Genomic DNA, 57,671 nt, shown 5'->3' on the forward strand with positions numbered 1-57,671 from the left:
CTACTGGCTAGACAAAAACGTGTACAAATTGAACGATACCATTCAAGCCGATCACTCAATACCATTTTGACCGAAAAGTGATCGGCATCGATGGTATTGAGTGATCTTGATGGATGGTATTAGGTGATCGGCTTAGATAGTATTAGGTGATCGCGATGCATGAGAATATGCAGCTACCATTCAAACCTCTCATTTCTCTCTGAATCATGTTCTGCTTCTCTTTCGTATTCACTAGCAATGTATGCTTCCCATTGAGCTTTTTTGGCAACCCCCCATTTTGATATATCTTCGTTAGTTGAATCTATTAATGATTGAAATAAAGGTAAACGAGACTCAAGTGTCTTCGCTCTTGAACCTGACCACCCATTTGGGCTGAAACTCGCGAGATATTCATCTAGAACTTTTACAGGTTCGGGGCATGTGTTTAATAGTTCAAGCGCTAGTTGAGTCCATTCAATTGATTTTTCTTTTGATTGATATGGCGTGATTAAAGATGCCAGCACTGGGTAACTGTCTTTACCATTGTTTTTACACCAACCTAGCGTGCTTTCGTTATCAATTTTAGAGAAAGGACTTACTTTCTTGTCAAATCTACCTTTTATAGCATTCCTTATCTGACATTCTATTTCGGTATTCTTACCAATAAATACATCCAGAGCTAATATTGGGTGTAATTGAATAACTGTAGACATAAATTCTGGGAAATCATATCTGCCGATAATATGATTCAAAATTTTCGCTTTAATAGCTTTTAGAGCAGATAAAGCATACTCTTCATTTGTACCAGCAGAAAAGCAGACATTGGCTATTTGGGTTAAACTATAATCGCTGCCGCCGGACGGTCCTTTTTCTTCTGAGTAATCGAATGATGCTAAAAGTGATGCAGATTTCTCTTTAAGCAAATCTGAAACAACATAGTTTTCGTTTTGCTCTAGCCCATGAAAGCGCATTGATAGTATTTCTATCGCAACTGCTTGGCCGTCTTTTTGCTTCCAAATTAAATCTAACATTTCACTTAGCTGATCGTCGGCTATTGGTTCGTGACTGCGACCACATGCTAAGTTTCTATACATCCAAACTGGAGATGTGTTTTCTTTTAATGCTTTAAGTATTCGAGCAATTGCATCTTGGTCGATAACGTAACTCAGTTGGACTAATAGAAAGTATTGCTTGAGTTCAGGGTGTTTTATGAATTCATCTAAGAAAGTATTGGTGAGGTTGATATTGGCTTTCGAGAGGTGCTTAATTTGACCACATAAGAAGTTAATGTTTCGTTCTTTTTCAGGGGCTTTTTCTAATGCAGAAACGGTCAAAGCTAATAATTCTTCGTTATTATCCGTTCCTTCTGCACAGCCTTCTCCAAATTCAAATAAGTTAGAGCTAGAACCACAGTATGATAGAAGTTCAGTCAACATCGATTGAAGTAACTCACTATCAGTATTTGCTACTTTTACCCCCAAATCTATAGAGTACTGCTGTCCTTTTTTATAACCACGCTCAATTAAAACACCATCCTCATCATATTCTTCTAAGTCATGAAATTTCCATTTATCAGCCAATACATACATGTTTATATCGTCTAATAAAGACTTAGGTGATAATTGCTTTGCGATTGATTGCAACCTCTGTATTTCTGTTTCTGGGGAAGTTTTGCAATCCCATTTTAAGATATCATGAATGGCAGAAAAACCATCAGCCCACATTCCTAAAGTGCTTATTTTTATACAAGTACTTTCAATTAAATTTCTTAAGTTATTTTGTCGCCACAAGCTACGTAGGTTTTTGCCTAGTATTTTTTTTGCTAGCTTCGAGTGCTCTGTTTTATTAGAAATAAATTCAGTTGTATACTCGATGAATAATTTATACCAGTCTGCAATATCTTGGTTGGTTTTTGGTCTGTAACCAAAGTCTCTTGGATTTGCACCGAAATCAAAGCTATGGCTTGAGGAAAAGTGCCAAGCTTCAAGAGATGAGTCTAAAAGTTCGAAAGCTAGTTCTGCACTATGCTCGGTATCGGTAGAAATTAAATTCTTTATAACATCTAAACGCTGCTCCTTGGTTGCATGAGTTCCAGATAAATAAAGTTGAAACAATGACTTTAAAATACTTCTAATAGAGTTGTAATTTTCAGCTTTATCTTCTGATAGCGTGAATAGGCATAACAATTTGGCACATATATCAAAATATTGTTCATCATAAGCAATAGATCTGATAAGCCTTGTTATTTCTGTAAATTGCTTATTTTTTCGTGTACAAAATTCAGACTGTTTAGCTAAAGTTTCTATGTGAAGTAAAACTTCTTTAGTTGAAATTGGAGCTATATTGGTGAGCAATATCCAAGCAAGTTCACTTTTTCCTTCTGCGTACAGATTATGTAACAACCCATTTTCATTTAACCAATCATTAACGATGATTTTGGCTTCTTCACATTTAGGTAAGTAGCCTAATCTCCTTGAAAAGGATTTTAGTAATCGTTCATCTGTTGATTCATTAAAGTTATCAGAAATAACACCTGTACTTATATTTTCTAACGCATATTTTGCTAACCTATTCGCAATTGGGTGCGGTAAAACAGCCATCCATTTACTTCGTTGCTGAACTAAATTTCGACGCTTTAGCTCTTTGGCTGATTCATAAATATCTCTTGAAGAAATACCTGATAGGTTACTGAGGAAAGTAATATCATCACTATAAGTTTTCTCACTGTTAATTTGGAATGAATAAACTAGTGAAAGATATTGAGCGGCTGTTTCGAGTGACTTTTCATTAGCATGACGTTGGTAAAATAGCCTTTTAAAGAGTTCGTCATCCCTTAAACTTGAGATGTTTTCGTCTTTGCCTATTGTTTCAGCTAAAGCCAAAGCTATTCTAGAGTTACCACCTGAAAATTCACTAATTGTTCTAGAGTTTTGCCGACCTAGATGCTGATATCTAGCGTTAAGTATTTTTTCTATAAGCTCAATTGAAGATGGTTCTAAAGAGAATACTTCAGTTTGCTCAGGTTGGTCTTCTCTTAAATCATATTCGACAGTCAGTAAATTGGTGTTGCTGCTTTCAGTGCTGCATAAGGTTGTAAGAGATCTATGTAGGTCAGGCGGACAGTTATCTATTATTAAAATTGCTTTTCGACCTTCGCCAGCGATTTTTTCAGCTAAAGCTTGAGGTGTTGGTTTTGGGCCATTTGCCATATCAGTATAAAATACAGTCTTGTTGGGCAAAGGGTTTTCACCAATGCGCTCATCAAATAAGGCTTGCACGAACCTAGTTTTTCCAACACCAGATAAACCAACAAGTCTAATAGACGCTTTTCTTTCTAATAACTTGTTTCTAATAAGGTTTAAGCCATCTAAACCTTTAAGTCCTTCATTATTGCTTGAAGATGAATCAAGCAATCTAACCTGGTCATCAACGAAATATTCACCGGATGTTCCATGGGGGCAATGTGCCCAGTTATTATATCCTTCCCATGAGTTTGTATCGTTATAAAACCTGGAGTTTATCCATAGCTCATGAAACACTCTTTTTTTTTGAGATAAAAAGCCTTTTATGTGCGTGTAAATCTCGTCATTTTTATCATTTGGCTTGCATATGTTTTCATGACTAACTGAAATAGGGATAGCTCTAACACCTGCTATTCCTGGATCGGCACTGTCAGGTTTAACAACGGCGACAATACCGTACATTTTTTCAGTTTCTGTTAGAACAAGATGCCTTATTTCTTTATGCTGACACCAATCTCTATACCAAGTATTCAGCTCTCTTAAGTTAGGATCATTTCTGCTTAAAGATGCAGCAACAATAGATGGTTGTTGAAATGTAAAACATCTCAACAGGCCTTTGGCAAAAATATTATGGCCATGAACCGCGATATCTGAGCCGAGGTGAGGCGTTCCTAAAAAGGCTACACCAGAAACTCTGCCCAAAAATTGTTTTACTTCGACTCTATTAGTTTGATCATTAGCTATTCTAAGTATCTGCTTTGTGATTAACCCTCCAAGACTATGACAAACAAATATTATTTCTCCTTCGGCTAATTCGGGGACTTTTAACACGTGCTCAAATATATTTACAGCGAGATCTGGTATGCCCATTCCTGAGCTATCAAATTTTAGCTTGGGAGCGTCATATTCCACTGTCCATATATTTAGGTCGCAATTATCTTCAGCTAACCAAATTGGCCAAGCTTCATCTTTAGAGCCTTTTTTAAGCCAGGTCCCATTTGCGTCTCCTCCTAATCCATGTAGAAAAATAACATGAATATCTTTAATCTCATCAGAATCTGACCTAAGTACTATTTTTGCCACTGTTTTTTCTCTTCAATCCATTGTTCAATATCTACACGCTTAAAGCGCCAGCTACCGCCGACTTTAAAGCCTGGTAACTTGCCTTCGCTTGCTAATCGGTAAGCCGTTTTTTCATTGAGTTTTAAATAGATCGCCAACTCTTGAATTGTGAGTATGTCGTCAGCCATTCACAATGTCCCCTAGCTTAGATTAATCCTATCATATGAGAAAATTGAGGAGTTTGAAAGGTAATCAAATTAATTGACCAAAATTATTTTTAGGCAATTAATTTGGTCTGGTTTTTCACGTTATTCATATTTAGCTAGTTGATTTATATAAAGTTCGATTTATCGACATTAACATTAATTTTTTAATATAGTAAGCTGTTGATGTATATAGTGTATTTGATCTTTCGTTTTGGTTCATCTAACATCGTTTTTATATGATTGATTTGGTGTGATGATGAAAAACCAAAGGGGTCAAATCTTGACTTCATACATCAATGGTCTAGATTTATAGTTTATTGCTCATTGAGTTTATTATTATGTCTAGACCACTGCGAATAGAGTATGAAAATGCGTTTTATCATGTGATGAATCGCGGAAGAGGGCGTGAAAATACCTTTTTGAGTGATGACGATTTTAAGTATTTTTTATACTGCATTGAGCAAGCAAGCCTTCGTTTTAATATTGAAGTACATTCGTATTGTTTAATGACCAATCATTACCACCTGTTAATAAAAACCCCAGATGCAAATTTAGGCAGAGCCATGAAGCATATTAATGGCCTCTATACGCAATATTTTAATAGAGCACATAATACAGATGGTGCACTGTTTAGAGGTCGCTACAAGGCGGTGCTGGTGGATGCTGATAATTACTTACTACATGTTAGCCGTTATATACATCGTAACCCAATAGAAACAAGTACACCGTTAGTAGATGTACTTATTGACTATAAATGGTCTAGCTATTCAGCTTTCATCAAAAAAACAGCGACGCCAAAATGGCTAGTTCGAGACTTTATATTTTCGCTTCAAGGAAAGAATCGTAAATATGCTGCGTACAAACAGTTTGTTGAATATGAAAATAATAAAGAGGTAAGTACGTTTTATGGCGCTAAAAAGTTACTTTCAGTTTTGGGTTGTGACGCATTTATTGAAAAAATAAAGGGGTATATAGCAATACCAGATAGCGAAAGAAGTATTGTTATTAAAAAACGCTCAACGGATGATGTAATTGATTACTTAGCTAAATATTTTTGTATAGATACACATGATATTGTAACGGTTAAAAAAGGGCGAAAAGAGAAAAACTTGCCACGTATGTTTGCTATTAAATTATGCCAAGATTTAACTGGGCAAAATTTAAAAGCGTTAGCCGTTATTTTTAATGTTCAACATTATTCAGCCATATCCCAAACGGTATGTAGGCTAAATAAGTTAATAATTGAAGATGATAAGGTCAAGTTACAATTCGAAAAACTGCGAGATAGCTTGATGTGTGAAGTCAAGATTTGACCCCAAACCTTGACCCCAAACCTTCAACGCAAATAAGGTAGGCCGGATAAGCGGCGCAGCCGTGCCATCCGACAGTTCACATAATTGCTTAAATAAACTTAAGAGCTTACGCTTCAGCCCCCAATAAACTATCAATATAAGCGAGTTCTTCGCTAAAAATACCACTAATGAATGCACTTTGTTCGCTAATTACAGCGTCATGAGGTTGGGCTTTATAGTCTTGTTGACACCTGACAAGTTCGGTGGCTAACCATTGGCATGTGTTGTTTGCTGTATTTATGGCTGTTTTTAAAAAAGATGACCATTTTATTTTTTGTAGATTAAAGCGGTATAGCGCGACAGCAATTAAGCTATAGGCTTGTTGCTTGGGCGATGGTGCGTTATTGCTCTTTAATGTATAACTGTTTAGAAGCTTGGTGCTGATAAGGGCTTGTTGCAGTGCGACTTGCTGTAATTGGCTTAAAAAAGTAGTTGTCATAACGTGTTGTGCCTCTGTGAGCTTAATAACCTGAGCTCCGGATAATAAACTTATCTCAAGCAGCTATTTTCAGCGCTAACTGCGTTGAATTTACTTGCAATAGGCCAGCTATTGACGCGTAAATTCGCCTTGTTTTCACTGAAAACCTCTGGCCAGAGAAAATAAAATCAAATATAACGATGATTCAATACATTAGTAAATCTCTTAACCAGAGTTCAGGTTTAATAGTTAAGGTTAAGCAAGGCGTTTTATGACTCATGCAGTACCGAAAAAATACAGCAACATTGATAGCAAAATAGGGCTGACTCTTTACTGAATTAATCAAACATAATTGTAATTGGGTGGGGAGCAGGTTTGTGTTGTCTTTTTTATGGGGAGCGCAGGAGCCTGTGTTTTATTGGTGAAAAAATCACGAACTAAAATATCATTCCCTTGAGGCTTAAAGCCTTTCACTTTTCCTTTATATGAATTTCATCTACAACTGCGTTATTATCTAAAAGGTATTAACCAAACCCGAGAACACGTTGAATTATTTAGCTCATCTTTATTTAGCACAGCCTACGGCCGATTCGCACTTTGGTAATTTACTGGGCGACTTTGGTGGTCAACGGCATTTAAACCAGATACCTATAACGGTAAAGAATGCGCTCGATAATCACTATTTAGTGGATAAATTTACTGACTCTCACCCTATAGTTAAAGAGGTTAAACAGTATTTTTCACCTAAGCGTAGGCGTTTTGCTGGGGTGGCTATTGATGTGGTGTTTGATCACTTTTTAATTATGCATTGGCAAAAATATAACCTACAGCCATTAAACGACTTTAAACAAACTAGCTTTGCGCTTTTGCATAAGCGTATGCCTGTAATGCCGTCGCGAATGCAGCATGTTGTAAAACACATGACCGATAACGATTGGTTTAAAGAGTACGAAACCCTTGATGGGGTGGGCCTAGCACTTGATAATATAGCCAAGCATTATGATGAATTAAATGCTGTGTTTTTAGCTTTTTTTCCGGAGCTGATTGAGCATGTAAATCAGTTTAATCTTGAAAACGCTAAAAACACCCGTGGGCTTTATACTTTATAGTCGGGGGATTTAATCCCCGAATCTACTTTTTATTTTTATCCTCGGTAATAAAGCTGATTTAGCTATCAGGTGCTTCTAATGTAAATACTAAATGTTTACGCATATCTTTTAAAACAACGCCTTTTTTTAGCATGGCTGCGCTTAAGCGTTTTTGCCATTTTAGTAACTCTGGTTTTGCTGCAGCTAAGGCTTGCTCGCTGTCAAATTGAAAGCACAGTAGTAAGGAGCCAGGGAATAAGTGATATTGAACGTCAAACCAGCATTGCAGCATACCAGGGAGCTCTGCTAGGCCTTGTTTTTCGAGTGTATCGGCAATATTAAGGACAAGCGCTTGCTGTTTTATTTGCACCGCAGAGAGTTTTTTCATTGTTTTATCCAAGTTGTAGGCTAACAAGTACAGCCATAAGTGCTCATTATACCCAAGCTTTTAGGTGAGCAACAACAGGGTTAAAATAAAAGGCGCTATTCAAAGTGATTTTTAAAGGCTAATCTGGGCTTATTGTAAAAAGACGGTAGTAATAAGTTAATGAGTAAAACCACGAGTGGTATGCAGGCTTATCAGCAGCAAGAAGAAGGTTATCGAATTAAAGCGTTAAGATTGTACCCTTGGGTATGTGGGCGCTGTGCACGTGAGTTTGAGTATTCTAATTTACGAGAGTTAACGGTGCATCATATTGATCATGACCATAATAATAACCCTGATGATGGTAGTAACTGGGAGTTATTGTGTATTTATTGCCATGATAATGAGCATAATAAATATCACGAATATGTGTTGTACGGCGGCACTACAGAGCAAAAGGTGGTGGTGGCTACACATAACCCGTTTGCCGACTTAAAGGCGCTGCTAAACAAAGATAAATAATGGGTAAAGCTATTTTGGCCAAGAGGTTAGTTTAGCTTACTTATTTCAAAGCTTTAGGGTCTGTTTATCTTTCAAGGTTAAATTAGCAACAGTGTGTTTGGTATTTAGGCAAGGCAGAGCCTATGTGGTGTGGTTATTCCCCATAAATAGGCGATAACGTAGAATCAATACCAAACATGCGCTGCCCGAAGGGTTCTTAGGGGCAATTAACTCTTTGTTAGGGGCGTGAGCAGGATGCAAAAGCTTTGCTCGGTTTTTGCTTATTCTTACATGGATGTAAGCCAGTAGAATAACGCAGGAGCAGTTATCGAGCCCACTAGGTTACAAACCTCGCGCCGTGATTAACTCGCCCCTAGTTTGAACGAATTTTAATCCGCAAAGGTCAGCAGACCCTAATCTTTACTAAATACGGCGCAGTCGCGGCCTTGTTTTTTTGCTTGATACATAGCATCGTCGGCGCGTTTAAACCAGCTAGCAACTGTGGTGCCCGGTACCCAAGCTGCAACACCAAAAGATACAGTAACTGAGTTACCCGCAGGTGTTTTTAACTCGTTTTTTATTGTTTCGCGTAGCTTGTTTATAAAGCTAACTTGCTCTTTGGGCGGGATTTCGGGAATTATTAGCACAAACTCTTCGCCACCAAAGCGGTATAGCTTATCTGATTCTCTTATATGTGAATTGGTAATTGACACTAACTGCTTTAGTACTCTGTCTCCTTCGGCGTGGCCGAATTCGTCGTTTACCTTTTTGAAAAAGTCTAAGTCTAAAAACGCTAATAAATAAGTGCTGTTATAACGCTCTGCTCGCGAAATGGCGGCTAGTGTATCATCGTTAAGCGCACGGCGATTTAATGCGCCGGTTAAAGGATCGGTACTGTTTAGTTCTGCAAGTAAAGCAAGCTGCTTGTTGCCAAAAGAGGCATATACAAAAGCACAGGCAGCTAGCATTAAGTTGGTTGTAAAGTAAGAGTTTAGTGGCATAACATCGAATAAATTAGGTATGCTCGCAATAATTGCCACATTGCTAAGGGTGAGTATGAGCGCTTCTATTGGTTTAACTAAAAAAAACGTAACGGCTACTACCGGATAAACCCATAGCATACTGTTAATGCCGTTGGTAATTATAATGGCAATAACGCCAATATTAACAAGCAATGCAATAACGGCGCTAATAACACGCGGTTTTTTAGTGTAATGGGCATAACCGACTAAGGTTAAAATACCGCTTACAATGGCTAAGTCAATTAGCGCTGCGACTATGTTATTTTCTATAAAACGAATAATAATAAATGGCGTAATACCAAATACTGACACAATACTGAGTATAAGCAGAATAGAAAGCTGATGTTTTTCTTGTAGTTGCTTGAACATAAATGCCTCAAGGTAATAAGTATAATAATGCCAAACCTAAACTAGTGATAGCTTAAGCAAGCGGTGCGCTTTTAAGTTTTTATTTACTACTTTGTAGGTTGGCACAGCGCAACGTGTTACAAGTTATAGCGTTGCGCTATAAAATAGTCAACTAAGTTAGAAGTTTAGCCTAAAGTTAACTAAGGCAAAACAGCAGGAAAAACTAGCTTGAACTGCAGAGCACTTTAGCTAGTTTTTAATAAGAGGTATTTACGCGGGGCCAACTAATTGCATTGTCACAATAGATAAAATAAGTACTGCTAAACCAAAACAAACAACCCAGTTTAATTTATGACCAAACAACAACCAAGTTGCCAGCGCAGTACCGCTAATTGAAAGAGCTCCCCACGTGGCGTAGGCAATAAACAGTGGGATGCCTTGCACAGCGAGGGTGAGTAAGGCAAACGCGGCCATAATAAAAACAATGGCAAGTATGCCAAAGCGTTTATGTTTAAATCCGTGCGACATTTCTAAAAATACGTTGGCGGCAATGTCAAAAATTACTGAGCCAAGAATATAAAGCCAATATACTGTCATTGTTTTTGCTCTTGCATAGCGTGGCCGCTGTTAATTATAACAATGCCGATAATAGCTAATAAAAGTGCAAACATTTGGCCAATAGAAATAGCTTCGCCTAAAAATACAAATGACACAGATGCAATTAATATCATCCCCAAACCTTCCCAGAAGGCGTTAGCAAGTGCGATAGGAATTTTGCTGGTGGCTTGGCTAAGAGCAAGATAAGCTAAGCCAACCATTAAAGTTACAAATAAGCTACCTAATAGTAACTGGTCTTCGTTTACCAGCCACTTCATTACTGTTGTACCTATAACCTCAAGAGTTACAGCTATTATTAAATATATCCAATGCATTTTTCCTGCTCTTAATACTAAAACATTGTGCGTATAATACTGCTTATTATTTTTATACTATAATTGCTCAGAGTCAAAATAATTGACACTAAGGGGGCTTGATGAAATTAGAGTCGTTACAGTACTTTGTGATGATTGCACAAACCGGCTCTATTGCTAAGGCGGCAGCGCGCTTGTCGGTTAATCGTAGCACTATGAGTATGGCGCTATCGACGCTAGAGGATCAGTTGGGTACTGCGCTATTTATTCGCACTGGTAATAGTATGCAATTAGCCCCCGCGGGTGAAAAAATTATAGACGATAGCATTCGCTTAATTAACCTTGCTGAGAGTATTAAGCACCGCTGCCTGCACGATGACGAGCAACTGCCACACCGCTTAGTTATTGGCCGTGATGATGCTTTACCCGAAGCCTTTTGGCGCGAAATTATTCGCAGTATTCGCAAGCGCTACCCAGGTATATCGTTAGAAATGCACTATGCGAGTGCAAATGCGTTGCAGCAAATGGTTGAAGAGGGCTTTATGGACTTAGCTTGTTGCTTAGATCAGAGCTTGTATGCAAATACTCAGCTACCTTTACAAGTTTTGGGCTGGGTGGCATTGCATATGGTTATTGCCAAAGATCATCCGTTAACGCAAATGCGCTATGTAAGTAATGAAGACTTAGCCAGTGTGCCGCAAATTGCTTATTTAGATTTAAGCCAAAGTGACATTCAAACTAATGTATCTGAGCGTTACGATATTGCGTTAAGTAGCTTTGAGTTAATTAGGGATGCAATACGCGACAAGCTAGGTTGGGGTTATGTGCCAGAGCCATTATTAAAAGGGTTTCAACCACAAGAGGTGGCGCGCATTGCTCATGGCTATAATGTTTCGTGGCATGGGTATGTGGCTATATCGCAGCAAGTAGTTGAAAACGAGCAGCCAATAATTCGTGATATTCGCCGCCTTATTAGCGATCAGATGGTGGCTTTACCTGGCATCGATATGAGTTTGCCTGCGTAATAGAGGGCTGTTTGTGCACTTATACACAAAAAATAATTGCTCCCTTTCGGCTTTTTAATCAATACAAAAACGACAAGCTAGAATGGCGAAGGTATTGCGAGTATTATAGCCTTTGGCAGTAGCGAAGAGGTGCTCTTTTCGTCTTAGCAATAATATATTAATGGAAGTAACGAATGACAACCAGTGGTCAAAATAACAGTAAAGGTAAAAAAAACAATCCATTATTTGAGGTCGTTTTTAATATTATAGTGCCTTCAATTATTTTAATGAAGTTTTCGGGGCCTGAATATTTAGGAACCGTTGTAGGGTTAATTGTCGCGCTTATATTTCCTGTGGGTTACGGTATTTATGATTTTATTAAAGCACGCTCGTTAAATTTTATTTCATTATTAGGTTTTTTAAGTACTTTATTAACGGGTGGCATTGCGCTGTTTGAGCTTAATGTAGAATGGTTGGCAATAAAAGAAGCGGCTATACCGGGTATTATTGGCCTGACTGTTTTAATGTCGGGTTTTTTTGGTAAGCCATTATTGGCAAAGGTGTTGTTAAACTCGATTTTATTTAAGTTAGATGTAATTTACGATACGTTAGATGCGCGCGGTAATACCCAGCGTTTTAAGCAGCAAATTACCAAGGCTAATTATATTTTAGCGCTTACTTTTGCTTTTTCATCAACTATGAATTACGTGCTTGCTAAGTGGATAGTGACCAGCCCTGCGGGTACGGTAGAGTTTAACGAGCAGCTTGGTGAAATGACCTTGCTCAGTTACCCTATTATTGCTATTCCGTCTATGTTGGCAATGATTGGTATTTTCTTTTATGTGATTAAAGTAATTACTAAATTAACCGGCATGAAGTTTGAACAAATGGTTCATTCACAGTAATTTAAGTTACTAAGTTTTTAGTATAAAAAGGCTTACAACTATGTGTTGTAAGCCTTTTTGCGTTTATAGCGGCTCGGGTTTTGCCTCATTGGTATGAGCTTCAAATAAGGCGACTTCGTCGGTAGGCTGGCTTACGCTATTTTTTTGTAGCGCAACATATAGATCGGAGTGAACATAAATGCCATTTTTACCCGATACCATTCCGGCAATTTCAAACCACGATAGAAGCTGGCGTTTTCTACCTGCTAGCTCAAGACTAATGCCACGCTTTTTAAATATAACGTCTAAATCGGCAAGCATGGCCATAACGCTTAAATCTAAATGGGTAAAGCAAGGTACGGCATCAATAATAACGCATTGGGTATCGTCTTTTTGTTTTGCGTATTGCTCAAGTAATCTGCGTTTAAAGTAACTGGCATTAAAGTAAGTTAATGGCGAATTAAAGCGGTAAATAAATACCCCTTGCACGGCTTTTGCTTTATCGGTGGCATCTAAGCTTCTTACCACGCCTTTTATGTCTACGCCTAATATGTTGTCGGTAGGGCGCATTACGGTGCGAATAAATTGAAATAAACCCAGTAATACAGCAAGCGTAATACCCGGAATAACGCCAATAAACAGCACTGCAAACAAGGTGGCTAAGGCAAGGTAAAACGCCTGCTTATCTTTAAACTTTAGTTGCCATACCGCTTTTAAATCTAACAAATGCACAGAGGCAATAATAAGTACCACGCCGAGTGCTGCACTAGGTATAAACTCGAGCGGGGCGGTTAAAAAAATAGCAATAATAGCAATAATAGTGGCGGCTATAATCGACACTAATTGCGTTTTACCGCCATTAGCGTCGTTAACTGCGGTGCGAGAGTCGGCGCCACTTACAGCAAAGCCTTGCGACAATGCAGAGGCGAAGTTGGCAATACCTAGGGCTCTAAACTCTTTGTCTGCATCTATGTCGTAGCCATTTTTTGCGGCAAAACTACGCGCTGTTAGCATCATACTTACAAAGCTCACTATGGCTAAGTTAAGTGCCGGCACAACTAGTTCACGAATAATACCAATATCAAATACAGGGGTGTTAAATACCGGCAGTCCGCCGGTTACTGTGCCTATGGTTTTAATATTAAATTGCTCTAAATTAAAAAACCACACTAATATTGCGCCCAAGGTAATGGCAAACATTGATGCGGGCCATGTAGGCTTTAGTCGTTTCATAACAAAGTAAATAACCACAGTAAATAAGGCCATTAATAAAGTGGGAATATGGGTTTGTGATAAATAAGTGGGCACACCCCCTAAGCGTTCAAGTAGGTATCTTTCATCAAAGGTAAAACCAAATACTTTAGAAAACTGACCCACAATGATAGTTATGGCTACACCGTTTAATAAGCCCATTAAAATAGGCTTAGATAAAAAGTCTGCTAATACACCTAATTTAAATTTACTGGCTATAAAACACCAAAAACCAGTCATGGCGGTCATGGTTACAACTAGCTGCCAGTGCTTAAAACTGTCGCCTGCGGCAAGCGGGGTTACTACTGCAGCTATAACTGCACAGGTTGCGGCATCGGGGCCAACTATTAATTGTTTTGAGGTGCCAAAAAGTGCATATAGCATCATGGGTAGTATGCAGGAATACAGCCCAACTGCAGCATTAACACCAGTTAACTGTGCATAAGCAATAGCAACGGGTAGCGCCACGGCGGCAACCGATAATGCCGCTCTTAAATCATCAGCAAACCATTGTCGTTCATAATGAAGTAAAGTATTTAAACCCGGCATAAAATTATATAAACGCGACAGCACTACCTTTCCTTATTAATTGTAATTGCTCTTTGATATTAAGTTTTATATTAAGATAAGTATAGCTAGGGAGTGGGTTTTTTATGCAATATAAAGCTACTATTATTTAGGCATAAAAAAGCCTGCATAAAAGCAGGCTTTAGCCTTTAGGGAAAATTAAAATTTAGCGCGAATGCCTAAGCTATAACGGCGATCCGCCTCAGTGTACTTCCAAGCACCGCCTAGTTCAGATAGGTAGATTGAAGGTTCACCGGTTAAGTTTGTTGCGTTACCTACTAGGGTAAAGTTTTCGTTTATGTCCCAACTTGCAGAAAAGTCTAATTGGCCTCTGTCATCGCGGTAGTTATTACCATAAACAGTACCGTCTTGTGAAATGCTGCCGTTAGAGTTAATGTTTTCTACGCGTTTTTCGTTTTCAGTACTTAAGAAACCGTCACGGTAGTTATAAGCAAGGCGAGTAGAGAAGCCTTCGTATTCCCAAAATACTTGTAAGTTATAAGTATTTTCAGAAATGTCTAATAGTGGGTTGCCGTTTGGCTGTTCGCTGTCTGCGTAAGTGTAGTTTGCATTAATACCTAAACCAGAAAACGCACCCGGCAGGCTTGTAAAGAACTGCTGGTAACCTACTTCAAAACCTTGAACAGAGCCGTTTTCACCGTTAATATTTTTAACGGTATCGATGCCGGTAAGCCCTGCATCTCTAAGGCCCGCAACGTGATTAAAACCATCAGCATCTACAGGATAGTTAGTTGCATCAGAGTAAACCATATTATCTTGAGATACGCCGGCAGTATCAAGCTGACATACTTGGTTCCACTGTGTTACGTTTTGCAGTGCAGCGGTAGTTGATGAGGCAACACACGTGCTTTCGTTGCTTAAAAATGACTTAACATCTTTATAAAATAGTGCAAAAGACAATACGTTACCTTCATCAAAGTAATGCTCTACAGATAAGTCGTATTGGGTTGCGCGGTATGGTTCTAAATCAATAGCTCCTTGAGTTGCACCCGTTCGGTCGTTATTTACGTCAAATGCTGGGCTTAGCTCGCTAAAGTCGGCTCTGCGCATAACTTTTGCTGCAGCAAAGCGAAATAGTGTTTCGTCTGAATAGTTATATGTCACGTTTAAGCTAGGTAAAAAGTCGGTGTAATCATTTTCACCCGTCACTTTTACACCGTTTTGGTAAACACTTGACTCAAGATCTGTTGTTACATAACGAGCGCCCACAATGGCTGTAACGCTATCAAAATCTAAATAAGCCGATATATAAATTGCAGCGGTGTCTTCAACTACATTTTTGTATGCGCTTTCTTGAAACTCTTGATTGTCGTGTAAGCTCCCAGTAGACGCTAAATTAGTGCCTGCTAATAGTTGTTGTAATTGAGCATACGTATTACTTGGGTTAGATAAGCCATTATAAGTAAGGAATGTTAATAGATCGTTTTGACCAGAGTGACCCAGTTGATTAAAAGAGTTATCGTGGCTCATAGTTGTAAAGCTGCCAGGGAACAGCGCGTTATAATCATCGGCCCATAAAGTTGCTAATGACCCATCTGAGTCGTTAATAGCGTTTTTATAAATATCTTTAATTTCTACTTTGTATTGTTCATATTCGTAATCACGTTTAGTAGCGCGAACACCTGCTTTTACTTTAGAGATCCAGTTTGCACTGCTTAACGGCTCAAACATTTCAATATCAAAACGAACCGCTGTTTCATCATTATTGGTTTTTCTATCTTCACTTTTGAATGTTCTTAATGCTAAGTTTTGTGGATTAGTAAATGCAGTTGGATCTGAGTGTATAATGCTTGGTAAGCGATTACCGTCTTGTGAAAATGCGCCATCATATAAATGGTTTACTAAATCAACACCGCCACTGGCTTCAAACGTCGATTTTTCGATTGGACGCAATGTAAATTCTGAGTCTGGTCTTATGCTTTCAGAGGATGCAACAGCAACTTCACCAGAAATTTTGATGCTATCGGTAAGACTCCATTCTGCACCAAGTGCATTTGAAAACGAGTCAGTATCACGAAAATCACTGTATGTTTTAGGAATACCAAATTCGTTAGTTAACGTATAGTTATTTACGCCGTTAGCGTCTTGTGTGGTGTTTGCATCTGTTGATAGTGAACCTGCTACACCTAAAATAGAGTTACCAGCTTGCTCACCAGAGCGCTTAGTACCACTTAAATCAAGGTATACCATGCCATTACCCGAGTGTGGTGCCCACTGAAGTGATAAATTTACAGCAGTACGTTCACGTTTCTCTACATATTGCTCAATACTGTGCTCATCTCTGACGATGGCGTTACCGCTTGGTGTGTTTCCTTCTTGAGCGTTAATTACTATGTCTTGAGGTTTTACGCGGCTAGACGTTTCGTCTTGGCGAATTTCGCGATCTTGATATGAAAACATAGCAATGGCACCAAACGTGCCCATTTCATCAAAATCCCAATTATTACCAACAGATCCACTGAAAATAGGCGCTACGTTTTCGGTTTTATCTGCATATTCTGCATCTAATGACATGGCCGCTGTTAGTTTATCTAATTCTAATGGGCGAACCGTTCTTAAACTAACCGTACCACCAAGTGCGCCTTCAATCATATCGGCAGTTGGCGACTTAACAACTTCTACTGTTTTTAAGAAACTTGATGGAAAATCTTGAAGGCTAATGCCATCACGAGAATCGCCAATAGTAGAGCGACCATTTAATTCAACCCGGTTTTGCGGTAAACCACGAATCGAAACACTATCACCCACACCAAAGTCAGAATTAATAGATACACCAGTAATACGTTGCAGGGCTTCGGCAATATTATTGTCTGGTAATTTACCAATGTCTTCAGCAACAACAGCATCAACAATACGACCGTCAGTACGTTTAAGCATTGCAGCTGCTTTCATACTGTTAAGAATTCCTTTTACTTCAATAACCTCTATGTTTTTATCTGCTGTGGCTGAGGTGTTTTCAGACTCTTGTGCAGCTAAAGTAGATGATGTCATTAAAATAAGTGCGGCCGCGCTAATAAGTGCAGGATTACTTTTATGTTGTTTGTTTATTAGTGAGGAAGTAATTCGATTAAGCTTCATGTATCTCTCCCGTTTGGGTAATTGTGTGTTGATGATGCGCTTTGGTATACCAATTTTTAGGTTCTTTGCTTTTTTTTGGTAATGTGTAAAGTGTGGTTAAAATTAGTCCAATTAAGTTTTAATTTCAAGCTTTACTTACCAGTAATGTGAATTTGGTATTACAATTTTGGTTTCTTTTTATTTAATATTTAACAAATTTAACAAGTTATGTTTTTAATTTATTTTGTAATCGCAGTTAAAAAGTTTAATTTAATGTTGGTATATAGGTTTGTTATTGCTATTTATTAATTATGATTTTTAAAAGCAAGGTGAGTTTAACCTTACTTATTTGGGAAGATTGGGGTTTTAACCTATAAAAATTCATTGTTTTAGATAAGAAAGTGCTGATAAGTACCAAGGCGATAAAAAGAAATTAACTTACTGAGGGGGTATGAGGCGTTTATTTAAAATAAGAAATGTAAATTACTTACTGGTAATGGCTTTGTAGTTTTTATTTTAAGTTTAAAATTGGTTTGGTTAACCAATTTAATTGCTAATATAAATAAAATATCGACTGGTAATAATAATATAAAATTTAAATGCAGATGTACGAGGGGTTAATCGGGGGAAGTTCTTTTTTATGCATTTGCTGAGCGTGACAATATTTAATGGCTACTTGGGGGGAAACTTTTTAAGAGCAAAATGCAGATACTTTGCTATGTATGATGTGCAATTATTTTAGTAGGTTATTATTTTAGTAAGTTATTAGCACTTAAAAAGCCCGCATTATTAATAATGCGGGCTTTTCTTAATTTTAAATTATTAACTAACAATAAATATTTAGCTATGTATGCCAGTTATAATAGTGCACCTACTTTTGTAGTTCACCTGTTGATGATTCAAGGTGAGCACGAATAAACCATTGAAATTGCTCTAGCTCAGCTAGTTGGCTGGTGATCATATCCTCAGAAACCGGATCAAGATCAGCAAGCGTATCTATGGCTTTACGATGATCGCTATTAATACCGCTATATACATTATCGAGTGCACTTAAATGCTCGGTAACGAGGGCTTTACCAATTGAGTACTCGTCCCATGTACGGCGATCAACAATTGATTTTGGCGTACCAACAGGTACTCCACCTAGCGTTGCGATGCGCTCAGCAATGGTGTCTGTCATTTCGCGTACAACCGCAACTTGTGGGTCTAGCATTTCATGCACGCCAATAAAATTAGGGCCAACTACGTTCCAGTGAATATGTTTAAGGGTAAGTTGTAAGTCAATTAGCGCAACCATACGATTGTCGAGTGTAGAGATAGTTTTTTCTGCTGAATCGTTACTCATACCTGGAGCGGTAAATTTAGCTGTTTTGTTACTATTACTCATAATTTCTCCTACTTAATTATTTTGCCCATTAATTACTATATGAACATACTTTACTTTATTTAAAGCAATCACCATGCCGAGAAGGGATTTTAAATAAAGTTGTTTATATACAATCAGATAGGGTTTTCAATATGAGGGGAAGAATGATGTTAAATATTACATATTTGAAAACTATGCACTTTTTTGTAAATTATGCACAGTGTAATAAATATAATAGCTAAAGGGCTTAGCTATTATATTTAATGCTAAGCCCTAAAACTAAGCCCGCAAAGTATTGTTTATTAATTTGACGAGTTATTCAATCCGCAGTGCCATACAGTCACTATGGCCATTAATAATCATGCTTTTATCGACTCGCACACCCGCACCAGAATATTTTCCTGCTGTGGTAAAACTGCATATTTGTACAAAGTAATCGTCTACTTTTGGTAGCGCAAATAATTGCTGATATATTTGCTCTTGGGATGCAAAGTGTCCGGCGGTTTCCTCAATGGTTTGTTGTTGCTGATCGACTAGTTGAATATTTGCTCCGCAGCGGCCAACAATGGGTTTTACTACATAGCCGGTTTGTAATAATTCATCACTGAGCTCAAACGCGGTATTGAGCAAATATTTATGATTAGGAAATAAACTCCACAGCACCGGTAAGATTGCTTTATTACTGGGGATCAGTGTCCATAGTGGTTCAAAAACCATGACATTTTTACGCAATAATACATCAGCCAACCGCGGGGTTGCTCCTGCTTGCCATTGCGGCTCAAAATTATGATTTTGAGCTTGATCAGCCTCGCATTCTTCACGAATTTGCTCAAGTGCAGTTTCCCACGACCAGGTTTTCCATACATAATTAAGTTTATTGCCATCGGCATCAATAATATTGCCAAAGGCATCCCAAGACAGAGTATTTAAACCAATAATAATTTTGCACTCAAAACCTGCTGCCGCAATTGTTTCTTTCATAAATAAAGCGTGGTAATGCTCTTCTGGCTCGTCATCTTGAAGAATATGAACTAAACCTTTTACTTCACTTTTTCGCCATGCTTTTACTAAGTCTTTAAATAAGTCTTGGCCTGCATCAATACCCGTTTTAACCCCAAAGTGCTTTGCCCATTTACCCTGAACTTTACCGCTTTCCATATAACACGAAGCGGAGTCGCAGTTGTATTCATACACTTTTAAGCCTGCGGGGGTTAGTGCAAAGTCAAAGCGACTGGTGATCAATTGATTTAAGCGGTTATCCCACGATTGACGAATTTTATTGAGTACTACTTCAGGTAAATTAAACTTTTTTAATAGCTCAGGGTGCTGTAACACATAATCGGTGGCATGCATAAATAAGCCATGCAGCTCATTAGTGGCGTGCTCAATGACTTGTTGGGTTGTGTGTGAAATAGTAAAGTAGCTATGTTGATCCTCTGCATTGGAGGTAAGCTTGTGGCCTTGCATCATGTCTACATAGGCGGCTTCGTCATCATTAGCAATATTTAACCATGACTTTGCAGCTTGGCCTGTATCGGCAATATAATTAGATTTTATTGTAAATAAATCGGTGTTTATTTCAGTGGTAGGTTCTGCGTGTTCAATTTGATCAGTTTGGGTCATCCAGCCTAAAATAGTTGCATCGTTATAAGAGCATTCAATCCAATAGTCGCCATCTTTGGTTATTTTAGCTTTAAGCTCGCGGCACCAATTTTGACCTTGTGGCCATGTTTGATGGCCAACATTTTGCTCAGCAAGACGAATTTTATCAGGGTGAACTTCTACTACAATGGCAACATGGCCGGTTTCTTCAAACTCACCACCTTCTTCCCAAATAAGTAAACTACCAACTTGAGGGTGATGCTTTGCGCCATTTTTAAATGCTTGTAAGGGAAGTCTATTTTGGCTGTTAACTTCACGTACTGAGCGTAGCTCAAAAATATCGTAAGCCATGGCTATGTCATCAAAAATATAACCATGATTGAGATACATCCAGCGCCTAGCAAATTCAACGCACTGCCATTTATAACCCATATAAATGCCATCTAAATAACTGCGATAGGCACTGCGGTTAGGGTAAATGCTTTCGTCGGCAGAGTCATAGTCAGACGAGTAAACAGCAACATTACCAGGTGCGTAACCTAATAGTTCACCAAAATCACGAGCTGGAGTGCTAGTTTTCATAACAAGTTTGTTCAAAATAAAGGCCTATAATCTGCTGACTATAGGAGCGAAGTAGCTTGATAGCAAGATAAAATGCTATGCCCTTATTTAGGTTTTTATTTGCGACAGATAAAGACAGTATTAATTGAGTTTAACAGCGAGATATTTAATTACATCATCACTAACTTGCGGTAAAAAATAAATGTCATCATATTTAAAGTACTGCACCGAGCTAATAGTTACGGGCTTTGCTGCCGTTGGTAGCGAGTCGTAAAACAGCCCAAGCTTATAATTGTTGCTGTTATTTACTTTGATTGCTCGGTTAACCTGTATTTTAGGCGTATCTACTACTGTGTAGCCGTTATTTTCGGCAATATAATATACATTTTGATAGGTATAATAAGTGTTATTGCGATGCCTTAAACGTGAGTGGTATCTAGGCAGTGATCTAATATGTAAACCTCTTGGTGGCATTACCTCTCGATAGCCTCTGCTGTGTTTACGATAGTAAGTGCCATTATGGGTATTAAATACTGCACCATTAAAACGTACCGATACACTATTACTAGGAATATGATGTATCACTTTACCTGGTTTATGGTGTTTGTTATGTACATTTTGCGGATTTGCAAAGGCGTTACTTGAGAGCATAGTAAGTGTTAAAAACACTGCTAACAAAACAGTTAAGTTAATAGTGTTTAGCTTTATAGGTGTTAGTTTCACAGTTATTTGTTTCATAGTAATGTCTCGCTTATGTTTTTTATACATAACCGATATTAGAGCCTGAAACTGAATAGCAACTGATAGCGGCTGTAATTACACAAAGCTTTACATATGTTTACATAACTAAAATGCTTGTTGGTAGGGTTTTGAGCATGCTAAATGAACAGGAAAGTGGTTGATTATGGGCTGTTTTGCGGGTTTTATATATAACTGTAGCGCAGTATAAAAAGCCCAGCAAAGCTGGGCTTAATTATTAATTAGTCTTGCTGTGGCGTTTTCATTATTTTACTGGTGATCACACCTGAAGTAATAGAGCCTGACACATTAAGCGCAGTACGTGCCATATCAATTAATGGTTCTATTGATATAAGTAACGCAACAATTTCTATGGGTAATCCCATTGTTGGTAATACCACTAGCGCAGCAAAAGTTGCGCCGCCGCCTACACCGGCAATGCCAAAAGAGCTAATCACTACAATACCTATTAAGGGTAGAATAAACTCAAAAGTCATCGGGTCTATTCCCACACTAGGTGCAACCATCATTGCTAGCATTGCAGGGTAAATACCTGCACAGCCATTTTGTCCAATCGTAGCACCAAAAGAGGCTGATAAATTAGCAATAGCTGGGGGAACTTTAAGTTGGTTTACTTGTGTATCTATGTTCATTGGAATTGATGCCGCTGAACTGCGCGAACTAAAAGCAAAGGTCATTACTGGCCAAATCTTAGTAAAATAATGTTTTGGGCTAACCCCAACTAGGCTTAACAGTATGCCGTGCACAACAAACATTAATAAAATAGCGACATAAGAGGCGATAATAAACGCCAATAAATTAAGAATGTCGTTACCACTTGAGTTTGCGACTACATTCGCCATTAATCCTGCAACACCGTAAGGCGTTAAAGCTATAACCATTTTAACTAAGCTCATTACAGTGGCTTGTAAAGCGTTTACACCAGTACGAATAGGCGCTGTAAGTTCGCTGCGCTCTAGCATTACTTTACGTGCTGCAATGCCTATTAACACGCCAAAAATAACGACGGCAATAATAGAGGTTGAACGTGTATTACTTAAATCGGCAAATGGGTTTTCTGGAATAAAGCTAAGCAACATTTGTGGCACATTTAAGTTAGCAACATTAGCCGCTTTACTCTCTAAAGTAGTCATTTGTGCCGCTTCACGAGTGCCGGCCACTAATCCTTCTACGCTTAAGTTAAAGCCATAAGTAACCGCAATACCAACCAATGCAGCAAGGGCTGTGGTAACCAGTAAAATAGAAATACTTACAAATGAAATCTTACCTAAAGAGCCTTGGTTTTCAAGTTTGACTACCGCGGCAATCATAAACACTAATACCAAAGGCATAATGACCATTTTTAATAGCCCAACATAGCCTTTACCAACGACGGCAACCCAACTTAAAACATGGTTAATAACTTGGGGTTGTTCGGCAAATAAAAACTGTAAAGCCAAACCAAAAGCACTGCCCAGTACTAGGCCAAATAAAACGGTGCGTGATAACGTTTTACTTTTTTGCGAAAAAAGATAAATCGCGAATAACAGACCAACAAACAATGCCAGCATTAATAGTACAGCAAGCGACATAATATCCTCTTCATTAGCTGTGATTTAGCGGCGCACTTTAACGCTTTAAACTTATTTAAGAAAATACACTTTCGCTATGACTTAGAAGAAATTGTTATGTATTGCTAATATTTGGTTATAAGGGATGGCAAGCGTTTGTAAATATCTTCAAAGATGTATGGCTAAATGTTATATTACCAAAAGAGTAATCGCTGTAATTGCAGCAAACTAAACAAGTTTGTCAGGATATATGATGCCTAATATTTATATTATTTACCGTGCTATGTTTGATCATAACGGCACTATGCATACCATTGGTGGCATTGAAAACTATATCTTAAGTTTGTGCGATGTTTTTACTCGCCAAGGTTGGCCATGTCATATAGTACAACCGGCTAAAAAAGCGTTTACCTTAACTACTCCCCAGTACACTATTCATAGCGTTACTACCGGTTTATATCGCGGTAACTTAAAAAAAATCGCCCTTGCAAACTGGGTCAGTGAAAATGCAGACAAAAATAACGATATTATTATTTTTGCTACCGACTCTTATTCAGTAAAAATGCCTGATTATAAAACGCTAGCGATTCAGCATGGTATATCTTGGGATAAACCTCGCGCAGCAAAATCAGCCATATCACAATATTGCTCCTCGCTATTAAGTCAGTACAAATATTTATCCTATATAAAATCAGATTGCAGTTTGGTGTGTGTAGATCATAACTTTGTTAACTGGTATCGCACTTGGTTTAATATTGAGCAGCAACATATGAAGGTTATTTATAACTTTTATAGTGAAAAAATTAGCGAAAGTGAATTTGCCAAAAAATGGTCAGATGATAACGCAACACTAAATATTATTATTGCTCGTCGTTTTGTTGATTACCGTGGTATTAAATTAATAGCACCTATTATTAAGCAGCTTTTACCGCAATATAATATTCAAGTAAGCTTTGCCGGAGATGGGCCATTAAAACCATATTTAACAGAACTATTTGCTAATGAAGTAAAAGTGAAATTAATGCAGTACGGACCAAATGAAAGCTTTAGCGTACATAAACGCCAACACATTGCCATTATTCCAACACTAGGTTCAGAAGGTACTTCGTTATCTATGATAGAGGCAATGGCCGCAGGTTGTATGGTTATAAGTAGTAACGTTGGAGGCTTATCTAATCTTATAATTAATGGTTTTAATGGTCGATTAGTGATGCCTAATACTGCCGAGTTTACCCAAGCGCTAACAACTAGCTTGAATGACTATCAGCAAAGTAAAACGTTGGCATATAACGGGTTAACATCAATAGCGAAAGTGTGCTCTAAAGAAAATTGGGCGCAAGATTGGATTGATATGATCAAACATAAACAAGGCTAATATGCAGTGCATTTGGCATTAATTGCACCGTTATTTATGAAAGCACTTAACTAAATGTTAGGTGCTTTTTTGTTTGTACGTAAATTAGTTATTTTAAGTGGTATTAATCTAAAATAGGTTTGCTATGAATACGTGAACTTTTAAACAGGGCTTTATTGCCTGTATCGGCTTCGGCCCAAAAGTTGATATTAAATTGCGCGTCGTCGCTTAGCTCTACTTTATGCCAGTATTGTGGCGGGCTGGTAGCAAATTGCCCCGCGTTAATTACAATAGTTTGCTCAGGCTCTGTGGCGGCTTCATTTGCAAATCCGTAAAAGGTAACAGTGCCTTGCATAACGCAAACTTGGCCAAACACACCCTCGGCTGTGTTGTGGTGAGTAAGTAACGCTTTTGGAATGTTATCTTTAGTAAAAAAGTGAGTGGAGCGTTTTATTTTCCAGTGACTTGGTATAGTTAAGTGACTCATAACAATTCCTTTTTTGTATTAGTGAAACAAATATAAAAGTTTAAATCATTTCAGCATCAATATGGCGCATTAAATTAGTTACCCAATTAATATACTGACGATGTATTTTACTACCGTTGTAATTAAGGTTAGTCGAATCTTGGTAATTGATAGAATAGGCTGTTTTGTCATAATTAATATTAACGATTAATTGATGAGTACGAATATTAAGAATTCCCTTTATTTTACCTTCACTAACAGGAGCACACTGCCAACCTAGTTGAATGCAGGCTTTTAAAATACCTGTTTCAACATCTGCTGTGTTATTAATTATTTTAGATGTTTGTGGAATAAGGTTTTGTTCAAAGTTTTTAATTGGCACTGAAGTTGAACAACCCGCGAGTGCGAATAACGCAGTGGCTATAAAAAGTGTTGTTTGTTTTTTCATGTTAGTCCTTTTGTTTAAATATGCAGCGTATCAGTAAATATTATTAAGTGGTAGATACTAGCAAAATTTACTAATAATTTTGCAAATAAGTGCCACTAATATTGATAAATAAATACGTGTTTATTTTATATTGTTTGCCACTTTAGACTAACCTTTGTAAGGAGAGCATATAACGAGGAGCACAACATGGCGGTATCAGCTATTCCAAAAGGGTATCATTCAATAACCCCTTATTTAATTATAAACGGTGCGCAACAAGCAATTGATTTTTATTGTGCCGCTTTTGATGCGCAGCTAGTTATGCAAATGCCTATGCCTGAAGGCGGCATTGCTCATGCAGAAATTAAAATTGGTAATTCACATATTATGATCTCAGATATGTGCCCAGATGTTCATTTTAAAAGCCCTACAGAGCTAGGCGGTACACCCGTAAGCATAATGTTGTATGTTGATGATGTAGATACGGTATTTGCAAAAACCATTGCGTTAGGAGCGAAAGAAATACGCCCCGTTCATGATCAGTTTTATGGTGATAGAGCAGGTACGCTGCAAGATCCTTTTGGCCACGTATGGACCATTGGCACTCATAAAGAAGACATTAATGAGCAAGAGCTCAGAAAAAGAATGGTAGATCTTATGAGTAAAGATCAAGATGCTTAGCTTTATAAAATAAAGGTAAGTAAACAAGGCTTTTACAAGCAGCTAATCCTAAATTCGTCATCTAGGTTTATTGGCAAAACCAGTGTATTAAATTGCCTATTAATAGCATCATCACACATATTGTTTAGTTCAGCGCTACCATTACTATACTTACTATTATATTCAACATGAAAAACAGCTTTATTGCTATTTATAAAAGGGGTGAGTAATTCGCACTCTTGATACTCGTAGCATTGCTCGTTTACTGCAAAATCAAAATAACTATGCAGCTCATTTACCTGATGAAGATTGTTTTTTAAGCCAACCGCCAAGCCACGAGTATGCGCCTGATTTGCTATAAAGCGAGTAAATACAAGCTGATCGTTTGCAGTTAAATTAAAGCCCGAATTATTCATATAGCCGTCAACGTTATCGGGCTCTACGCCATCACATCCTTTTTGTACTGCTAAATCTAGACGACTAGCCATTATTGCTTGCACATTAGGTGAGCGAATATCTAACCAACGCTCTCCTTGCCAATTAGCTAAAGAGTTACCTAATTCGTTGATTAAAAATTGGCTTTTATCACTTCGCCACGATTCATAAGAACCCGCTGAAAAATAGCAAATAACCCGCTTACCTTGAGCTTGTAATGTTTGTATTAACTGTACTGGGGAATCGAATAGGTCTATGTCGTAAATATTAACATTGTAGTTAGTATTTATTGTGCCAGTTAGCTGCCATTGCCAGGTGCTCCCCAATGCGGGTTTATACCAGTTACCGGTAGTAATAGGGGCAATTGCAGGCTCGACTTGGCTAGAGGGGGTTGCTGGTGTATTGTCATTTTCACCGCAGCTACTAATACTGATTAGCAGTAAAAATATAACACAGTGGCCTGCGGTTTGTTTATTAAATAAAGACAAAAACATAACATACTCAAACGGTATTAGTAGTTATTAATTTAGCTGAAAACTATTGATATTGCATTAAGGATGTCGATTTTTATATTGAGTATTAGGCCTTCCATGGCCTGCTTAAATTAAATGTTTTTATAGTATGGATAATCACTATAACCAACCTCTGTGCCGCCATACATAGTGGCTGCATCAGCTTCATTTAAAGGCCATTGTTGTTTAATACGCTCAGGTAAATCGGGGTTCGCAATAAAAGGCCGACCAAAAGCAAACAAGTCACCGTAGCCATTATTTAAAATACGCAGTGCTTTATCTACCGTGTATTTTCCTGCATATATAATTCGACCAGAGAACTGCGCTCTAGCTGCTTTATAAAACTGCTCAGGTAAATCAGGTGCGTTATTCCAATCGGCTTCAGCAATCGATAAGTAAGCAATACCTGCTTGTTCAAGTACCTTAATCGCTTCTATGTAGGTATTTTGTGGATCAGACTCGACCAAACCCAAATAAACGCGGGTTTCATCTGTGCTGCTAAAAAGTGGTGCAAAGCGAACGCCTAAGCGATCAGCGCCTACAACCGCGCTCACAGCAGCAACAATTTCTTTTAAAAAACGCAGACGATTAGTAAGTGATCCGCCGTATTGATCGTCACGCACATTAGTGTGCTCTGAAATAAATTGATTAACTAAATAACCGTTAGCACAATGTAGTTCAACGCCGTCAAAGCCGGCTTCTAATGCATTTTTTGCTGCTTGCGCATACATATTAACTAACTCGCTCACTTCATCAGTACTTAAAGCGCGCGGTGTACTTGGTTCACTTAAAGCACCTTGGCCTGGGCCGGTTTCAATAAACACCTTAACGTTGTCAGCTGTAATTGCTGAAGGAGCTATTGGCTTGGCTTCATTAGGTTGCAAACTGGTGTGCGATACACGGCCAACATGCCACAGTTGAGCAAATATAATGCCCCCTTTAGCATGCACAGCTTGAGTTACTTTTTTCCAACCTTCAATTTGCGCCGCAGAATGTATACCTGGAGTCCATGCATAGCCTTGACCTCTTGGCTCTATTTGCGTGCCTTCGGTAACCATAAAACCAGCGCTGGCACGCTGCGCATAATAGGTTGCCATTAAGTCGTTAGGAATATTATCTGGTTGGGTGCTACGAGAACGTGTAAGTGGTGGCATTACTATACGGTTTTTAAGTGTATAAGGGCCAAGTTCTACAGATGAAAATAACGAGCTGGTATCAGAAATAGATTGATTCATTAAAACTCTCTCTTAAAGCAAACTTAGTAGCTTATTACCTCGTAATTAACAAGGTAAAGTATGTTGATGCTTAGCTGTTTAAGCAATGTTGGTAAGCGTAGAGCTTTAAGGGTACAATTTGAAACAACACTTTATTGTTTTAGATACAATTATGAATGGTATTAACAGGCTCGATATTAAACAGCTCAGGGTACTAAATGCCTTGCTTGATTTAAAAAGCTTGTCGCAGGTTGCACGTAAAATGGGCTTAACCCAGCAAGCAATTAGCGAGCAACTGCGTAAACTACGTGACTTATTTGACGATCGTTTGTTTATTCGCCAAGGAAATAGCATGGTGCCAACGCCTAAAGCGTTATCTATGCAGCAACCTATTAGCCATATTTTAAAGCAACTTGAAATGCTGTTAGAGCCCGATGTATTTACACCGCAAACATACAAAGGTGTATTTACTATTAGCGCGACAGACTACGCAACTCAAGCCTTGTTACCGCAGCTTTTTAATATAACTAGGCGAGAAGCCCCCGGATTAAAACTAATAGTGCGCGACTTTGCCTCAGATAATGTTAACCAGCTAATTACGGCGGGCGAGCTTGATTTACTGATTAGTTTTCCTGAATTTATTCCAGATAACTTAGCTTATGTTACTTTGCTTGAAGAGCAGCATTTATGCGTTACAGGTTGTGGCAACAAGCTAACAAATGAGCCGTTAACACTGGCACAAATTGCAGCTTATCCGCAGCTAGTGGTATCACCTTCGCGTGCTAATTTACGTGGTTCTCACGATCAGTGGTTTGCAGCAAAGGGCCTTAAACGCAATATTGTTATGTCGGTACCTAGCTTTTCGGCAGTACCAAACATTCTTCATACAACCGATATGATCGCGTTTTACCCGGCGCGATTACTACCAAACAATAAAGTACAACAGCTAACCGTGGAAGCATTGCCGCCGCCTTTTAAAGTAATAGCTGCATGGCATCCACGTACCAGTGAAAGCCCAATTCATCGCTGGATACTGGAGCAATTAAAAGTAATTTGAAGTGTGAATAAATTTTAGCGAGCAACACTCGTTTTATAGTGTTACTCGCTAATATAGGAGCTAACGATAACGTAAGCCGTAATTTTAGAGCTTACCTATCGACAAAGATCGCACATCGTTACCTGTTGGCGACTCATGTGCTTTAAGGTAAAACACCGGTAAAATAGCCAGTATATGGTCAAAAATATCAGCTTGAATACCTTCGTACTCTGCCCACACTGTGGTGTTGGTAAAGGTGTAAATCTCGATAGGTAAGCCTTTATTAGTTGGCTCTAATTGCCTTACCATTAGGGTCATATTTTGATGGATTTTAGGGTGTTGTTTTAACAGTTCTATTAAATAATGCCTAAAGGTACCGACGTTAGTTAAGCGGCGGCCATTAAGTAGGCAACTCATATCTTTGCTAGCGTTTTCGGCGCTAATAGATGATATTGTGGTATCTATATATTTGGTTAGTAAATTTGCTTTTCTAAGCTCAGTGAGCTCTTGTTCATTTAAAAAGCGCACACTGTTCATTTCTAAATGAATACTACGTTTTATTCTACGACCGCCCGATTCCGACATGCCGCGCCAGTTTTTGAATGAATCAGAAATAAGCGCATACGTAGGTATTGTAGTGATGGTTTTATCCCAGTTTCTTACCTTTACCGTGGTAAGTGCAATGTCAATTACATCGCCATCAGCGCCATACTTGGGCATTTCTAGCCAATCACCTACCGCTAACATATTATTAGCAGAGAGCTGAATACCTGCCACTAAACCTAAAATAGCATCCTTAAACACCAACAGCATAACGGCTGATAACGCACCTAAACCACTTAATAAAATTAATGGTGATTTATTCATTAATAACGACACAGCTAAAATACCGGTTAATACACTGGCAATTAACTTAATGGTTTGTAATAACCCTCGTATCGGGAAGTGGGCTCTGACTGCGCGCCTATCAGAAATAACCTGAAAAATATCGAGCAACGAAAACAGTGATAGTAAAGAGAAGAGAATGATCCATTGGTCGGTAACCATTTCAATAATATGTAAAAAGCTACTCCCTTCGGGGATCCAAAGCCTAGCTTGAATAACGACAACCGCACCTTGAATTACAAAAGAGATATGTTTTGCAAGTTTAAATGCTAAATCGGCGGGAGTTTTTGCATCAGGCTGAACAATTCTTTCGCTAAAGCGACCTTTAAGAAAGTGCTTAGCTGAGTTTCTGATAATTAAATGTAAAATTATGGCAAAAATGGCGAGCCAGCAAAGTACTAAAATGTCGTACCATAAAAGAGGGTTGGCGGGTAAATATTGGCCAAACCACCCCAGTAAATACTCACGTAGTTCAGCTCTTATATCTGTCATTTAATCTCCGTTTACATCATAAAGTTATTTATTTATTCCAAGGTTATTTAAGCAGAAGGCGTAGTTAAAGTCTATCTTCACTCGGTGCCGATAGACTTTAACTATAAACAGTTCGTTTTATTTTTCAGCAAGTTGTTCACTTAACTCGGCAAAAATACTGGGGTCGTCAATAGTCGATGGAATTTGCAGTTCTTCGCCATCAATAAGCTGGCGTAAGTTTTTGCGTAAAATTTTCCCTGAGCGTGTTTTAGGTAAGCGCTCAACACACATAATATTTTTTAAACACGCGATAGCACCAATTTGGTTACGTACAGATTGCACAAGCTGTTGTTGTACTTCTTGGTGAGAGCCGGTAAAACCGTCTTTCAGTACTATCATCGCCATTGGGTTTTGCCCTTTAAGCGCATCGTTTACACCAAATACAGCACATTCTGCAACCGCAGGGTGGGCGGCAACAATTTCTTCCATTTCGCCGGTAGATAGCCTGTGGCCAGCAACGTTAATTACATCATCGGTACGACCCATAATAAATAAGTAGCCGTCTTCGTCTATGTAGCCACCGTCTCCCGACAGGTAATAGCCTTCATATTCGCTCAGGTAACCTTGTTTATAGCGCTCGGTATTTTGCCAAATTGTTGACAAGCAACCCGGCGGTAAGGGCAGTTTTATTACTACTGCGCCACTTTCGTTAGGGGCACATTCTTCGCCTTCCATATTTAAAATACGTACGTCAAAGCCCGGTGTAGGAACGGTTGAACTACCTGCTTTGGTTTCTAAGTGTTCAATGCCAATAGGGTTGCAAGCAATAGCCCAGCCGGTTTCTGTTTGCCACCAATGATCGAGCACAGGTAGGCCGGTTTTTTCTTTTAACCAACCGTAAGTAGCGGCATCAAGGCGCTCACCGGCTAAAAATAACCGTTTTAAGCTAGATGTATCATATTTTTTAAAACCCTCAGCTTCAGGGTCTTCTTTTTTAATTGCTCTAAATGCAGTAGGCGCGCTAAACAAGGCTGTTACTTTATGCTCCTCTACTACTCGCCAAAATGCACTGGCATCTGGGGTACGCACTGGTTTGCCTTCGTAAAGTACAGTTGCACAACGATACATTAACGGCGCATATACTATGTATGAGTGACCCACCACCCAGCCAATATCAGACGCAGCCCAAAAAACTTCGCCAGGCTCCATACCATATACGTTTTTCATGCTGTAATTAAGGGCAACAGCATGGCCGCCATTTTCACGTACTACACCTTTAGGTAATCCTGTGGTGCCTGAGGTATATAAAATATATAGCGGATCACTACCACTTACAGGTACAGGGTCAACAGCTTGTGCTGTTTGCATAGCCTTTGCCCAATCAATATCTTGGCCGCTATTGAGTGTTGCGGTTGCTTGTTCGCGTTGATAAATTACGCAGTGATCAACTTTATGCGTGGCGCGCTTAATGGCATCATCTAATAAGGGTTTGTATTCAATAATATTACTTACTTCTACACCACAAGAAGCACTTAATACTAATTTAGGTTTAGCATCATCAATACGCACCGCTAACTCATGAGCTGCAAAGCCACCAAAAACCACAGAGTGCACTGCACCTAAACGAGCACAAGCTAGCATGCCAATCACTGCTTGTGGGATCATGGGCATGTAAATAACCACACGGTCGCCTTTTTGCACACCTAGCGATTGCATTACACCGGCAAACTTAGCCACTTCTTGTTGTAGCTGTGAATAATTATAAGTTTGTTTAGTATTGGTAACAGGAGAGTCGTAAATAAGCGCAGTTTGCTCGCCAAAGCCGGCTTCAACATGTTGGTCAAGTGCTAAGTAGCTAGTATTAAGCTGGCCATCATCAAACCAATGGTATAAGTCATCGCTGTCTTGTGTATAGGCATTTTTGGGGGGGGTATACCAAGGAATACACTTACTTTGTGCTAACCAAAATTCAGCTGGGTTTTGTTTGAAGGCGTTATAATGCTGTTTATATTGACCTGACATAAATGATCCTAAAACTAAAAAAGAGTGTGAGAGACATTAAAAACTAAGCGTTTTTGCTTAATTATTATATTAGACCTTGGTCGGCTAAAAGCTGAGCAAGGTGGTTGTTTTTTAGTTTGTTTTGCAGGGCCTAATTACGACTTAATACATAGCAAGCTAATTGAAATTGTTATGTTTTTATAAAAAACGTCAATTAAACTCTATTTGTACGGCTTTTTCTTTATTTTCGATAGAAAACTGGCTTGCTTAATTATCAAACTAAGCGTAAAATGCGCGCTCATTTCGGCTTTTAAACTATTAATTCCTTGCCTTAAACCGACCGGCCGAAACGGTAGAAGGCTCTATTAACCGTAAGGAATATCCATGCGTCATTACGAAATCGTATTCATGGTTCACCCTGATCAGAGTGAGCAAGTAACTGGTATGATCGAACGCTATACTGGTTCTATCACTGAAGCTGGTGGTGTTATCCACCGTCTTGAAGACTGGGGCCGTCGTCAACTGGCTTACCCAATCAACAAGCTTCATAAAGCTCATTATGTTCTTATGAACGTTGAAGCACCAACTGAAGTAATCAGCGAGCTAGAAACTACTTTCCGCTACAACGATGCAGTGCTTCGTAACTTAGTTATGCGTACTAAAAACGCGGTAACTGAAGCGTCTCCTCTTGTAAGAGAAGAGAAGAAAGAAGCACCAGCTGCTTAATTGTTTTGAGTCCTAGCATGGCGTTTAACTGGTGATGAATATAAATGGTTAGCCCTTTTATGAATCAACTGGTTTTATCTGGGGTAGTTTGTAAAACTCCCAAGTTAAGCCAAAGTCCTGCTGGTATACCGCATTGTATTTTTGTTATTGAACATAAATCAATGCAAACAGAAGCAGATCTTAACCGTAATAGTTACGTTCGGCTTCAAGTGGTTGCCAGTGGAAAGCAAATGCAACAACAGACTCAACATTTGCACGTTGGGCAGGCATTGCAAGTGAGTGGTTTTTTAAATCGCCACGAAGGTCGTAACGGCCTTAGCCAATTGGTTTTGCATGCTCAGCATATCGAAAGAATTATTTGAGGAATTAATCTCATGGCACGTTATTTCAGACGTCGTAAGTTTTGCCGCTTTAAAGCGGAAGGCGTACAACAAATCGATTACAAAGATCTAGCTACTCTTAGAAACTATGTTACAGAAAGTGGCAAAATCGTACCTAGCCGTATCACAGGTACTAGCGCTAAATACCAGCGCCAGCTAGCAACTGCTATTAAGCGTGCTCGCTACTTAGCCCTTCTTCCATACACTGACTTACATAAGTAAGCAGCGGATTAACACGTTTTTAAAAGGTGTAGAAACATGCAAGTTATTCTACTAGATAAGATCGCTAACCTAGGTGGCCTAGGTGACCAGGTTGTTGTTAAATCTGGCTTCGCACGTAACTTCCTTTTCCCGCAAGGTAAGGCAGTTCCTGCAACTAAAGCAAACATTGAAACATTTGATGCTCGTCGCGCAGAACTTGAAGCGAAAATCGCTGATCAGTTAGTTGCTGCACAAGCACGCGCTGACAAACTTGAAGCATTAGCAGAAGTTACATTAGTATCTAAAGCTGGTGACGAAGGTAAATTATTTGGTTCAATCGGTACTCGTGACATCGCTGACGCTATCTCAGCTGTTGGTGTTGAAGTTGCTAAGTCTGAAGTTCGTCTACCTCTAGGTACTATCCGTGAGACTGGCGAATTTGACGTATCAATCGCAGTACATTCAGAAGTAACGGCTACTATTAAAGTAATCGTTATTGCTGAAGCTTAATTTTTAATTAAGCAAAAAAAGCCGTGCTATTTAGCGCGGCTTTTTTGTGCCTAAAATTTAGCTAGCTGTAGATCTAAAAACACGCTTAATAAAACCTCTTCTAAATCATCTTTCCTTTTTGCAATTATTTTTTCATTTCATTTAAACCTTTTCAAACTGTCATTACGTCTAACTTATCAATACACTTAAATGCTAACCCAGTAATTATAATTTAAAGGCGACATTACGGATGTTACACGTTAAACCCGAACAGTCGCAATTGTGCGAAGCAGCACTCATTAAGCGTGTTAAGTCGGGGGATCAAGCTGCATACACACTACTTTATGAACTACACATAAAACGAGTATACGGGTTATGTTTACGTCTATTAGCTGATCAGTCGCATGCAGAGGATGCGGCCCAAGAAGTGTTTGTACAGGTGTGGCACAAAGTAGCGCAGTTTGATGGGCGCTCGCAGTTCTCTACTTGGCTTTACAGCGTAGCGAGTAATGTTGCGATTAATTACTTACGCAAACAAAAAAATTGGCTGCAAAAAGTGGTGAGTATTGAGCACAGCGGTATGGATGAGCAATCAGTTAACGACTGTAAAGGTTTAAATGGCCTAGATAAATTAATAGTAAGGCTTCCAGAGCGAGCACGTATGGTATTTGTGCTGTTTGCCATTGAAGGCTACAGACACGAGGAAATAGCCGAGCAACTAGGTATGGCTGTTGGCTCAAGTAAGTCGCAATATCATCGTGCTAGGCTGTTATTACAAGAGTGGTATGAAAATGAGTAAAGAAAATTTTGATGACTACTTAAACGAGTCACTCAATACACTTGATAAAGACATAACGCCACGCAAAAATTTATGGCCAGGGATTGAGCGAGCGATTATTAATGCTGAACGCTCTACACAAAAACACACTACTATTTGGCCAAAGTTAACGGCAGTAGCTGCATGCAGTGTTGCGGTTTTAATTGCAGTAAACATCGTTTTTATAACGCCTGAGCCAAAGCCTGCCGTGGCGATAAGTGATTACTTTTTAGCGCAAAAAAACAGTTTGTTAGTTGCGTATAAAAATCAAGACGCACTTACCAGCAATTGGCAAGTGCAATTGCAAGAACTCGAAGAAGCAGAGTTAGCCATAAAGCAGGTTCTTGAAAACGAACCACAAAACCAAGCGCTATTAACTATGTTAGCGCAAATATATCAACAACAACTTGATTTGATTAATAAGGTGCACGCACCTCGTTGGCAGCATATTTAGGAGCATAACATGAAAGCGATTTTACTAGGGTTGAGCTTATTTCCACTGGCGGTATTAGCGGGTGAAAAAATAGATAAGCAAATAGAGGTAGCCAATGGCGGCACTATTTATATTGAAAACCAACGTGGTGATATAAACATAACGGGCTGGGATAAAAGCGAATTTAAAGTGTCGGGCGAACTTGATGACAAAGCCGATGGCTATGAGCTTAAAACCAGTGGTGATAAAACCCAGTTTATTGTAAACATGCCACGTAATACGGATTGGGGTAACAGTGGTGATGGTTCAAAGTTAACTATATTTATGCCCAGAAGTAGTGCGCTTGAGTTTGCTGGTGTGAATGTATCTGTCAGTGCAAAAGAGCTACAAAACAGTGCAGAAATAGATGTGGTTAATGGTGAGATAAGCGCAAGTAATTTAGCGGGTAATATTAAACTTACCAGTGTTAATGGCGATGTAAAGGCGCAGAACTTAAGTGGTAATATTGCATTTGAAACCGTAAATGGCGAAATTAACGATAAAAACTCAAGCGGGAAGTTGCGCTTTAGCGCCGTAAATGGCGATGTTAAATCAAACTCAACGGCAAGCGATGTTCGCCTTGAAAACGTAAATGGTGATATAGACTTTACTTTGTCGAGCATTAAAAACTTACGAATTAATACCGTTAATGGTGAGGCCGAAGTGCATATTAAAGAGCTGTTAAAGGGCGCAGATGTTCGTTTTGAATCGGTAAGTGGCGATGGTGAATTTTACTTTGCGGCAGATGTATCGGCTAAGTTTGAAATTGAAGCGCATGCGAATGGCAAAATAATTAATAAAGTGACTAGCGATAAAGTCAGTAAAGCTAAATATGGCCCAGCCAGTAGTTTAAAATTTAGTATTAATGGCGGTAATGCTAACGTTGAAATGAATACAATTAGCGGGCGACTCGAACTTCATACTAAATAACATTCGCTACTGGCTATGATTACAAAAAGCAGGAAAAGATTTCCTGCTTTTCTATTTGCACAGCCCCTGCAAGTAGATAGAATAGGCACCATTGTATTTTAGTACTGTGAAGTCATGGCCAAACGAGATAAGCAAGTCGATACCCTTAAAGTTCCTCCCCATTCAATAGAAGCAGAACAATCTGTTTTAGGTGGCTTAATGCTTGATAACCAAGCATTTGACCGCGTAGCAGAGCTTGTTGTATCACAGGATTTTTATACCCGCACGCATAAGCTTATTTTTGAAGCGATGACAACGCTTGCTGAAATTGGCGATCCGATCGATTTAATTACTATTTCAGAGAGCCTAGAAAAAAATAATAAATTAGCAGGAATTGGTGGTTTTGCTTATTTAGCTGAAATAGCCAAAAACACCCCAAGTGCTGCTAATATTGACGCTTACGCAAGTATTGTGCGCGAACGTGCTGTGGTACGTGAAATGATTGGTGTAGCAAATGAAATTGCCGAAGCAGGTTTTAATACCGAAGGGCGCACCAGCCACGATTTGCTCGACTTTGCTGAGAGTAAAGTATTTAAAATTGCTGAGCAACGTACAAAAAACAATGAAGGCCCGCAAAGCATTCATAGCATACTTGAAAAAACAGTTGATAAAATAGAAGAGCTTTATCAATCACCGCAAGACGGTGTAACAGGTGTGAGTACCGGCTATGCCGACCTTGATAAAATGACCACAGGTTTGCAACCATCTGACTTAATTATAGTTGCGGCACGTCCATCTATGGGTAAAACCACTTTTGCGATGAACCTTGCAGAACATGCTGCAATGACCCAAGACAAGCCGGTATTAATTTACTCACTAGAGATGCCCTCAGAACAAATTATGATGAGGATGTTGGCGTCTCTTGGGCGTATTAACCAAACTAAAGTGCGTACTGGTCAGTTAGATGATGACGATTGGGCACGACTTTCATCAACCATGGGTTTGTTGATGGAAAAAGGCAAAATGTACGTTGATGATGCCTCGGGCTTAACACCTACTGATGTACGCTCTCGTGCACGACGTATTGCCCGCGATCATGGTGGTATTAGTATGATTATGGTCGATTACTTGCAATTAATGCGAGTACCTAGCCTTGCTGATAACCGAACGCTTGAAATTGCCGAAATTTCACGTTCACTTAAAGCATTAGCAAAAGAGCTAAAATGTCCGGTTGTTGCGCTTTCGCAGCTTAACCGTACGCTTGAGCAACGTGCCGATAAACGTCCAATTAACTCAGATTTACGTGAGTCGGGCTCTATTGAGCAAGATGCCGATTTAATCATGTTTATTTATCGTGATGAAGTGTACAACGAAGACAGTACCGATAAAGGTATTGCCGAAATAATCATAGGTAAGCAACGTAACGGTCCTATTGGTAAAGTACGTTTAACCTTCCAAGGTCAATTTTCTCGCTTTGATAATTATGCGGGGCCAGCAGTAGATGACGATTATTAATGCGCCTAGCTATAGCCGAAATTAACTTAACAGCACTTGCGCATAATCTTGCGCAAGTTAAGAGCTTTGCGCCTAATAGCAAAGTAATGGCAGTGCTAAAAGCCAATGCCTACGGGCATGGCTTAGTAACCATAGCGCAGCACTTAAACGATGCCGATGCATTTGCTGTGGCACGTATAGATGAAGCGCTGGCACTGCGTGCTGGCGGTTTAACTAAGCCAATTGTATTGTTAGAAGGCTTTTTTGATGAAGCCGATTTACCCATTTTATTAGCTAATAATTTTCAAACCATTATTCATGACGAAAACCAATTAGCAGCACTGGAAAATGCGCAGCTTGAGGCTCCTATAAACTGCTGGTTAAAAATAAATACCGGCATGCATCGATTAGGTATTGCACCTGAGCAATTTGATGAGTTTTATAATCGCTTACAAAAAACAGCCAATGCGAATAATACGGTTAATTTAATGACCCATTTTTCGTGCGCGGATGATGTTGATAGCAGTAAAACAATGCAACAAATAGCATTATTTAATCGCTTGGCAGAAAACGTTGAGCAGGCACATTGTTTATCAAATTCTGCCGGTATTTTAGCTTGGCCAAGTGGCCACGGTGATTGGGTACGCCCAGGGTTAATGCTTTATGGTGTATCGCCTATGGCAAATACCACAGGTAAAACGTATCAATTAGAGCCGGTTATGCGCTTAACCACAAAAGTAATTGCAGTGCGTAATGTAGCTGCCCATGAAGCGGTGGGTTACAGCGGGCGTTGGCAAAGTGATAAGCCGACCCAGTTAGCGGTTGTTGCTATGGGGTATGGTGATGGTTATCCGCGCCATGCGAGGGCGGGCACTCCGGTAATAATAAATAAGCAGCGTTATGGTATTGTAGGTAGCGTAGCTATGGATATGATCACCTTAGATATAGGCAATAATACACATAATATTAAAGTAGGTGACGAGGTAACTATGTGGGGGCCTGAGCTACCAGTAGAAGAAATAGCCCAGTGCGCCGATACTATACCTTACGAGTTATTGTGTAATATTACACCAAGGGTAAGCTATCAGTATCAGCGTTAAACTGTTGGTACTATTACTCTTTTATAAAGTAAATATCGCTAAAGCCCATACGGGCAAACTCTTGGTCGCGAAAATTACGCACCGACGCTGAGCCTTTCGAAGTCATTTCGATTTGCTGTACCATAGATAAATAATTAGTAAGATCGATACCCTCAGCGGCGGCAATTGCCTGATACATGTCGTGGTATTTATCTTTAGCGAAATTAATTTCGCGCGGTTGGTTTTTAAATGTATAGGTTATTCTGCGTGCCATATTAAGCTCATTTCGATTGCGAATTAGGGTGATTTTACACTGTATTGAATCACCATTGAATGATTTTTTAAAATGAAATAATAAAGAGATAAAAATGAAATTGACAGTAGAGATCAGCAAGTACCCACTTCATCAAGACTATATCCCGTTTATAAAAGGCTTTATAGATCGCTTAAACGAGTACGATAATTTAAAAGTAATTACTAATACCTTATCAACGCAAATTTTTGGTGATTACGATTTAGTAATGCAAGTGTTAAGTACCGAAATTAAACGCTCGTATGAAGAGTTTGGTAAAGCTATTTTTGTATGTAAATTTCTATCTGGCGATTTGTCTCCACAATAACGGCTAATATGCATATTAGTAGTAACACGGAACCACACAATATGGATTTTTTAACACAAACCTTAAGCGGTTTTACAGCAATGTCGCATTGGGAGTATATTGCAGTGGGGCTGTCTATGGCTTATTTATTATTAGCAATAAAAGAGAGTTTATGGTGTTGGCCAGCCGCATTTTTTAGCACCCTTATTTATACTATTATGTATTGGAATGGCGCGTTATTAATGGAGTCGTTACTGCATTTTTATTATATGTATATGGCGGTGTTTGGTTGGCTAGTATGGCGTAAAGGCAAAACTAACAACGATAGTTTAAGTATTACCTCATGGTCAATGAATCGTCATATAATATTGATAATAGTGACCAGCATAGTTGCTCTTGCCATTGGTTACTTTATGAAAAATTACACCCATGCAGACTTTGCTTACCTTGATAGCTTTACAACCTGTTTTGCGGTAGTTACTACTTATTTAGTGGCAAAAAAAGTACTCGAAAATTGGCTGTATTGGATTGTAATAGATGCCGCGTCTATGTATTTATATTACGAAAAAGGCTACTACCCAACGCTCGCGCTCTTTATTTTTTACACCATAGTGGCTGCGTGGGGGTTTAAAACTTGGTACGAAGAGTACGAGCAAAAACAAGCTAAACCTATAGCGCAGTTATAAGACATTCATGCAGTCAATTAGCGATATTATCAACGGGTTTAATGCACAATTAACACTACTTAGTAGTGAGCGATTACATAGTGGTTTAAGCAATGACAACTTTTTAGTGCGCGCTGCGCTAAATAATCAACAGTATGCTTATTTATTAAAAAGTTACCGCGATCACTGGCCTACATTAGGCTTAGCTGCACAAGCTCGATTTGCACAGCTGCAATTGTGCCCTAAACCACTTTGGTTAGACAAAGCTAACAGGCTCGCTATTTTTGAATACATAGAAGGCGACACAGCCCAAAGCAATTATACCCTTGAGCTAATTAAAAAGTTGGTTAGTTTACATTGTCATAATGTGGTTAGCGAGGCGATGAATATAAAGCAAGAGCTGGATTTTTATCAACATACAGCGTTATATCAACAATATAGCCAAACTGTAAGTGTGGCGGTAGCAGAAATAGAAAAGCTACCACGTGATGAAGGCTTTTGTCATAATGACTTAGTAAAAGAAAACATCATAGAGAACCCGCAAGGCATGTTTTTAATCGATTTTGAGTACGCCAAAACCAACGACGTTTACTTTGATTTAGCCGCAATAGCTGTAAGTTTTGAACTAGACAGGGAAGGTAAGCAACAGTTACTTAAAACCTATCAACAGCAGTTACCGCTTTCGCAACGTTTTTACTGCTCTATTAATAAGCTAGAGTATTATCAAGTAGTGTTTTTAGTACTGTGTGTTTGCTGGTATAGCGATCGCTCAATAAATGAAAAAGTGATGCCTCTGTGCGCGCAATTAGACGCATTGATAGCGCTGCAACATTAACTTATCTCTTAAGTGGCTAATTTAAGCTAGTAGCCCACCTGGTTTTTAGCAACAAATAGCTGATTTACCAGCTACCACTAAGTCTTTTATTTAAAAGCGTTTAAATAATAAGCATATGAACGAATGGCGCTAGCATTTACCTTTAGATGTCTTTATCATTACGCATGCCAAAGCATTGATATCGCGAGTTGATGTGGCGGCAACAAATGTGCTCTCGTGGTGAAATGGATATCACGTGGCCCTCCGGAGGCTGAGTTGTAGGTTCGATCCCTACCGAGAGCGCCATTTGCATTCCTCTAATACACTTGCTAACTTTTAGTATTATCCTTTAAAAAATATTCAACATGACTTATCTACCAATTAAATGTGGCGACTACGATCAGCTTGAGCTTTATTGCATGCGTGCAAATAAAGTGGCTATCACATTAGATACCCAAACCTTAGTGGGTGTTGCTAAAACCTTAGAAAATATTAAAGGCGAAGGCGAGTTTTTGGTGCTGCAAGAGCCAACAAACAAAATAATAAAAATACGGCTAGATAAAATTAAAACGATTTCACTCGCTTAGTTTGTAGCTATTTATTACTAGTAAAAACTTTAAAAGTAGACATTTAAGGTTAAAAAGTGCTATTTAAGAGACACGCCTTATAATTGTAGAACCTCCCACACTTATGCTTATCACTTTACCTATATCTGAGCTTGTCCCTGGCATGTTTGTTGACAATGTTACCAAGCAGCATGAAAGCATTAGTAGTATAAAAATCAAAACCAGTGGACTAGTGCGTGATAAGTCAATAATTAAGCGTTTAGTAACAGAAGGGGTGCTAGAGCTACTCATTGATTTTACTAAAAGTGATGTTGAGATACCCGCCAAATACAAACCGAAAAATAAAGCTAAAGTAGCTAGCAGCCAAGAAAAGCCAGCTAAAGCTGCTGTCGCTATATCGGTAGAGCAAGAGTTTGCAAAAGCGAGCGTAAGCTATGAGCAGCATAATCGCAAAATACAGGCTTTATACGGTGACTTAACAGCAGGGCTTGCGCTTAATATAAATGTGTTGGATGAAATTGCCGGTGAAATAGTGGCATCGGTATTTAGAAACCCCAATGCAATGACCATTCTTACCCGCCTTAAAGACAAACACAGCTATAATTGGCGTCATATGATCAACTGCGCCATTTTTGCAGCAGTATTTGCTAAATACTTAGGCTATGAAGAGCCTACTGTGCAGCAGCTTGCAATGGGGGCATTGCTGCATGATTTAGGACAGGCAAAGGTGCCGCAGGGTATATTATCAAAGCAGACTAAAGTCACTAATAATGAGTTTGCAGCAATAAAAAAACATGTTGTACAAAGTTTAGGTTTAGTTAAAGGCGAAAAAGGGATCACACCGTTAATGCTTGATATGATAGTGAATCATCATGAGCGATTAGATAGTTCGGGTTATCCGCGAGGCCTTAATGCAGAGAAATTAAGTCGCCCTGCACGTATAATGGCTATTGTAGATGTGTATGACGCGATAACAGCAGATAGGCCTCACCAAGTCGGTGACGAGCCAATAAACGCACTGCGTTATTTGCTCGCTAACAAACAACTGTTTGACGCTGAATTAGTACAACACTTTATTAAATGTTTGGGTGTGCATCCGGTAGGTACTATTGTAAAGCTGACCAATGAACGTTTAGCACTGGTACTTGAGGGCAATAACCTTAATCCCATTAAACCTAAAGTTAAACTATTTTATAATGCGAAGCATGGCCACCATGTTACGCCAAAAGATATTGATTTGAGCGACCTGAGCCAAGAGCTTAAAATTATTGCCAGTGTTAAGCCCCTTGATTATCAGATTAACTTGTCTCGTTTATTAAAAGAGCACTTACTTTTATAGCGTTAGTACATTTGCGTTTTTGGCTTTGTTTAGCCGAAATAAACGCACCTAAAAAGCAACTTGCCATTAATATTAACCACAATAAAGTACCAAGCTCTACATGCAGCGCTAAACAGCAAAATGTTAGCGAGATTAATGCACAAGTAATAGCCGCCAACCAAAAGTGATTAACTGGATTGTCACATTGCCCAGCACGAGTACACGCACAATAGTTTGCTTTATAAAAACAAAATACACTTGCGCCACAAAAAATAAGCCCAGTCAAAATAAGTAAAATGCTCACCGTTTTCTCTCATCATCGTTTTATAGAGAGTGTAGATTGCAGCGCATTTCAAGTCAATTCAAATGAGAATCAATTACAATTAGAGCTTGTGCTCTAATAGCACACTTCTAGTCCGATGAGTTTTAATAAGTTGTTAAATGGTCGTTAAAAAACGTGTTTTTTACTGTTTTTTGACGTGTTTGTAGAGTTTTTTATAAAAAATTAATGTAGTGTGATCAGGTTTGAAATCCTAATAACAACACACATAGCTACCCAAACAATAAGTTTGGTTAAGGAAACAACAATGAAATTTACTAAAACTCTAATCGCAGCGTCGCTGGTACTTGTTTCAGCAGATAGTTTTGCTGCAGCATTTCAGTTATCTGAGCAAAATGCCTCAGGACTCGGTCGTGCCTATGCAGGTGAAGCTTCAATCGCAGACGATGCGTCTGTAGTAGCTCGTAACCCAGCATTAATGTCACTATTTAAAGAAAAACAAATATCAGTGGCGGGTATTGCTGTACTTCCAGATGTAAGCTTAAAAGGCGAGGGTGCTCCAGCGGGTGTTCCGGCATCAGCATTAAATGATGACAGCATTGCCCCTAATGCAATTGTACCTGCGGGTTACTTTACCATGCCAGTTAACGATAAAGTGTCTGTTGGCTTTGGTGCGTTTTCAAACTTTGGCTTAGCTACAGAGTTTAGTGATGACTATGCTGCAGGCAGCCTTGGTGGTGAAACAGAAATTGTAACTGTTAATATGAATGTCAGTGCTTCGTATAAAGTGAACGAGCAGTTTAGTGTTGGCCTTGGTCTAAATGCTATTTACGCTGATGCCAAAATTATTCGTAATGTAGGTGCTAACCCTTACCAAATACCAGCACAAACGCAAGCGGTTCATTTAGAAGGTGATGACTACGGTTTTGGCTGGAATATTGGTGCTATGTACCAACTAGATGAAAACAGTCGTTTTGGTTTTAATTACCGCAGCGAAACAGATATTACCTTTGAGGGTGAGTTTTCAAGCCAGTTACCGCCAAGATTAGGTGGTACCAATGGCGTGTCAATTCCTGGTAGTGTTGAAATCACGTTGCCAGCAATTGCTGAATTTTCGGGTTCTCATCAGTTAGATGATAAAATGGGCTTACACTACAGTGTAATGTGGACAGGTTGGAGTAGCTTCGACAAGCTAGAAGCTGAAGTAGGTGCCCCAACGCCAGCATTTACTAAAGAAGAAAACTTCTCAGACTCAATGCGTTATGCAATTGGCGGTGACTACCAGTTAAACGAAGACTTATTATTACGTGCCGGTGTTGCGTTTGATGAGTCACCAGCTGATAAAAACCATATGTCGATTTCTATTCCAGATACAGACCGCTTTTGGTTCTCATTTGGTGGTAACTACGCAATTGATCAACATTCAGACTTTGATTTAGGTGTGAGTGTACTACGTGGTAAAACACAAAACTTTACTGAAGATGGTTTCTCGTTTGAATCAAAAGGTCATGCGATCCTATTAGGTGCTCAGTACAACTATACGTTTTAATGCTTGCCTAGAGCCTAGAGCCTAGAGCCTAGAGCCTAGAGCCACAAAAAAGCCGCGCTATGAAATTACATAGCGCGGCTTTTTAATGCCTATATAAATGTTCCGGGCTAATGCCCGGAAACTAAATTATAAGCTTTCTATTTTTGCTTTTTGCTCAAGTAGCTTAGTTTTAGCATCGCTAAACTCAGCTAGTTTGGCATTTTCTTTAGCAAGTACAGCTTCTGGTGCGTTGTTAACAAATTTTTCGTTAGCGAGTTTATTTTGCACTTGTGCTAGGCCTTTTTCGGCTTTTTCGAGTTGTTTATTAATACGTGAAAGCTCGGCTTCTACGTCAATTAAACCCGCCATTGGGATCATAATTTCAAGATTACCAACATAAGACGCTGCACACGCAGGCGCATCATCTTTATTTTCGAGCATGGTGAACTCTTCAATTTTTGCAAGTGATGCTAAAAATGAGTTGTTCTCCTCAATGCGGCGCACGTCGTCGCTCGAAGCATTTGCAAGTAATACGCTAAGCGGCTTACTTGGGCTAATGTCCATTTCACCACGAATGTTACGAATTGCTAAAATGAATTGTTTAACCCACTCTAAATCGTCCATTGCTTTGGCATCAACGCTAGCTGCATTATAAACAGGGAATGGTTGTACCATAATACTGGTGTTCTCTGTTTCAAGGCCTGCAAGTGGTGCTACACGTTGCCAAATAGTTTCGGTGATGTATGGCATCATTGGGTGCATTAAACGCAACAAGCTTTCAAGTACGGTAATTAGTGTATTACGTGTACCGCGTTGCTGTGCTTCACTGCCTTTAAATAATACCGGTTTAGTTAGTTCTAAGTACCAATCGCAAAATTGGTGCCAAGTAAACTCGTACAGGGTGTTAGCAGCTAAGTCAAAGCGGTAATTATCTAAATGCTCAGTATAACTTTTAACAGTTGACTCAAATTGGCCTAAAATCCAACGATCGGCTAACGACAACTCTTTTTGTGCATCGGTTGCAAAACCACAGTCTTGCTCTTCTGTGTTCATTAATACGTAACGACTCGCGTTCCATAGTTTGTTACAGAAGTTACGGTAGCCTTCAAGGCGGTTCATGTCCCAGTTAATATCGCGACCGGTAGAGGCCATTGCTGCAAGCGTAAAGCGAAGGGCATCGGTGCCGTGTGCTTCAATACCGCCTGCAAATACTTTACGCGTATCTTTTTCGATTTTAGCAGCAAGTTTTGGCTGCATCATGTTACCAGTACGCTTTTGTACTAACTCTTCAAGTTCAATGCCGTCAATCATGTCTAGTGGGTCAAGTACGTTACCTTTTGACTTAGACATTTTATCGCCGTTGTCGTCACGTATTAAACCAGTTACATACACGGTTTTAAACGGCACTTGTGGTTTACCATTTTCGTCTTTTATAAAGTGCAGCGTCATCATGATCATACGCGCAACCCAGAAGAAAATAATATCAAAACCAGTTACCAGCACGTCAGACGGGTGGAAGGTTTTTAAATCATCAGTGTTTGCAGGCCAACCTTGAGTTGAGAACGTCCAAAGCGCTGATGAGAACCAGGTATCAAGTACGTCTTCGTCTTGGCTTAGTGTTACGCTGTCTGCAATGTTATTTTCGCGGCGTACTTCAGCTTCATCGCGACCAACAAATACGTTGCCTTCGCTGTCGTACCAAGCTGGAATGCGGTGGCCCCACCAAAGCTGGCGTGAAATACACCAATCTTGTACGTCGTTCATCCACGAAAAGTACATGTTTTCGTATTGTTTAGGTACAAATTGAATGTCGCCGTTTTTAACCGCTTCTTTAGCTGGCTCTGCAAGTGGTGCAACGCGTACATACCATTGGTCGGTAAGTAGTGGCTCAATTACCACACCCGAGCGGTCGCCGTAAGGAACGGTTAAACCATGATCTTCAATTTTTTCAAGTAAGCCTAGTTCTTCAAATTCAGCTACAATCGCTTTACGCGCAGCAAAACGGTCAAGCCCGTGTAGGCGCTCAGGAATTGGTGCATCAAACTCAAGTTCTTTGCCATCAAAGCTGTAGGTTTCGCCTTGAGTAAGAATAGCGGCGTCTTTATCGAAAATGTTGATCATCGGCATTTTGTGACGCTTGCCTACTTCGTTATCGTTAAAGTCGTGCGCTGGGGTTATTTTTACACAGCCCGTGCCTTTATCTTTATCGGCATGTTCATCGGCTACAATTTTAATACGGCGATTAACAATGGGTAATAAAATCTCTTTACCAATTAAATCTAAGTAGCGTTCGTCATCAGGGTTTACTGCAACACCCGAGTCGCCCAACATAGTTTCTGGGCGGGTTGTTGCTACTACTATGTAGTCTTTACCATCTTGAGTTTTAACACCGTCGGCTAGTGGGTAACGTAAGTTCCACATGTGGCCTTGCTTGTCTTTGTTTTCAACTTCAAGATCAGAAATAGCAGTGTGTAATTTAGGATCCCAGTTTACTAGGCGTTTGCCACGGTAAATTAGATTTTCTTTATGCAGGCGTACAAACACTTCTTTAACGGCTTCAGATAGGCCATCGTCCATGGTAAAACGTTCACGATCCCAATCAACCGATGCGCCAAGACGACGAAGTTGTTTAGTGATTGTGCCGCCAGATTCTTTTTTCCATTCCCAGATTTTATTAATAAAATCTTCGCGACCTAAATCGTGGCGTGTTTTGCCTTCCTCAGCATGCAGCTTACGCTCAACCAACATTTGCGTTGCAATACCTGCGTGGTCAGTACCTACTTGCCATAATGTGTTGTTACCTTGCATACGTTTAAAGCGCGTTAAGGTATCCATTATGGTGTCTTGGAAAGCGTGGCCCATGTGTAAGCTACCAGTGACATTTGGCGGCGGGATCATAATTGAATACGGGACGCCTTGGCCAGATGGTTTAAAGTAGCCTTTTTCTTCCCAGCCTTGGTATAGAGACTGTTCAATATCTTGCGGATTGTAGGTTTTATCCATTACACAGAACCTTAAATAAGTACTTAAATTAGTTGGTTAGCTATTTTACTAAAAGTGTTTTTAGTTATTAATATCTTGCGTGGTGATGTTGGCACCGAGTTGGCGTAGCTTTTTAAAACGCTCGCGAGCTGCTTGTTTAGCAACGGCTTCTACGGGTACAAAATCAAAAACTTGGTTAAAGCGGCGAATAAAATCCGGTAAGTTATTAGCCAAGTTAATTAAAACTTTACGATTGCCAACAGGGGGCGTAGTACCAATTTCTACCGGTGCGCCGCCTTTTGGGCCTTCACCTTGTAGGTTATGAGGTACAAAACTGTCGGGATCAAATGCCCAAAGTGTTTCATCAATGGCAAAGGCGGTATTTTCGTTATCTACACAAATAAATACACGTTGGCCAAGCCGATACTGATCAGCGGCAATTTGAGCCGCCAAAGCAAAATGATCATCAGGCTTAGCCAGCGACTCATCTTGTTGCTTTAGAACGAAAAATTGGGCGTTCATGTTCATTGTATCGGGGTTTCCCATGACATTGAATGTGTAGCTAGGTAATACACATAAATTAAGAGGCTGATTTTGCCATATAACGGGTTTTGCTTCAATTAATACCCAAATAAATAAGGCGCCAAACGGCGCCTTAATAAGTAGCTAAGCGGTATGCTTAATCTTGAGCGGCTTCGTTTACGCCGGCTCTATTTAATAAATATTGAGTAAGCATAGGAACAGGGCGGCCTGTTGCGCCTTTTTTAGCGCCACTGCGCCATGCCGTGCCTGCAATATCTAAATGTGCCCAGTTGTACTTTTTAGTAAACTTAGATAAAAAACACGCTGCGGTAATAGTACCAGCTGCACGGCCCCCTAAGTTAGTAAAGTCGGCAAATGGGCTCTCTAGTTGATCTTGATAGTCGTCCCATAGCGGTAGTTGCCATGCACGGTCGCCACTTTGCTCCGATGCTTTTAACAACTCATGCGCAAGCGGGTTGTGGTTAGAAAGTAAACCGGTTGCATGTGCGCCTAGTGCTACAATACAAGCACCTGTTAATGTGGCTACATCAATAACGGTTTCTGGCTCAAAACGCTCTACATAGGTTAGTGCATCACATAATACTAAGCGCCCTTCGGCATCAGTATTTAATACTTCAACGGTTTGTCCCGACATAGTGGTTAAAATGTCACCTGGGCGATATGCATTTGGCCCCGGCATATTTTCGCAGCCGGCTAAAATACCAATCACGTTAATAGGTAACTGCATTTGTGCCAGTGCACGCATTGCACCAATAACACCTGCAGCACCGCCCATGTCGTATTTCATTTCGTCCATGCCTTCGCCAGGTTTTAATGAAATACCGCCCGAATCGAAGGTTAAGCCTTTACCAACTAATACGATAGGAGCTTGATCATCTGCGCCGCCTTTGTAGTTAATTACCGACATAACCGATTCGTTCACACTACCGCGACCAACAGCTAAGTAAGAGTTCATACCTAGCTCAGCCATTTGCTCTTCGCCGATTAGATCAACAGTAATGTTGTCAAAATTAGTTGCTAGCTGTTGTGCTTGCTCGCCTAAATACGCAGGGTTACAAATATTAGGTGGCATATTTGCTACGTCTTTACATAGCTTACTACCGGCAGCAATAGCTAAACCATGCTCAATAGCGCTTTCGCCTATAGTTAGCTCGCGACGCGTTGGAACATTAAACACCATTTTACGCAGTGGACGACGTGGGTCTACTGTTTTACTTTTTAATTGATTAAAGGTGTATAAACAATCTTGAGTGGTTTCTACTGCTTGGCGCACTTTCCAGTAGGTATCGCGACCTTTAACGTGTTGCTCTGTTAAAAAGCATACCGCTTCCATAGAGCCGGTGTCGTTTAAGGTATTAATTGTTTTAGAAATAATTTGTTTATATTGCTTATCGTCAAGCTCGCGCTCTTTACCACACCCTACAAGCAATATGCGCTCGCTTAAGATGTTTGGTACATGATGCAATAATAAAACTTGGCCCGGCTTTCCTTCTAGGTCACCTCGGCGAAGTAAGTTTGAGATATAACCATCACTGATTTTATCGAGTTGTTCACCAATGGGGGATAACCGACGAGGCTCGTATACACCAACTACAATACATGCGCTACGTTGTTTTTCTGGGCTACCACTTTTTACGTTAAATTCCATTGTCACTCCTGATTTTGAGTCATCTTTAGAAGCTAAGCAGAAACTAAAAATATTTTTAGTCTTATATACCTAAATTATTTAGGTGTAGCTCTAATCTTAGCTGATTTTGCCCGACTCTTACTGTGTAATTGAACTTTATCTGCTTAAGGGTCACTAATGCAACATTATATCGTGTTGTTAGGTAGGATAATTAATTTTCATGGCTTATAATATTAGATCTATACTCGGCAACGCTGAGTAAAATCATGACTAACTATAAACTTTCACTATTGCAGTGACACACCATGTTTAACAGGGGCGACTATTGCTTATTTTTCGTTATTTGACTGCTGAGGTTTTAAAATCGCAGGTCGCCGTATTTTTAACTTTGATGACCATTTTTTTGTCGCAAAAGTTAGTTAGTATTTTAGGCGATGCCTCTGAGGGTAGTATTCCTGCTAAATTAGTGCTATCGATGATCGCACTTAAATTGCCGCAGTTAGCCTCGTTAATTTTACCGTTGAGTATATTTTTAGGCATAATTTTGGCCTACAGCCGTATCTACGCCGATAGCGAAATGACAGTACTTAAAGCCTGTGGTGTAAGTGAATGGTATGTGGTTAGAGTGACGCTTATATCAAGTGTGGGGTTGGCTATTTTAGCCGCCGCGCTCACCATGCATGTTGCCCCTTGGGCAAGCGAGCAAGAGTATCAATTAAAAGAGCAAGCTAAAGCCGATGCGGGATTATCTGCATTAAGGGCAGGTCGCTTTCAGCAAACCGGTAACGAAAAAGCCGTGGTGTTTATTCATAACATTGAAAACGGTGGAAAAGAGCTTAATAAAGTATTTGTAGCACAACTCCCCGATAGCGAAAAAGACAACCTTGCACGCCTAGTTTATGCAGAGCAAGGTGTTGTAATTGAAGCGCAAAATGGCGAACAACAACTCGTTCTTAGCGACGGCAAACGCTATGAAACTGATGGCTTAACGCCGGCGCTCAATTTAACCGAGTTTGACGGTTATAGTGTACAAATACGTGAGCAAGAAATAGAGCACCAACGCCGTAAGTTAGAAGCAATTCCTACTAATCAATTGTTGGCACTTAACACTCCAGAGGCAACCGCGCAGTGGCAATGGCGTATTGCTATACCGCTTTCTATTCCACTGCTGACACTATTAGCAGTACCGTTAAGTGTGGTTAATCCACGCCAAGGTAAATTTGCTAAGTTAGTGCCGGCAATTAGTTTGTACTTAGGTTATTTTATTTTACTTAACGCTGCTAAATTTGCTGTTGAAGATGGCAAAATACCTCCCTCTATTGGCCTTTGGTGGATTCACTTAAGTGCCTTATTTATTGGCGGACTATTAATAATTAAAGGGCGACCACTTGGCGCTTGGCTTAAAGCGGTAATTACTAAGCGGGAGTTGGGCGCATGATGAAAACCCTTGATTGGTATTTAGGTCGCAGCATTTTACAAACCACCGGCTTTGCATTATTGGTACTGGTAGGCATTAGCACCTTAATTAAATTTATCGACCAGTTAAAGTCAGTTGGCCGTGGTAGTTACGATTTAATGACCGCGATGCTCTACACGCTTTACACAATACCGGGCGATTTAGTGGTGTTTTTTCCGATGGCCGCGCTCATTGGTGGCTTAACTGGGTTAGGAGCGCTTGCCTCAAACAGCGAGCTGGTGGTAATGCACGCTGCAGGTATGTCGCGCTTACAAATTATAAGCTCGGTAATGAAAACCGCCGTATTTATGGCGCTATGTATGATGGCATTAGGCGAGTGGGGAGTACCCGAGGCGCAATTACAAGCTAAAGAAATGCGTAACCAGGCAATTCATGGTGGCGATGTTTTTAATGCGCAAAAAGGCGTATGGGCAAAAGACGGCAATAACTTTATAAATATAGAAGATGTAGATCAAAATGGTAAATTAAATGGTGTACATATGTACCACTTTGATCAGTCGCTATCGCTTACACAAATAACGAAGGCAAAAGATGCGCTAAGTCGCGAAAACGGCTGGTTACTGCGCGGCGTCAATAAAGTAAAAATAAGTGATGAGCTTATTACTACAGAGCAAGTGCCTGAGGAGTTTTACCCATCACAACTTACTGCTGAAAAGCTGGGTGTGGTGTCGGTTAAACCTGAGTCGCTATCGTTTACTGGGTTATGGTCTTACTTAGACTATTTAGAGCAAAACGATCAAGATACCAGCACCTATGAACTCGCGCTTTGGCGCAAACTTATGCAGCCAATATCTATAGCCGTAATGTTGCTAGTTGCACTGTCGTTTATATTTGGCCCGTTGCGTACCGTCACTATGGGTGCACGTATTATAATGGGCGTAGTTACGGGTATAGTGTTTCATCTAACCAACGAAATATTTGGTCCTGTGGTTATGGTGTATCAAATACCTGCGTTTATTGGCGCTGTAGTGCCTAGTATTATATTCACCGGCTTTGCTGCTTACTTAATGAATAAACGCGCATAAAACTAGTTATAAAAAGGTAGTTACAAAAATACCTTGAAACAAAAAAGCGTGGCTACTTTATAAAAGTGCCACGCTTTTTTGTGCTTATAAATTACAGTGTATTACTTTTAATTAATCAAGCTCACGGTAAATACGCTTGTTTTCTTCTTTGGTGAGTGTAATAACTTCGGTTTTAGAAAGATAATCTTGCAAAGCTTTTTTATTTTTAAAATCAACCAATACCACTAAATTACCTAAACCAAGTAATGCACTAACGCTGCGAACTATTGCTTGCGGCCAGCTAATAAGTTGCCCATCTAGAGTTTGTACTTTTAAGCGCCATGCGCGCATGCCAATGGTTTGCCCGCTTTTAGTCCAAAAATAAGCAAAAAAGAATACGTTTACTCCAACAAACAACGCACTTCTAATACCAGAGAGTAACGTAGAGTCTTGTATTAAAGCAGCAGGATCGTCAGTTTTAACTATCATATCTAAAGACGTTAGTAGCTGAATGACTGCAAAGTAGAGTATGGCAGTAAGCATAGATAAAGAAATTACGACCAAGGCATCATAAATTAACGACGCCAAACGACGCCAAAAGCCAGCTCGTGGAAATTCATTCAACATAAATATACTCTCACTATTAATATGCGCGCTAGTTTAGCAAATAGGCTGGTAAATACTACCTCTTCAGTAAGGCATTAAAGTGCTGCACAGAGTTAAATGTTAATGGTTGCTTAATTGTTAAGCGGTTGATTGTACTTATGTCATAAAACGCTTGCCGCTACCTTTATTGATTGTATAATGCTTAGCATAGAGACGAAGGCAGTTTTATAAACCTAAGCTCTAAAGTGGTTTTTCTTTATCTTCTGGTATTTAGAAGGTTAAAGAAAAATTATGCCAGCGTGATGAAATTGGTATACATGGGGGATTCAAAATCCCCTGCCGAAAGGCGTGCCGGTTCGAGTCCGGCCGCTGGTACCACTTTTTATAGCCCCGATCAAATTGGTCGGGGTTTTTTTATGCCTAAAATTTGAGTTGACGGACTCGAGCGGCACGCGAGCAGCACGCGGGAGTACCGCTGTTATAAGTTAAAGTCCGGCCGCAGATGCCACTTTTTATAGCCCCTGTTAGATTTAGCAGGGGTTTTTTATGTCTACAGAAAATAATAAAGGCAAGCAGCACAGAAGTTGTCTTGTAATGACTACTTTATTTAAAGCATGATTACTCTAATAATCTGATGTGATCAGTATTTTACTTAATACCGCTTTATTTGGGCCGTTTATTAAATCGGCCAAGGTGTACTGATCTAAGCAATTAAAAAAGCTTTCTATTGCGTGTGAAAGTACTTTTTTGAGTTGGCATGCTGGTGTAATAATACAAAAGTTATTTTCACCAAAGCACTCTACTAATGCAGACTTCCCCTCAAAAGATCTAACTAATTGGCCTATGTTTATTTGTTCTGCAGCGTGATTTAGTTTGATCCCACCATTTTTTCCTCGGGTACTATTTATATAGCCTTGTGCACTTAATTGTTGCACCACCTTCATTAAGTGGTTTTTAGATACGCCATAGCATTCAGCTATCTCTTTTATTGTTTTAATTTCGTTAGTATTTTTATTTATAGCGAGGTAAATAAGTACGCGTAATGAGTAGTCGGTAAAACGAGAAATATTCATCTGTTGGCCTTTTGCTAATAAATTAAATTATATATTTAATTTATTAGCTCTACAGTACTTTTTTATTAATTACAGGCTGGTTATTAATTAACGTTACTTTTATTGATCTAAACATGCATTTTGTTTGCATGTTTAGGTGTATGTTAACTATGAGCCAATAATAACTGGTAATAATGCTAATTTTAGTCGTGGTTTGGTTACTTACGAAATAAAAAAGCAATTTTGTAAAAATAAACATTTATTTCAACATAATAAAGTACCTATGGAGAGTAGCGATATGCGTAATCGTCAGGGGGATAGCAATGAGAGAATATAAAAGGTTATGGTGGGCCCTTTTAGGGGTCGTCGCAGTCACCTTTTCATTATTAGGTTACTACGGCACAGAAATTTACCGTGAAGCACCGCCAATACCAGCCGCGTTTGTATCAGAAAGTGGCAAAGTGTTAACCACAGAAGAGCAAATACTTGACGGGCAAACTGCGTGGCAATCTGTTGGTGGCATGCAATTAGGTTCGGTTTGGGGGCATGGAGCTTATCAAGCGCCAGATTGGACAGCTGACTGGTTGCATCGCGAGTTAGTGAGTTGGTTAAATTTAGCTGCAGAAGATCAATTTGGCACAGCATACGATGAACTCAATGAGCAGCAACAGCATATGCTGCGCTATGATCTTAAAAAAGATTATAGAACAAATACTTATAATACAAAAACCAACACTGTGAGCTTGTCGTCGCGACGTATGCAGGCAATAGCGCAAACCAGTGATTATTATAATGCGTTGTTTGGTGGTGCAGCTGAGCTGCAGCAAACCCGTGCTAACTATGCAATGAAAGAAGTTACTTTGCCCAGTGCTGAGCGCAGGGCACGTTTAAACGAGTTCTTCTTTTGGACGGCTTGGGCGGCATCTACTGAGCGTTTAGATGGGAATGCAACCTATACCAATAACTGGCCGCATGAGCCGTTAATTGATAATAAACCCACTACCGAAAACATAGTATGGTCGCTGGTCAGTATTGTGTTACTGGTTGCAGGAATTGGAGCATTAGTGTGGGCGTGGGCATTTTTACGCAGGCAGGATGACGAAGAGCCAATCGTGCCAAAAACAGATCCTATTTTATCTTTTAACTTAACGCCTTCGCAAAAATCTTTAGGTAAATACTTATTTTTAATTGTAGCTTTGTTTACCTTTCAAATATTTGTAGGGGCATTTACCGCTCATTATACCGTTGAAGGGCAGGGCTTTTATGGCGTGCAAACCTCTGAATGGTTCCCCTATAGTTTAGTGCGAACTTGGCATATTCAGTCGGCGTTATTTTGGATTGCAACAGGCTTTTTAGCGGCTGGTTTATTTTTAGCCCCAATTATTAATGGTGGCGAAGATCCTAAGTTTCAAAAGCTGGGTGTTGATGTATTGTTTTGGGCGTTAGTATTGGTAGTAGTTGGCTCGTTTATTGGTCAGTACTTAGCAATTGCGCAAATAATGCCGCCAGAACTAAACTTTTGGTTAGGCCATCAGGGCTATGAATACATTGATTTAGGACGACTATGGCAAATTGGTAAATTTGTTGGAATATTGCTGTGGTTAGTATTAATGATGCGTTGTATTACACCCACTTTAAATAAAGAGGGTGATAAAAACTTACTGGTTTTATTTATGCTGTCGGTAATTGCGATTGGCTTATTTTATGGTGCGGGTTTTTTCTACGGCGAGCGTACGCATATTTCAGTAATGGAATATTGGCGCTGGTGGATTGTGCATTTATGGGTAGAAGGTTTCTTTGAAGTATTTGCCACAACAGCACTGGCCTTTATATTTTTTAATATGGGTTTAGTGTCTAAACGTATGGCTACAGTGGCTTCGTTAGCGTCGGCTTCGTTGTTTATGTTAGGCGGTGTTCCGGGGACTTTCCATCACTTGTACTTTTCGGGTACAACTACACCCGTTATGGCTGTAGGTGCAACTTTTAGTGCGCTTGAAGTAGTACCACTTATAGTGCTTGGTCATGAAGCATGGGAGCATTATAAATTAAAAACGCGTGCGCCTTGGATGGAAAATGTTAAATGGCCAATAATGTATTTTGTAGCCGTTGCATTTTGGAATATGTTAGGTGCAGGTGTGCTGGGCTTTATGATCAACCCACCAATTGCTTTGTATTACATTCAAGGACTTAATACCACAGCAACACATGCTCATGCAGCTTTGTTTGGCGTTTATGGCTTTTTAGCGCTGGGCTTTACACTACTCATATTAAGATACATTCGCCCGCATTTAAAATTTGATGAAGGCTTAATGAAAACCTCTTTTTGGTGGATGAATATAGGGCTAGCGTTAATGCTATTCACTAGTTTATTACCGGTTGGTATTATTCAATTTGTTGCCAGCGCATCAGAGGGGCTTTGGTATGCACGTAGCGAAGCATTAATGCAAAGCGATACTTTGGTAACGCTACGCTGGGTGCGCACCATTGGTGATGTAGTATTTATGGTGGGCGCATTAGCGGTTACTTGGCAAGTTGTTAAAGGTGTATTTAGCTCGCCAGAAAAAGCAGTTAAAACGCCCTAGTTATATTGTAAATATATAAAATAAAGTTAAACAAAAATGACGCTAAACAGCGTCATTTTTTATTGGTGTTTTTACTCTAGTGAGTTTTAGTTACTATGTAGTTTATTAAATGTTTTGCATAATAACTCAAAATAGCTGGGTAATTATTTGTATTGCTCAGTACATTGCGCATTATCTACTTACTCACGTCAAAATTTTCTATAACAGCACTGCACAGTGTTGCTAAAGGCAGATAATAAAAAGGAACACAGATGAAACGCTCATTAATCTCATTAGCTATTGGCTTAGCAAGCCTAGGGGCATTTAATGCCAGTGCCAATATTAATATCGATAAACAGATAAATCAGGTTGAAGATAAGGTGATTGAATGGCGTCGCGATTTTCATCAGCACCCTGAGTTAAGTAACCGCGAAACACGCACCGCTGCGATTGTAGCACGCCATTTAAAAGCCTTAGGGATGCAGGTTGAAACTGACATTGCTTACACAGGTGTAGTGGGGGTTTTAAAAGGCGGTAAGCCGGGGCCAACAGTAATGCTGCGTGCCGATATGGATGCACTGCCAGTAACCGAAAAAGCCGATGTGCCTTTTAAATCACTGGTAACTACCAAGTATAATGGGGTTGATGTTGGGGTTATGCATGCCTGTGGGCACGACACGCATGTGGCTATGCTAATGGGTGCAGCTGAAGTATTAGCCGCTGTAAAAAATGAATTACACGGCGATATTATGTTTGTGTTTCAGCCAGCAGAAGAAGGCGCGCCACAAGGCGAAGAGGGCGGAGCTGAGTTAATGTTAAAAGAGGGGATATTTAAAAAGTATCAACCCGATGTGGCGTTTGGCATTCATGTTATGGCGGGATTAAACAGCGGCCAAATTGGTTATC

General features: G+C 39.5%; 53 protein-coding genes and 2 tRNA genes (1 of these 55 running past the window's edge). 29 read left to right on the forward strand and 26 right to left on the reverse strand.

Translation table 11 applies throughout. From position 1 onward, the window contains the following. Positions 1-173: 173 nt before the first annotated feature. On the reverse strand, positions 174-4,304 hold the full coding sequence (locus J5X91_RS06040) for a hypothetical protein (RefSeq protein WP_208834251.1): 4,131 nt from the start codon (positions 4,302-4,304) through the stop codon (positions 174-176). After that, the gene (locus J5X91_RS06045) at positions 4,292-4,471 is read right to left on the reverse strand and encodes a helix-turn-helix domain-containing protein (protein ID WP_208834252.1); all 180 of its coding nucleotides are present in this window, start codon (positions 4,469-4,471) and stop codon (positions 4,292-4,294) included. Before J5X91_RS06045 ends, J5X91_RS06040 begins: the two co-directional genes overlap by 13 nt. Positions 4,472-4,827: 356 nt before the next feature. Between J5X91_RS06045 and J5X91_RS06050 the strand changes: the two genes are divergently transcribed. Further along, positions 4,828-5,802 (forward strand): transposase, encoded by a 975-nt coding sequence (locus J5X91_RS06050; RefSeq protein ID WP_011329119.1) that lies wholly within the window; start codon positions 4,828-4,830, stop codon positions 5,800-5,802. Positions 5,803-5,908: 106 nt separating this feature from the next. On the opposite strand, the gene J5X91_RS06055 is transcribed toward J5X91_RS06050, so the two are convergent. Then, a complete protein-coding gene (locus J5X91_RS06055) occupies positions 5,909-6,280 on the reverse strand; it encodes a hypothetical protein (protein ID WP_182683938.1) in 372 nt (123 codons plus the stop codon). A 524-nt stretch (positions 6,281-6,804) separates the two neighbouring features. Between J5X91_RS06055 and J5X91_RS06060 the strand changes: the two genes are divergently transcribed. Continuing rightward, positions 6,805-7,368 (forward strand): ACP phosphodiesterase, encoded by a 564-nt coding sequence (locus tag J5X91_RS06060; RefSeq protein ID WP_208834253.1) that lies wholly within the window; start codon positions 6,805-6,807, stop codon positions 7,366-7,368. Positions 7,369-7,426: 58 nt separating this feature from the next. Here J5X91_RS06060 and J5X91_RS06065 read toward each other — a convergent pair whose 3' ends face one another. Further along, positions 7,427-7,735 (reverse strand): hypothetical protein, encoded by a 309-nt coding sequence (locus J5X91_RS06065; protein ID WP_193038551.1) that lies wholly within the window; start codon positions 7,733-7,735, stop codon positions 7,427-7,429. 159 nt (positions 7,736-7,894) lie between these two features. Between J5X91_RS06065 and J5X91_RS06070 the strand changes: the two genes are divergently transcribed. Next, a complete protein-coding gene (locus J5X91_RS06070; protein ID WP_041454557.1) occupies positions 7,895-8,233 on the forward strand; it encodes a YajD family HNH nuclease in 339 nt (112 codons plus the stop codon). A 392-nt stretch (positions 8,234-8,625) separates the two neighbouring features. Here J5X91_RS06070 and J5X91_RS06075 read toward each other — a convergent pair whose 3' ends face one another. The 3 genes from J5X91_RS06075 to J5X91_RS06085 all read right to left on the reverse strand — a co-directional run bounded on the left by J5X91_RS06075 (position 8,626) and on the right by J5X91_RS06085 (position 10,514). After that, positions 8,626-9,603 carry a GGDEF domain-containing protein gene (locus J5X91_RS06075; RefSeq protein WP_011329112.1) on the reverse strand — a complete coding sequence of 326 codons (978 nt, stop codon included), beginning with the start codon at positions 9,601-9,603 and terminating at the stop codon, positions 8,626-8,628. A 249-nt stretch (positions 9,604-9,852) separates the two neighbouring features. Next, entirely contained in the window at positions 9,853-10,179 is a 327-nt protein-coding gene (locus J5X91_RS06080; protein WP_011329111.1) for an SMR family transporter, read from the reverse strand. Beyond that, positions 10,176-10,514, reverse strand: coding sequence for an SMR family transporter (locus J5X91_RS06085; protein ID WP_011329110.1), 339 nt, complete (start codon positions 10,512-10,514; stop codon positions 10,176-10,178). Before J5X91_RS06085 ends, J5X91_RS06080 begins: the two co-directional genes overlap by 4 nt. A gap of 101 nt (positions 10,515-10,615) precedes the next feature. Here J5X91_RS06085 and J5X91_RS06090 point away from each other — a divergent pair, with 101 nt between their 5' ends. Both J5X91_RS06090 and J5X91_RS06095 read left to right on the forward strand, forming a co-directional pair. Next, positions 10,616-11,518, forward strand: coding sequence for a LysR family transcriptional regulator (locus J5X91_RS06090; RefSeq protein ID WP_011329109.1), 903 nt, complete (start codon positions 10,616-10,618; stop codon positions 11,516-11,518). Between the two features lie 173 nt (positions 11,519-11,691). Continuing rightward, positions 11,692-12,402 carry a VC0807 family protein gene (locus J5X91_RS06095; RefSeq protein WP_011329108.1) on the forward strand — a complete coding sequence of 237 codons (711 nt, stop codon included), beginning with the start codon at positions 11,692-11,694 and terminating at the stop codon, positions 12,400-12,402. Between the two features lie 63 nt (positions 12,403-12,465). On the opposite strand, the gene J5X91_RS06100 is transcribed toward J5X91_RS06095, so the two are convergent. The 6 genes from J5X91_RS06100 to J5X91_RS06125 form a co-directional block, all read right to left on the reverse strand. After that, positions 12,466-14,205 (reverse strand): SulP family inorganic anion transporter, encoded by a 1,740-nt coding sequence (locus J5X91_RS06100; RefSeq protein WP_011329107.1) that lies wholly within the window; start codon positions 14,203-14,205, stop codon positions 12,466-12,468. Positions 14,206-14,358: 153 nt separating this feature from the next. Continuing rightward, on the reverse strand, positions 14,359-17,298 hold the full coding sequence (locus J5X91_RS06105; protein ID WP_208834254.1) for a TonB-dependent receptor: 2,940 nt from the start codon (positions 17,296-17,298) through the stop codon (positions 14,359-14,361). 850 nt (positions 17,299-18,148) lie between these two features. Next, positions 18,149-18,664 carry a DNA starvation/stationary phase protection protein Dps gene (dps, locus tag J5X91_RS06110; protein ID WP_011329105.1) on the reverse strand — a complete coding sequence of 172 codons (516 nt, stop codon included), beginning with the start codon at positions 18,662-18,664 and terminating at the stop codon, positions 18,149-18,151. Between the two features lie 294 nt (positions 18,665-18,958). Then, complete coding sequence (gene gss / locus J5X91_RS06115; RefSeq protein WP_208834279.1) at positions 18,959-20,827, reverse strand: bifunctional glutathionylspermidine amidase/synthase; 1,869 nt, start codon at positions 20,825-20,827, stop codon at positions 18,959-18,961. 120 nt (positions 20,828-20,947) lie between these two features. Next, on the reverse strand, positions 20,948-21,544 hold the full coding sequence (locus J5X91_RS06120; protein WP_208834255.1) for a DUF6515 family protein: 597 nt from the start codon (positions 21,542-21,544) through the stop codon (positions 20,948-20,950). Between the two features lie 242 nt (positions 21,545-21,786). Continuing rightward, entirely contained in the window at positions 21,787-23,136 is a 1,350-nt protein-coding gene (locus J5X91_RS06125) for a cation:dicarboxylase symporter family transporter (protein WP_089368713.1), read from the reverse strand. A 232-nt stretch (positions 23,137-23,368) separates the two neighbouring features. On the opposite strand from J5X91_RS06125, the gene J5X91_RS06130 reads away from it, so the two are divergent. Then, positions 23,369-24,490 (forward strand): glycosyltransferase family 4 protein, encoded by a 1,122-nt coding sequence (locus tag J5X91_RS06130; RefSeq protein WP_089368712.1) that lies wholly within the window; start codon positions 23,369-23,371, stop codon positions 24,488-24,490. Between the two features lie 103 nt (positions 24,491-24,593). Here the strand turns inward: J5X91_RS06130 and J5X91_RS06135 are convergent, their stop codons facing one another. Continuing rightward, on the reverse strand, positions 24,594-24,956 hold the full coding sequence (locus J5X91_RS06135) for a DUF1971 domain-containing protein (RefSeq protein WP_208834256.1): 363 nt from the start codon (positions 24,954-24,956) through the stop codon (positions 24,594-24,596). Positions 24,957-24,996: 40 nt separating this feature from the next. Next, on the reverse strand, positions 24,997-25,383 hold the full coding sequence (locus tag J5X91_RS06140) for a lipoprotein (RefSeq protein WP_011329099.1): 387 nt from the start codon (positions 25,381-25,383) through the stop codon (positions 24,997-24,999). A 186-nt stretch (positions 25,384-25,569) separates the two neighbouring features. On the opposite strand from J5X91_RS06140, the gene J5X91_RS06145 reads away from it, so the two are divergent. After that, positions 25,570-26,043: a VOC family protein gene (locus J5X91_RS06145; RefSeq protein ID WP_011329098.1), complete on the forward strand. Its 474-nt coding sequence runs from the start codon at positions 25,570-25,572 to the stop codon at positions 26,041-26,043. A 32-nt stretch (positions 26,044-26,075) separates the two neighbouring features. Here the strand turns inward: J5X91_RS06145 and J5X91_RS06150 are convergent, their stop codons facing one another. Beyond that, the gene (locus J5X91_RS06150) at positions 26,076-26,951 is read right to left on the reverse strand and encodes an endo alpha-1,4 polygalactosaminidase (RefSeq protein WP_208834257.1); all 876 of its coding nucleotides are present in this window, start codon (positions 26,949-26,951) and stop codon (positions 26,076-26,078) included. A gap of 110 nt (positions 26,952-27,061) precedes the next feature. Then, positions 27,062-28,204, reverse strand: a complete 1,143-nt coding sequence (locus J5X91_RS06155) for an alkene reductase (protein WP_182683945.1) — start codon at positions 28,202-28,204, stop codon at positions 27,062-27,064. Positions 28,205-28,322: 118 nt separating this feature from the next. Between J5X91_RS06155 and J5X91_RS06160 the strand changes: the two genes are divergently transcribed. After that, entirely contained in the window at positions 28,323-29,240 is a 918-nt protein-coding gene (locus J5X91_RS06160) for a LysR family transcriptional regulator (protein ID WP_197181768.1), read from the forward strand. An 84-nt stretch (positions 29,241-29,324) separates the two neighbouring features. On the opposite strand, the gene J5X91_RS06165 is transcribed toward J5X91_RS06160, so the two are convergent. Together J5X91_RS06165 and J5X91_RS06170 are read right to left on the reverse strand one after the other, a co-directional pair. Further along, positions 29,325-30,596, reverse strand: coding sequence for a mechanosensitive ion channel domain-containing protein (locus tag J5X91_RS06165; protein ID WP_011329094.1), 1,272 nt, complete (start codon positions 30,594-30,596; stop codon positions 29,325-29,327). 117 nt (positions 30,597-30,713) lie between these two features. Beyond that, positions 30,714-32,597 carry a propionyl-CoA synthetase gene (locus tag J5X91_RS06170; protein ID WP_208834258.1) on the reverse strand — a complete coding sequence of 628 codons (1,884 nt, stop codon included), beginning with the start codon at positions 32,595-32,597 and terminating at the stop codon, positions 30,714-30,716. A gap of 363 nt (positions 32,598-32,960) precedes the next feature. Here J5X91_RS06170 and rpsF point away from each other — a divergent pair, with 363 nt between their 5' ends. From rpsF to alr, 9 genes are all read left to right on the forward strand, one after another. Beyond that, positions 32,961-33,302, forward strand: coding sequence for a 30S ribosomal protein S6 (gene rpsF, locus J5X91_RS06175; protein ID WP_011329092.1), 342 nt, complete (start codon positions 32,961-32,963; stop codon positions 33,300-33,302). A 44-nt stretch (positions 33,303-33,346) separates the two neighbouring features. Next, positions 33,347-33,664, forward strand: a complete 318-nt coding sequence (gene priB / locus J5X91_RS06180; RefSeq protein WP_041454555.1) for a primosomal replication protein N — start codon at positions 33,347-33,349, stop codon at positions 33,662-33,664. A gap of 12 nt (positions 33,665-33,676) precedes the next feature. Further along, positions 33,677-33,904, forward strand: a complete 228-nt coding sequence (gene rpsR / locus J5X91_RS06185; protein ID WP_002962753.1) for a 30S ribosomal protein S18 — start codon at positions 33,677-33,679, stop codon at positions 33,902-33,904. Positions 33,905-33,940: 36 nt separating this feature from the next. Continuing rightward, the gene (rplI, locus tag J5X91_RS06190; RefSeq protein ID WP_011329089.1) at positions 33,941-34,393 is read left to right on the forward strand and encodes a 50S ribosomal protein L9; all 453 of its coding nucleotides are present in this window, start codon (positions 33,941-33,943) and stop codon (positions 34,391-34,393) included. Positions 34,394-34,622: 229 nt separating this feature from the next. Beyond that, positions 34,623-35,171: a sigma-70 family RNA polymerase sigma factor gene (locus tag J5X91_RS06195; protein WP_011329088.1), complete on the forward strand. Its 549-nt coding sequence runs from the start codon at positions 34,623-34,625 to the stop codon at positions 35,169-35,171. Beyond that, positions 35,158-35,643, forward strand: coding sequence for a hypothetical protein (locus J5X91_RS06200; protein WP_089368705.1), 486 nt, complete (start codon positions 35,158-35,160; stop codon positions 35,641-35,643). The genes J5X91_RS06195 and J5X91_RS06200 overlap by 14 nt, the downstream gene beginning before the upstream one ends. A 9-nt stretch (positions 35,644-35,652) precedes the next feature. Next, positions 35,653-36,591, forward strand: coding sequence for a DUF4097 family beta strand repeat-containing protein (locus J5X91_RS06205; RefSeq protein ID WP_197107635.1), 939 nt, complete (start codon positions 35,653-35,655; stop codon positions 36,589-36,591). A gap of 114 nt (positions 36,592-36,705) precedes the next feature. Beyond that, the gene (gene dnaB, locus J5X91_RS06210; protein WP_041454554.1) at positions 36,706-38,085 is read left to right on the forward strand and encodes a replicative DNA helicase; all 1,380 of its coding nucleotides are present in this window, start codon (positions 36,706-36,708) and stop codon (positions 38,083-38,085) included. Further along, complete coding sequence (gene alr / locus J5X91_RS06215; RefSeq protein WP_041454553.1) at positions 38,085-39,164, forward strand: alanine racemase; 1,080 nt, start codon at positions 38,085-38,087, stop codon at positions 39,162-39,164. Before dnaB ends, alr begins: the two co-directional genes overlap by 1 nt. A gap of 13 nt (positions 39,165-39,177) precedes the next feature. On the opposite strand, the gene J5X91_RS06220 is transcribed toward alr, so the two are convergent. Next, the gene (locus J5X91_RS06220) at positions 39,178-39,417 is read right to left on the reverse strand and encodes a DUF2960 domain-containing protein (RefSeq protein ID WP_011329083.1); all 240 of its coding nucleotides are present in this window, start codon (positions 39,415-39,417) and stop codon (positions 39,178-39,180) included. Between the two features lie 94 nt (positions 39,418-39,511). On the opposite strand from J5X91_RS06220, the gene J5X91_RS06225 reads away from it, so the two are divergent. From J5X91_RS06225 to J5X91_RS06250, 6 genes are all read left to right on the forward strand, one after another. Next, a complete protein-coding gene (locus J5X91_RS06225; protein ID WP_011329082.1) occupies positions 39,512-39,763 on the forward strand; it encodes a hypothetical protein in 252 nt (83 codons plus the stop codon). Positions 39,764-39,804: 41 nt separating this feature from the next. After that, positions 39,805-40,428: a nicotinamide riboside transporter PnuC gene (gene pnuC, locus J5X91_RS06230; RefSeq protein ID WP_041454551.1), complete on the forward strand. Its 624-nt coding sequence runs from the start codon at positions 39,805-39,807 to the stop codon at positions 40,426-40,428. A gap of 7 nt (positions 40,429-40,435) precedes the next feature. After that, positions 40,436-41,242, forward strand: a complete 807-nt coding sequence (locus J5X91_RS06235; protein ID WP_208834259.1) for a phosphotransferase — start codon at positions 40,436-40,438, stop codon at positions 41,240-41,242. Positions 41,243-41,452: 210 nt separating this feature from the next. After that, positions 41,453-41,527: transfer RNA gene (locus J5X91_RS06240), tRNA-Arg, on the forward strand. Between the two features lie 59 nt (positions 41,528-41,586). After that, positions 41,587-41,808, forward strand: a complete 222-nt coding sequence (locus J5X91_RS06245; protein WP_041454550.1) for a Rho-binding antiterminator — start codon at positions 41,587-41,589, stop codon at positions 41,806-41,808. 103 nt (positions 41,809-41,911) lie between these two features. Further along, entirely contained in the window at positions 41,912-43,126 is a 1,215-nt protein-coding gene (locus J5X91_RS06250) for an HD domain-containing phosphohydrolase (RefSeq protein ID WP_208834260.1), read from the forward strand. Here the strand turns inward: J5X91_RS06250 and J5X91_RS06255 are convergent. After that, the gene (locus J5X91_RS06255) at positions 43,086-43,409 is read right to left on the reverse strand and encodes a hypothetical protein (RefSeq protein WP_041454548.1); all 324 of its coding nucleotides are present in this window, start codon (positions 43,407-43,409) and stop codon (positions 43,086-43,088) included. The genes J5X91_RS06250 and J5X91_RS06255 overlap by 41 nt on opposite strands. A gap of 283 nt (positions 43,410-43,692) precedes the next feature. Here J5X91_RS06255 and J5X91_RS06260 point away from each other — a divergent pair, with 283 nt between their 5' ends. Continuing rightward, entirely contained in the window at positions 43,693-44,934 is a 1,242-nt protein-coding gene (locus J5X91_RS06260; RefSeq protein WP_208834261.1) for an outer membrane protein transport protein, read from the forward strand. A gap of 126 nt (positions 44,935-45,060) precedes the next feature. Here J5X91_RS06260 and J5X91_RS06265 read toward each other — a convergent pair whose 3' ends face one another. From J5X91_RS06265 to pepA, 3 genes are all read right to left on the reverse strand, one after another. Beyond that, positions 45,061-47,916, reverse strand: a complete 2,856-nt coding sequence (locus tag J5X91_RS06265) for a valine--tRNA ligase (RefSeq protein ID WP_182684578.1) — start codon at positions 47,914-47,916, stop codon at positions 45,061-45,063. A gap of 60 nt (positions 47,917-47,976) precedes the next feature. Next, positions 47,977-48,423: a DNA polymerase III subunit chi gene (locus J5X91_RS06270; RefSeq protein WP_058374054.1), complete on the reverse strand. Its 447-nt coding sequence runs from the start codon at positions 48,421-48,423 to the stop codon at positions 47,977-47,979. A 151-nt stretch (positions 48,424-48,574) separates the two neighbouring features. Further along, complete coding sequence (pepA, locus tag J5X91_RS06275; RefSeq protein ID WP_011329073.1) at positions 48,575-50,086, reverse strand: leucyl aminopeptidase; 1,512 nt, start codon at positions 50,084-50,086, stop codon at positions 48,575-48,577. Between the two features lie 304 nt (positions 50,087-50,390). On the opposite strand from pepA, the gene lptF reads away from it, so the two are divergent. Beyond that, positions 50,391-51,503 (forward strand): LPS export ABC transporter permease LptF, encoded by a 1,113-nt coding sequence (gene lptF / locus J5X91_RS06280; RefSeq protein WP_011329072.1) that lies wholly within the window; start codon positions 50,391-50,393, stop codon positions 51,501-51,503. Continuing rightward, positions 51,500-52,567 carry an LPS export ABC transporter permease LptG gene (gene lptG, locus J5X91_RS06285; protein WP_089368699.1) on the forward strand — a complete coding sequence of 356 codons (1,068 nt, stop codon included), beginning with the start codon at positions 51,500-51,502 and terminating at the stop codon, positions 52,565-52,567. The genes lptF and lptG overlap by 4 nt, the downstream gene beginning before the upstream one ends. Before the next feature lie 111 nt (positions 52,568-52,678). On the opposite strand, the gene J5X91_RS06290 is transcribed toward lptG, so the two are convergent. Then, positions 52,679-53,173 (reverse strand): RDD family protein, encoded by a 495-nt coding sequence (locus tag J5X91_RS06290; RefSeq protein ID WP_208834262.1) that lies wholly within the window; start codon positions 53,171-53,173, stop codon positions 52,679-52,681. 272 nt (positions 53,174-53,445) lie between these two features. Here J5X91_RS06290 and J5X91_RS06295 point away from each other — a divergent pair. Then, positions 53,446-53,530: transfer RNA gene (locus J5X91_RS06295), tRNA-Leu, on the forward strand. 245 nt (positions 53,531-53,775) lie between these two features. On the opposite strand, the gene J5X91_RS06300 is transcribed toward J5X91_RS06295, so the two are convergent. Next, positions 53,776-54,225 carry an Rrf2 family transcriptional regulator gene (locus J5X91_RS06300; RefSeq protein WP_011329069.1) on the reverse strand — a complete coding sequence of 150 codons (450 nt, stop codon included), beginning with the start codon at positions 54,223-54,225 and terminating at the stop codon, positions 53,776-53,778. A 302-nt stretch (positions 54,226-54,527) separates the two neighbouring features. On the opposite strand from J5X91_RS06300, the gene J5X91_RS06305 reads away from it, so the two are divergent. Both J5X91_RS06305 and J5X91_RS06310 read left to right on the forward strand, forming a co-directional pair. After that, the gene (locus tag J5X91_RS06305) at positions 54,528-56,786 is read left to right on the forward strand and encodes a nitric-oxide reductase large subunit (RefSeq protein ID WP_086993231.1); all 2,259 of its coding nucleotides are present in this window, start codon (positions 54,528-54,530) and stop codon (positions 56,784-56,786) included. Positions 56,787-57,037: 251 nt separating this feature from the next. Then, a protein-coding gene (locus J5X91_RS06310; RefSeq protein WP_208834263.1) for a M20 family metallopeptidase crosses the window boundary here: on the forward strand, positions 57,038-57,671 show its beginning. Its footprint extends 668 nt past the window's final position; 634 of the gene's 1,302 nt are visible here — the first part of the coding sequence; the start codon lies at positions 57,038-57,040; the stop codon falls past the right edge of the window.

It is taken from the genome of Pseudoalteromonas sp. K222D (genome assembly GCF_017653575.1).
Classification (GTDB): Bacteria; Pseudomonadota; Gammaproteobacteria; order Enterobacterales; family Alteromonadaceae; genus Pseudoalteromonas; species Pseudoalteromonas nigrifaciens.

What these genes read in the sequence shown, in the direction of transcription:
- J5X91_RS06045 (WP_208834252.1), bottom strand. Translation starts at nt 4,471, where the DNA reads ATGGCTGACGACATACTCACAATTCAAGAGTTGGCGATCTATTTAAAA.
- J5X91_RS06050 (WP_011329119.1), top strand. Translation starts at nt 4,828, where the DNA reads ATGTCTAGACCACTGCGAATAGAGTATGAAAATGCGTTTTATCATGTG.
- J5X91_RS06055 (WP_182683938.1), bottom strand. Translation starts at nt 6,280, where the DNA reads ATGACAACTACTTTTTTAAGCCAATTACAGCAAGTCGCACTGCAACAA.
- J5X91_RS06065 (WP_193038551.1), bottom strand. Translation starts at nt 7,735, where the DNA reads ATGAAAAAACTCTCTGCGGTGCAAATAAAACAGCAAGCGCTTGTCCTT.
- J5X91_RS06070 (WP_041454557.1), top strand. Translation starts at nt 7,895, where the DNA reads ATGAGTAAAACCACGAGTGGTATGCAGGCTTATCAGCAGCAAGAAGAA.
- J5X91_RS06075 (WP_011329112.1), bottom strand. Translation starts at nt 9,603, where the DNA reads ATGTTCAAGCAACTACAAGAAAAACATCAGCTTTCTATTCTGCTTATA.
- J5X91_RS06080 (WP_011329111.1), bottom strand. Translation starts at nt 10,179, where the DNA reads ATGACAGTATATTGGCTTTATATTCTTGGCTCAGTAATTTTTGACATT.
- J5X91_RS06085 (WP_011329110.1), bottom strand. Translation starts at nt 10,514, where the DNA reads ATGCATTGGATATATTTAATAATAGCTGTAACTCTTGAGGTTATAGGT.
- J5X91_RS06090 (WP_011329109.1), top strand. Translation starts at nt 10,616, where the DNA reads ATGAAATTAGAGTCGTTACAGTACTTTGTGATGATTGCACAAACCGGC.
- J5X91_RS06095 (WP_011329108.1), top strand. Translation starts at nt 11,692, where the DNA reads ATGACAACCAGTGGTCAAAATAACAGTAAAGGTAAAAAAAACAATCCA.
- J5X91_RS06105 (WP_208834254.1), bottom strand. Translation starts at nt 17,298, where the DNA reads ATGAAGCTTAATCGAATTACTTCCTCACTAATAAACAAACAACATAAA.
- dps (WP_011329105.1), bottom strand. Translation starts at nt 18,664, where the DNA reads ATGAGTAATAGTAACAAAACAGCTAAATTTACCGCTCCAGGTATGAGT.
- gss (WP_208834279.1), bottom strand. Translation starts at nt 20,827, where the DNA reads ATGAAAACTAGCACTCCAGCTCGTGATTTTGGTGAACTATTAGGTTAC.
- J5X91_RS06120 (WP_208834255.1), bottom strand. Translation starts at nt 21,544, where the DNA reads ATGAAACAAATAACTGTGAAACTAACACCTATAAAGCTAAACACTATT.
- J5X91_RS06125 (WP_089368713.1), bottom strand. Translation starts at nt 23,136, where the DNA reads ATGTCGCTTGCTGTACTATTAATGCTGGCATTGTTTGTTGGTCTGTTA.
- J5X91_RS06130 (WP_089368712.1), top strand. Translation starts at nt 23,369, where the DNA reads ATGCCTAATATTTATATTATTTACCGTGCTATGTTTGATCATAACGGC.
- J5X91_RS06135 (WP_208834256.1), bottom strand. Translation starts at nt 24,956, where the DNA reads ATGAGTCACTTAACTATACCAAGTCACTGGAAAATAAAACGCTCCACT.
- J5X91_RS06140 (WP_011329099.1), bottom strand. Translation starts at nt 25,383, where the DNA reads ATGAAAAAACAAACAACACTTTTTATAGCCACTGCGTTATTCGCACTC.
- J5X91_RS06145 (WP_011329098.1), top strand. Translation starts at nt 25,570, where the DNA reads ATGGCGGTATCAGCTATTCCAAAAGGGTATCATTCAATAACCCCTTAT.
- J5X91_RS06150 (WP_208834257.1), bottom strand. Translation starts at nt 26,951, where the DNA reads ATGTTTTTGTCTTTATTTAATAAACAAACCGCAGGCCACTGTGTTATA.
- J5X91_RS06155 (WP_182683945.1), bottom strand. Translation starts at nt 28,204, where the DNA reads ATGAATCAATCTATTTCTGATACCAGCTCGTTATTTTCATCTGTAGAA.
- J5X91_RS06165 (WP_011329094.1), bottom strand. Translation starts at nt 30,596, where the DNA reads ATGACAGATATAAGAGCTGAACTACGTGAGTATTTACTGGGGTGGTTT.
- J5X91_RS06170 (WP_208834258.1), bottom strand. Translation starts at nt 32,597, where the DNA reads ATGTCAGGTCAATATAAACAGCATTATAACGCCTTCAAACAAAACCCA.
- rpsF (WP_011329092.1), top strand. Translation starts at nt 32,961, where the DNA reads ATGCGTCATTACGAAATCGTATTCATGGTTCACCCTGATCAGAGTGAG.
- priB (WP_041454555.1), top strand. Translation starts at nt 33,347, where the DNA reads ATGGTTAGCCCTTTTATGAATCAACTGGTTTTATCTGGGGTAGTTTGT.
- rpsR (WP_002962753.1), top strand. Translation starts at nt 33,677, where the DNA reads ATGGCACGTTATTTCAGACGTCGTAAGTTTTGCCGCTTTAAAGCGGAA.
- rplI (WP_011329089.1), top strand. Translation starts at nt 33,941, where the DNA reads ATGCAAGTTATTCTACTAGATAAGATCGCTAACCTAGGTGGCCTAGGT.
- J5X91_RS06195 (WP_011329088.1), top strand. Translation starts at nt 34,623, where the DNA reads ATGTTACACGTTAAACCCGAACAGTCGCAATTGTGCGAAGCAGCACTC.
- J5X91_RS06200 (WP_089368705.1), top strand. Translation starts at nt 35,158, where the DNA reads ATGAAAATGAGTAAAGAAAATTTTGATGACTACTTAAACGAGTCACTC.
- J5X91_RS06205 (WP_197107635.1), top strand. Translation starts at nt 35,653, where the DNA reads ATGAAAGCGATTTTACTAGGGTTGAGCTTATTTCCACTGGCGGTATTA.
- dnaB (WP_041454554.1), top strand. Translation starts at nt 36,706, where the DNA reads ATGGCCAAACGAGATAAGCAAGTCGATACCCTTAAAGTTCCTCCCCAT.
- alr (WP_041454553.1), top strand. Translation starts at nt 38,085, where the DNA reads ATGCGCCTAGCTATAGCCGAAATTAACTTAACAGCACTTGCGCATAAT.
- J5X91_RS06220 (WP_011329083.1), bottom strand. Translation starts at nt 39,417, where the DNA reads ATGGCACGCAGAATAACCTATACATTTAAAAACCAACCGCGCGAAATT.
- J5X91_RS06225 (WP_011329082.1), top strand. Translation starts at nt 39,512, where the DNA reads ATGAAATTGACAGTAGAGATCAGCAAGTACCCACTTCATCAAGACTAT.
- pnuC (WP_041454551.1), top strand. Translation starts at nt 39,805, where the DNA reads ATGGATTTTTTAACACAAACCTTAAGCGGTTTTACAGCAATGTCGCAT.
- J5X91_RS06235 (WP_208834259.1), top strand. Translation starts at nt 40,436, where the DNA reads ATGCAGTCAATTAGCGATATTATCAACGGGTTTAATGCACAATTAACA.
- J5X91_RS06245 (WP_041454550.1), top strand. Translation starts at nt 41,587, where the DNA reads ATGACTTATCTACCAATTAAATGTGGCGACTACGATCAGCTTGAGCTT.
- J5X91_RS06250 (WP_208834260.1), top strand. Translation starts at nt 41,912, where the DNA reads ATGCTTATCACTTTACCTATATCTGAGCTTGTCCCTGGCATGTTTGTT.
- J5X91_RS06260 (WP_208834261.1), top strand. Translation starts at nt 43,693, where the DNA reads ATGAAATTTACTAAAACTCTAATCGCAGCGTCGCTGGTACTTGTTTCA.
- J5X91_RS06265 (WP_182684578.1), bottom strand. Translation starts at nt 47,916, where the DNA reads ATGGATAAAACCTACAATCCGCAAGATATTGAACAGTCTCTATACCAA.
- J5X91_RS06270 (WP_058374054.1), bottom strand. Translation starts at nt 48,423, where the DNA reads ATGAACATGAACGCCCAATTTTTCGTTCTAAAGCAACAAGATGAGTCG.
- pepA (WP_011329073.1), bottom strand. Translation starts at nt 50,086, where the DNA reads ATGGAATTTAACGTAAAAAGTGGTAGCCCAGAAAAACAACGTAGCGCA.
- lptG (WP_089368699.1), top strand. Translation starts at nt 51,500, where the DNA reads ATGATGAAAACCCTTGATTGGTATTTAGGTCGCAGCATTTTACAAACC.
- J5X91_RS06290 (WP_208834262.1), bottom strand. Translation starts at nt 53,173, where the DNA reads ATGTTGAATGAATTTCCACGAGCTGGCTTTTGGCGTCGTTTGGCGTCG.
- J5X91_RS06300 (WP_011329069.1), bottom strand. Translation starts at nt 54,225, where the DNA reads ATGAATATTTCTCGTTTTACCGACTACTCATTACGCGTACTTATTTAC.
- J5X91_RS06305 (WP_086993231.1), top strand. Translation starts at nt 54,528, where the DNA reads ATGAGAGAATATAAAAGGTTATGGTGGGCCCTTTTAGGGGTCGTCGCA.